At 72.0% G+C, this 56,035-nt stretch carries 50 protein-coding genes and 2 riboswitches (1 of these 52 cut by a window edge); of the genes, 25 read left to right on the top strand and 25 right to left on the bottom strand.

Annotation, left to right across the window (positions count from 1 at the left end; genetic code table 11):
- Both ABWI04_RS09860 and ABWI04_RS09855 read right to left on the bottom strand, forming a co-directional pair.
- Window positions 1–3,250, bottom strand: partial view of an SseB family protein gene (locus ABWI04_RS09860; protein ID WP_353832140.1) — the 5' portion only. Its footprint begins 764 nt before the window's first position; the window shows 3,250 of its 4,014 coding nt (coding positions 1–3,250); its start codon is at window positions 3,248–3,250; its stop codon lies off the left edge, out of view.
- 111 nt (window positions 3,251–3,361) lie between these two features.
- Complete coding sequence (locus tag ABWI04_RS09855) at window positions 3,362–4,621, bottom strand: aminotransferase class V-fold PLP-dependent enzyme (protein WP_353832139.1); 1,260 nt, start codon at window positions 4,619–4,621, stop codon at window positions 3,362–3,364.
- 42 nt (window positions 4,622–4,663) lie between these two features.
- Window positions 4,664–4,779, bottom strand: a riboswitch (SAM riboswitch).
- A 49-nt stretch (window positions 4,780–4,828) separates the two neighbouring features.
- On the opposite strand from ABWI04_RS09855, the gene ABWI04_RS09850 reads away from it, so the two are divergent.
- The gene (locus ABWI04_RS09850; RefSeq protein WP_345179579.1) at window positions 4,829–5,203 is read left to right on the top strand and encodes a DUF8711 family protein; all 375 of its coding nucleotides are present in this window, start codon (window positions 4,829–4,831) and stop codon (window positions 5,201–5,203) included.
- A gap of 16 nt (window positions 5,204–5,219) precedes the next feature.
- Here the strand turns inward: ABWI04_RS09850 and ABWI04_RS09845 are convergent, their stop codons facing one another.
- From ABWI04_RS09845 to ABWI04_RS09835, 3 genes are all read right to left on the bottom strand, one after another.
- Window positions 5,220–8,153 (bottom strand): transglycosylase domain-containing protein, encoded by a 2,934-nt coding sequence (locus ABWI04_RS09845; RefSeq protein WP_353832138.1) that lies wholly within the window; start codon window positions 8,151–8,153, stop codon window positions 5,220–5,222.
- Window positions 8,154–8,368: 215 nt separating this feature from the next.
- Window positions 8,369–9,517 carry an FKBP-type peptidyl-prolyl cis-trans isomerase gene (locus tag ABWI04_RS09840; RefSeq protein WP_345179577.1) on the bottom strand — a complete coding sequence of 383 codons (1,149 nt, stop codon included), beginning with the start codon at window positions 9,515–9,517 and terminating at the stop codon, window positions 8,369–8,371.
- A 220-nt stretch (window positions 9,518–9,737) separates the two neighbouring features.
- The gene (locus ABWI04_RS09835; protein ID WP_345179575.1) at window positions 9,738–10,343 is read right to left on the bottom strand and encodes a hypothetical protein; all 606 of its coding nucleotides are present in this window, start codon (window positions 10,341–10,343) and stop codon (window positions 9,738–9,740) included.
- Window positions 10,344–10,659: 316 nt separating this feature from the next.
- Between ABWI04_RS09835 and ABWI04_RS09830 the strand changes: the two genes are divergently transcribed.
- From ABWI04_RS09830 to ABWI04_RS09815, 4 genes are all read left to right on the top strand, one after another.
- A complete protein-coding gene (locus ABWI04_RS09830) occupies window positions 10,660–11,010 on the top strand; it encodes a hypothetical protein (protein WP_345179574.1) in 351 nt (116 codons plus the stop codon).
- Window positions 11,007–11,804: a hypothetical protein gene (locus ABWI04_RS09825; RefSeq protein ID WP_345179571.1), complete on the top strand. Its 798-nt coding sequence runs from the start codon at window positions 11,007–11,009 to the stop codon at window positions 11,802–11,804. The genes ABWI04_RS09830 and ABWI04_RS09825 overlap by 4 nt, the downstream gene beginning before the upstream one ends.
- Before the next feature lie 25 nt (window positions 11,805–11,829).
- Window positions 11,830–12,663 (top strand): exodeoxyribonuclease III, encoded by an 834-nt coding sequence (locus ABWI04_RS09820; RefSeq protein ID WP_345179570.1) that lies wholly within the window; start codon window positions 11,830–11,832, stop codon window positions 12,661–12,663.
- Between the two features lie 110 nt (window positions 12,664–12,773).
- Window positions 12,774–12,989 carry a hypothetical protein gene (locus tag ABWI04_RS09815; RefSeq protein WP_345179568.1) on the top strand — a complete coding sequence of 72 codons (216 nt, stop codon included), beginning with the start codon at window positions 12,774–12,776 and terminating at the stop codon, window positions 12,987–12,989.
- Between the two features lie 125 nt (window positions 12,990–13,114).
- On the opposite strand, the gene ABWI04_RS09810 is transcribed toward ABWI04_RS09815, so the two are convergent.
- The 8 genes from ABWI04_RS09810 to ABWI04_RS09775 all read right to left on the bottom strand — a co-directional run bounded on the left by ABWI04_RS09810 (window position 13,115) and on the right by ABWI04_RS09775 (window position 20,535).
- A complete protein-coding gene (locus ABWI04_RS09810) occupies window positions 13,115–13,696 on the bottom strand; it encodes a methyltransferase domain-containing protein (RefSeq protein WP_353832137.1) in 582 nt (193 codons plus the stop codon).
- Between the two features lie 10 nt (window positions 13,697–13,706).
- Window positions 13,707–14,468, bottom strand: coding sequence for a class I SAM-dependent methyltransferase (locus ABWI04_RS09805; RefSeq protein ID WP_353832136.1), 762 nt, complete (start codon window positions 14,466–14,468; stop codon window positions 13,707–13,709).
- Between the two features lie 26 nt (window positions 14,469–14,494).
- On the bottom strand, window positions 14,495–15,481 hold the full coding sequence (locus ABWI04_RS09800; RefSeq protein ID WP_345179563.1) for a hypothetical protein: 987 nt from the start codon (window positions 15,479–15,481) through the stop codon (window positions 14,495–14,497).
- 161 nt (window positions 15,482–15,642) lie between these two features.
- Complete coding sequence (locus ABWI04_RS09795) at window positions 15,643–16,491, bottom strand: SAM-dependent methyltransferase (protein WP_345179562.1); 849 nt, start codon at window positions 16,489–16,491, stop codon at window positions 15,643–15,645.
- Window positions 16,476–17,000, bottom strand: coding sequence for an ATP-binding protein (locus ABWI04_RS09790; protein ID WP_345179559.1), 525 nt, complete (start codon window positions 16,998–17,000; stop codon window positions 16,476–16,478). Before ABWI04_RS09790 ends, ABWI04_RS09795 begins: the two co-directional genes overlap by 16 nt.
- A gap of 204 nt (window positions 17,001–17,204) precedes the next feature.
- Window positions 17,205–18,008 (bottom strand): methyltransferase domain-containing protein, encoded by an 804-nt coding sequence (locus ABWI04_RS09785; protein WP_353832135.1) that lies wholly within the window; start codon window positions 18,006–18,008, stop codon window positions 17,205–17,207.
- Window positions 18,009–18,044: 36 nt separating this feature from the next.
- Complete coding sequence (locus ABWI04_RS09780; RefSeq protein WP_353832134.1) at window positions 18,045–19,082, bottom strand: restriction endonuclease subunit S; 1,038 nt, start codon at window positions 19,080–19,082, stop codon at window positions 18,045–18,047.
- Window positions 19,075–20,535, bottom strand: a complete 1,461-nt coding sequence (locus tag ABWI04_RS09775; RefSeq protein ID WP_353832133.1) for a type I restriction-modification system subunit M — start codon at window positions 20,533–20,535, stop codon at window positions 19,075–19,077. Before ABWI04_RS09775 ends, ABWI04_RS09780 begins: the two co-directional genes overlap by 8 nt.
- A 62-nt stretch (window positions 20,536–20,597) precedes the next feature.
- Here ABWI04_RS09775 and ABWI04_RS09770 point away from each other — a divergent pair, with 62 nt between their 5' ends.
- The 3 genes from ABWI04_RS09770 to ABWI04_RS09760 all read left to right on the top strand — a co-directional run bounded on the left by ABWI04_RS09770 (window position 20,598) and on the right by ABWI04_RS09760 (window position 23,622).
- Entirely contained in the window at window positions 20,598–21,845 is a 1,248-nt protein-coding gene (locus tag ABWI04_RS09770) for a glycosyltransferase (protein WP_345179550.1), read from the top strand.
- 84 nt (window positions 21,846–21,929) lie between these two features.
- Window positions 21,930–23,183 carry a lipase family protein gene (locus tag ABWI04_RS09765; RefSeq protein ID WP_345179548.1) on the top strand — a complete coding sequence of 418 codons (1,254 nt, stop codon included), beginning with the start codon at window positions 21,930–21,932 and terminating at the stop codon, window positions 23,181–23,183.
- 49 nt (window positions 23,184–23,232) lie between these two features.
- A complete protein-coding gene (locus ABWI04_RS09760; RefSeq protein WP_345179545.1) occupies window positions 23,233–23,622 on the top strand; it encodes a DUF6221 family protein in 390 nt (129 codons plus the stop codon).
- On the opposite strand, the gene ABWI04_RS09755 is transcribed toward ABWI04_RS09760, so the two are convergent.
- Window positions 23,619–24,248, bottom strand: a complete 630-nt coding sequence (locus tag ABWI04_RS09755) for a nucleoside/nucleotide kinase family protein (RefSeq protein ID WP_353832132.1) — start codon at window positions 24,246–24,248, stop codon at window positions 23,619–23,621. The genes ABWI04_RS09760 and ABWI04_RS09755 overlap by 4 nt on opposite strands.
- Window positions 24,249–24,315: 67 nt before the next feature.
- Window positions 24,316–24,396, top strand: a riboswitch (S-adenosyl-L-homocysteine riboswitch).
- Between the two features lie 23 nt (window positions 24,397–24,419).
- On the opposite strand from ABWI04_RS09755, the gene metH reads away from it, so the two are divergent.
- The 7 genes from metH (at window position 24,420) to ABWI04_RS09720 (ending at window position 34,064) form a co-directional block, all read left to right on the top strand.
- On the top strand, window positions 24,420–28,025 hold the full coding sequence (gene metH / locus ABWI04_RS09750; protein ID WP_353832131.1) for a methionine synthase: 3,606 nt from the start codon (window positions 24,420–24,422) through the stop codon (window positions 28,023–28,025).
- Between the two features lie 68 nt (window positions 28,026–28,093).
- Entirely contained in the window at window positions 28,094–29,410 is a 1,317-nt protein-coding gene (locus tag ABWI04_RS09745) for a HEAT repeat domain-containing protein (RefSeq protein WP_345179537.1), read from the top strand.
- 32 nt (window positions 29,411–29,442) lie between these two features.
- Complete coding sequence (locus tag ABWI04_RS09740; RefSeq protein ID WP_345179536.1) at window positions 29,443–30,105, top strand: formylglycine-generating enzyme family protein; 663 nt, start codon at window positions 29,443–29,445, stop codon at window positions 30,103–30,105.
- A 161-nt stretch (window positions 30,106–30,266) separates the two neighbouring features.
- The gene (locus ABWI04_RS09735; protein ID WP_345179534.1) at window positions 30,267–31,319 is read left to right on the top strand and encodes an SRPBCC family protein; all 1,053 of its coding nucleotides are present in this window, start codon (window positions 30,267–30,269) and stop codon (window positions 31,317–31,319) included.
- A gap of 74 nt (window positions 31,320–31,393) precedes the next feature.
- On the top strand, window positions 31,394–32,923 hold the full coding sequence (locus ABWI04_RS09730) for a putative sodium/potassium/calcium exchanger (protein ID WP_353832130.1): 1,530 nt from the start codon (window positions 31,394–31,396) through the stop codon (window positions 32,921–32,923).
- Window positions 32,920–33,177 (top strand): hypothetical protein, encoded by a 258-nt coding sequence (locus tag ABWI04_RS09725; RefSeq protein WP_353832129.1) that lies wholly within the window; start codon window positions 32,920–32,922, stop codon window positions 33,175–33,177. Before ABWI04_RS09730 ends, ABWI04_RS09725 begins: the two co-directional genes overlap by 4 nt.
- Before the next feature lie 86 nt (window positions 33,178–33,263).
- Window positions 33,264–34,064 carry an NUDIX domain-containing protein gene (locus ABWI04_RS09720; protein WP_353832128.1) on the top strand — a complete coding sequence of 267 codons (801 nt, stop codon included), beginning with the start codon at window positions 33,264–33,266 and terminating at the stop codon, window positions 34,062–34,064.
- Window position 34,065: 1 nt separating this feature from the next.
- Here the strand turns inward: ABWI04_RS09720 and ABWI04_RS09715 are convergent, their stop codons facing one another.
- A complete protein-coding gene (locus ABWI04_RS09715; RefSeq protein ID WP_353832127.1) occupies window positions 34,066–34,794 on the bottom strand; it encodes a hypothetical protein in 729 nt (242 codons plus the stop codon).
- 643 nt (window positions 34,795–35,437) lie between these two features.
- Window positions 35,438–35,848, bottom strand: coding sequence for a hypothetical protein (locus tag ABWI04_RS09710; RefSeq protein ID WP_353832126.1), 411 nt, complete (start codon window positions 35,846–35,848; stop codon window positions 35,438–35,440).
- 332 nt (window positions 35,849–36,180) lie between these two features.
- Here ABWI04_RS09710 and ABWI04_RS09705 point away from each other — a divergent pair, with 332 nt between their 5' ends.
- Together ABWI04_RS09705 and ABWI04_RS09700 are read left to right on the top strand one after the other, a co-directional pair.
- Window positions 36,181–37,179, top strand: a complete 999-nt coding sequence (locus tag ABWI04_RS09705; RefSeq protein ID WP_353832125.1) for an RNA polymerase subunit sigma-70 — start codon at window positions 36,181–36,183, stop codon at window positions 37,177–37,179.
- Window positions 37,180–37,184: 5 nt separating this feature from the next.
- Window positions 37,185–37,919 (top strand): DUF6069 family protein, encoded by a 735-nt coding sequence (locus ABWI04_RS09700; protein WP_353832124.1) that lies wholly within the window; start codon window positions 37,185–37,187, stop codon window positions 37,917–37,919.
- Window positions 37,920–38,004: 85 nt separating this feature from the next.
- Here the strand turns inward: ABWI04_RS09700 and ABWI04_RS09695 are convergent, their stop codons facing one another.
- Together ABWI04_RS09695 and ABWI04_RS09690 are read right to left on the bottom strand one after the other, a co-directional pair.
- Entirely contained in the window at window positions 38,005–38,457 is a 453-nt protein-coding gene (locus ABWI04_RS09695) for a hypothetical protein (RefSeq protein WP_345179522.1), read from the bottom strand.
- A 234-nt stretch (window positions 38,458–38,691) separates the two neighbouring features.
- A complete protein-coding gene (locus ABWI04_RS09690; protein ID WP_353832161.1) occupies window positions 38,692–39,114 on the bottom strand; it encodes an ATP-binding protein in 423 nt (140 codons plus the stop codon).
- Window positions 39,115–39,220: 106 nt separating this feature from the next.
- On the opposite strand from ABWI04_RS09690, the gene ABWI04_RS09685 reads away from it, so the two are divergent.
- Together ABWI04_RS09685 and ABWI04_RS09680 are read left to right on the top strand one after the other, a co-directional pair.
- A complete protein-coding gene (locus ABWI04_RS09685) occupies window positions 39,221–40,036 on the top strand; it encodes a helix-turn-helix domain-containing protein (protein WP_345179519.1) in 816 nt (271 codons plus the stop codon).
- Window positions 40,033–40,227, top strand: a complete 195-nt coding sequence (locus ABWI04_RS09680) for a DUF397 domain-containing protein (RefSeq protein ID WP_353832123.1) — start codon at window positions 40,033–40,035, stop codon at window positions 40,225–40,227. Before ABWI04_RS09685 ends, ABWI04_RS09680 begins: the two co-directional genes overlap by 4 nt.
- Window positions 40,228–40,320: 93 nt before the next feature.
- Here the strand turns inward: ABWI04_RS09680 and ABWI04_RS09675 are convergent, their stop codons facing one another.
- The 4 genes from ABWI04_RS09675 to ABWI04_RS09660 all read right to left on the bottom strand — a co-directional run bounded on the left by ABWI04_RS09675 (window position 40,321) and on the right by ABWI04_RS09660 (window position 45,621).
- Window positions 40,321–40,794, bottom strand: coding sequence for a hypothetical protein (locus tag ABWI04_RS09675; RefSeq protein WP_345179517.1), 474 nt, complete (start codon window positions 40,792–40,794; stop codon window positions 40,321–40,323).
- A 162-nt stretch (window positions 40,795–40,956) separates the two neighbouring features.
- Window positions 40,957–41,295 (bottom strand): hypothetical protein, encoded by a 339-nt coding sequence (locus tag ABWI04_RS09670; RefSeq protein WP_353832122.1) that lies wholly within the window; start codon window positions 41,293–41,295, stop codon window positions 40,957–40,959.
- A 194-nt stretch (window positions 41,296–41,489) separates the two neighbouring features.
- Complete coding sequence (locus tag ABWI04_RS09665) at window positions 41,490–44,870, bottom strand: NACHT domain-containing protein (protein WP_353832121.1); 3,381 nt, start codon at window positions 44,868–44,870, stop codon at window positions 41,490–41,492.
- Between the two features lie 370 nt (window positions 44,871–45,240).
- A complete protein-coding gene (locus ABWI04_RS09660; protein ID WP_345179511.1) occupies window positions 45,241–45,621 on the bottom strand; it encodes a nuclear transport factor 2 family protein in 381 nt (126 codons plus the stop codon).
- A 158-nt stretch (window positions 45,622–45,779) separates the two neighbouring features.
- Between ABWI04_RS09660 and ABWI04_RS09655 the strand changes: the two genes are divergently transcribed.
- Both ABWI04_RS09655 and ABWI04_RS09650 read left to right on the top strand, forming a co-directional pair.
- On the top strand, window positions 45,780–46,142 hold the full coding sequence (locus tag ABWI04_RS09655) for a metalloregulator ArsR/SmtB family transcription factor (protein WP_345179510.1): 363 nt from the start codon (window positions 45,780–45,782) through the stop codon (window positions 46,140–46,142).
- Window positions 46,139–46,648 carry an SRPBCC family protein gene (locus ABWI04_RS09650; protein ID WP_345179508.1) on the top strand — a complete coding sequence of 170 codons (510 nt, stop codon included), beginning with the start codon at window positions 46,139–46,141 and terminating at the stop codon, window positions 46,646–46,648. Before ABWI04_RS09655 ends, ABWI04_RS09650 begins: the two co-directional genes overlap by 4 nt.
- A 111-nt stretch (window positions 46,649–46,759) precedes the next feature.
- On the opposite strand, the gene ABWI04_RS09645 is transcribed toward ABWI04_RS09650, so the two are convergent.
- Window positions 46,760–47,272 carry a hypothetical protein gene (locus ABWI04_RS09645; RefSeq protein WP_353832120.1) on the bottom strand — a complete coding sequence of 171 codons (513 nt, stop codon included), beginning with the start codon at window positions 47,270–47,272 and terminating at the stop codon, window positions 46,760–46,762.
- Between the two features lie 212 nt (window positions 47,273–47,484).
- Here ABWI04_RS09645 and ABWI04_RS09640 point away from each other — a divergent pair, with 212 nt between their 5' ends.
- From ABWI04_RS09640 to ABWI04_RS09630, 3 genes are all read left to right on the top strand, one after another.
- Entirely contained in the window at window positions 47,485–48,099 is a 615-nt protein-coding gene (locus tag ABWI04_RS09640; RefSeq protein ID WP_345179505.1) for a TetR/AcrR family transcriptional regulator, read from the top strand.
- 422 nt (window positions 48,100–48,521) lie between these two features.
- A complete protein-coding gene (locus tag ABWI04_RS09635; protein WP_345179504.1) occupies window positions 48,522–49,490 on the top strand; it encodes a suppressor of fused domain protein in 969 nt (322 codons plus the stop codon).
- Window positions 49,491–49,679: 189 nt separating this feature from the next.
- Window positions 49,680–50,807: a hypothetical protein gene (locus ABWI04_RS09630; protein WP_345179503.1), complete on the top strand. Its 1,128-nt coding sequence runs from the start codon at window positions 49,680–49,682 to the stop codon at window positions 50,805–50,807.
- Window positions 50,808–50,836: 29 nt separating this feature from the next.
- Here ABWI04_RS09630 and ABWI04_RS09625 read toward each other — a convergent pair whose 3' ends face one another.
- Complete coding sequence (locus ABWI04_RS09625; protein ID WP_345179502.1) at window positions 50,837–52,789, bottom strand: SpoIIE family protein phosphatase; 1,953 nt, start codon at window positions 52,787–52,789, stop codon at window positions 50,837–50,839.
- 272 nt (window positions 52,790–53,061) lie between these two features.
- Between ABWI04_RS09625 and ABWI04_RS09620 the strand changes: the two genes are divergently transcribed.
- A complete protein-coding gene (locus ABWI04_RS09620) occupies window positions 53,062–54,486 on the top strand; it encodes an MFS transporter (protein WP_353832119.1) in 1,425 nt (474 codons plus the stop codon).
- Window positions 54,487–54,752: 266 nt separating this feature from the next.
- Here ABWI04_RS09620 and ABWI04_RS09615 read toward each other — a convergent pair.
- The coding region (locus ABWI04_RS09615) for a TerD family protein (RefSeq protein WP_502913126.1) at window positions 54,753–56,035 on the bottom strand (1,283 nt) is incomplete at its 5' end.

The raw sequence follows: 56,035 nt of genomic DNA, 5'->3' as shown, positions 1-56,035 counted from the left end.
GCGGCAGAACCTCCCGCAACCGGACCATCGACGTGAACACCTGGACGGACACCGCGTCCCGCAGCGCCGCGTCCCACCGGAACTCCCGCTGGACGGGCGTCACCTCAAGCGGCGCGTCATCGGGGATCGGCACGAGCACGTTCGCGTTCAGCAGCACCCGCAGGAACGCGTCGGAGTCGCCGCCGGAAGCCGCCTCGTAGAGCTCCTGGTCGATCCGGTTCCCCGGCTCGAACGCGGGCTCCGGTTCCTCGACGGCGTGCAGCGACCGTCCCGCCCCCGGCTCTCCGGCGGGCGCGCCGTCCTCGCCCCCGCCCGCCTCCGCCTGACCAGGGTGTGCGGCGTCCTGAGGGACCGCCGCGAGGCCGCCCGGCGCCGCTTCTCCCGGGGCGCCAGATGGGGCGCCGGGAGGTTCGCTGCCCTGGACGCCCGCGTCCTGACCGGTGCGCGCCACCTCGTGAGGCGCGACGGGCCCCGCGACACGGCGGTCGGCGCCTTCCGGCAGGCCGCCGCCTCGTCCGGCCCCGGGGGCGGGCGCGGCACCGAGCGATCCGGTGGCACCCGTGCCGGACGGCACACCGGGCGCGTCCGGCCCCGTGTTGGGCGGCTCGCTGCCCTGAGACCCGTCACCGGGAAGGCCAGGCGCGGCACCGTAAGGCCCGGTGCCCTGAGGAACGCCGGTGCCAGGCGGGGCGGCGGGCGCGTCCGATCCTGGTCCCGCCGTCGTGGAGCCTTGTGCCGTCGCGCCTGGGTGGGGACTTACGTCCTCCGGCGCGCCCGATCCGGTGTTAGGCAGCTCGCTGCTTAGAGCTCCGACCCCGGGAAGCCCAGGCTCTGCGACTCCGCCGAACGGGGTGGTCGCCCCAGGTGCGGGGGCGGCGGGCGCATCCGATCCCGGGCCCGCAGTCGTGTTCTCTGGCGCGCCCGATCCGCTGGTCGGCGGCTCGCCGCCTTGGGCTGCAACTCCGCCGGACGGAGTGGTCGCGCCAGGGGCAGGCGCGTCGATGTGGGGACGACCGGCGGGCGTGGCGGGAATCTGAGAGGCGGTTTCCGGAAGGCTCGACTCAGGGCCGCCGCCGGACAGGCCGGACGTGTCGGAAGGGGCCGTGCTCGGTGCGGCCGTGTAGGGACGGCCCGCGTCGTCTGGCAGGCCGGGCTTGGCGTCGAGAGGCCCGCTGTTCTCAGGCGCAGGCCCGGGAACGCCCGGCTCTGCGGCGTCGCCGGATGGCGTGGCCGTGCCAAGAGCGGTGGGGACCGGCAGGTCAGCGTGCGTGCGGCCCGTTTCTTCTGGCGCGCTCGGCCCGGTGGCCGGTGTCTCGGGGTGCTGAGGCGCGGGCCCGGGAAGACCAGGCTCTGCTGCGCCGCCAGGCGGGGTGGGGGTGCCGGCGTCACCTGGCGCGGCACTGAGGGGACCGGTGTTCTGCGACGCGGGTGGCGGGAGGCCGGGCTCCGCGAAGCCGCCGGTGGGGCTGGTCGTTCCGCGCGCGTCTCCGAGAGGGGCGCCCGCGTCTTCCGGCACGGCCGGTCCGGGGCCCGGGGGGTCCGGCTCCGCGACCTCGCCGGACGGGCTGGGCGCGGCCGCTGGCTCAAGGCCGGGCATGTGGCCCGGGTCGACGGCGGTGCTGGACGGGTCCGCGAGGCGGCGGGCCGCTTCTCCCGGAACGCCGGGCAGGGGAGCGCGGGGTTCGTCGGCCGGGCGGGGAGCGGGCGCCTCGCCGAAGTGCGCGGGGGCCGGGGGCACGGCTTCGGGAAGGCCGGGCTGCGCGGGGCCGCCGGGCGCTCCGGCGTGGTGGCGGCCCGGTTCCACGGGCGCGGGGACGGCGGGCTCGTCCGGCACGGGCGGGCCCGCGTGGCGGCCCGGGCCGGACGCGGCGGGGTCGGCCGGGACGGCGGGGGCGACCGGCACCGAGGGCGCGGCCGGGGGCGGCGGCGTCGCGGCGGACGGGGGAGCGGGCGGGCCGCTGAGGGTGCGGACCTGCTCGCCCGGCATGGACGCGTCGATGGGCGTGCCCGGGTTGAGGACGAGCGTCCACGAGGCGTCCGGCCAGGCGGTGACCATCTCCAGCAGGCTCGGCATGATGAAGCGCGACGTGCCGATCGCCTCGTTCATCCACCTCAGCGACGTGAAGATCTGGATCGACGTCCGGCCGTGGACGCGGACGGGGCGCCACGGGAAGTCGGGGTCACCGGGGACGATGCCCCACGGGGTCTCGGCGTCCACGGGGACGAGCACCTGGGCGCCGAGAATGATCTTGAAGAAGGTCTCGGTGTCGCGGCGGCGGGCCGCGTCGAAGAGGCGCTGCTCGATGTCGTTCTGGGGCTCGAAGCGGTCCGTCATCCGCTGGGCGGCGCGCTGGTCGGCCCAGGTGGCGAGGCCGGGGAGCTGCTGCGCGAGGACGGTGCCGCCCGCGGGCGAGCCGGAGTTGATGGCGAGGAGCCAGTCGGGGTCCGGCCAGTAGCGCAGCACCACGGTGAACGGCAGCGCGATGTGCTCGGTGCCGGGCCCGGACGCCTCGGCCAGCCGCTCCGGCGAGGTGAAGACCGGGACGACGGTGGAGCCGTCGACCTCACGGGTCTGCCACGGGAAGCCGGGACGGCCCGGACGGAGCGAGAAGTCCATGTCGTCCGGGACGGGCAGCAGCACGTCGGTGGCCGCCAGCGTCTGCAGGAACAGGTCGTGGTCGTTGTTCGCGGCGGCCCGCAGCAGCTCGCGCTCGACGTCGTTGGCCGGCTGGAACTCCGGGCGCGGCGCCTCGCGGGGCAGCTCGCGGTGCTGGTCGCGCAGCTCCTCCCACGGCGGGGACGCGCGGCCGACCTGCGGGGGGCGGCCGTCGCCGTCGGCGACCTGCCGGACGAACCAGGACGGCAGCCGCGCCTCGATCGGCAGCGCGGCGGGGACGCCGCGCGCGGGAACGTCGACGGCGAGCCACCAGCGGTCGTCCGGCCAGGTCTCGGCGATGTCGCCGAACCGCACCGTCATGAAGTGCTGGTAGGACGGCCCGAGGCACGCCCGCATCGCCGCCGCCGACGTGTAGGCCAGGACGTGGATCCGGCCGTCCTCCTCCTGGGTGGGCCACGACGGCTGCGCCTCCCCCGCGAGGACGCCGTCCACCAGGTCGGGCGGGACGGGAACGACGAGGTCGGCGTCCCCGAGGAGGCGGAAGTAGCTCTCCTGGTCGCCGGCCCGTACTGTCTCCTGCAGTCGGTGCTCCAGTTCCGACGTGGGTCGCCACGCGTCGGCCACGGTCGCCACCCCCTGTTTCTAGCGTGCTCGTCCCCGCGCGACTGCCTACGCTACATGGGCGAACAGGACCAAAGAGCATAATCATCTGACTGCGCGCGGGAGTTCGCAGGTCAGAGGCTGTCAGCGCGCAGTCAACGCGGCGAGGGCGGCGAGGAGCCGGTCGATGTGCTCCTCCTCCGTCCCGATGCCGATGCTCGCGCGGACGGCGCTCCGGTCCTCGCCCAGCAGGTGCCGGACGAAGGGGTGGGCGCAGAACTTCCCGTCGCGGACGCCGATGCCATGCTCGTCGGACAGCGTAAGCGCCACGTCCCGCGCGTTCCAGCCGTCCACGGTGAACGACACGATCCCGACGCGCGGCGCCCGCTCGCCCCACAGCGTCAGCTCCCTGACGTGGGGGAGCGCCGCGAGTCCCGACCGCAGCCGTTCCACCAGCGCCTCCTCCCGGACGGCCAGGTCGTCCCAGGCCGGGGTCAGCGTCTCGCACGCGGCGGCCAGCGCGAGGGCGCCGAGGACGTTCGGGGAGCCCGCCTCGTGCCGCTGCTCGGCGGAGGGCGCCCACCGGGTCGTCTCCCCGACCGAGGCGCTGGCGCCGCCGCCCCTGAGGTAGGGCTCGGCGGCGCGCAGCCAGTCGGCGCGTCCGGCGAGCACGCCCGCACCGAACGGCGCGTACAGCTTGTGCCCGGAGAACGCGACGTAGTCGAGGCCGAGCGCGGTCATGTCCAGGGGGCGGTGCGGGACGAGCTGCGCCGCGTCGACCGCGATGCGGGCGCCGTTGCGGTGCGCGACGTGCGCGAGCTCCTCGATCGGCCACAGCTCGCCGGTGACGTTGGACGCGGCGGTGACGACGAGCAGCCGCGACCCGATCGGGCACGCGCGCAGCGCGCGGTCGGCGGCCGACAGCGCCTCGGCCGGGGTGGCGGGCGCCGGGAGGCGCACGGCGCGCTTCCACGGCAGCAGCGACGCGTGGTGCTCGCTCTCGAAGACGACGACGCTCGTCCCGGCCGGGACGGCGTGCGCGAGCAGGTTCATCGAGTCGGTGGTGTTGCGCGTGAAGATCACGGCCGCGCGCCGCCACGCGCCGAGGAACGACCGCACGGTCTCCCGCGCGTCCTCGTAGGCGGACGTCGTGACCTGCGACGCGTACCCCGCGCCGCGGTGCACGCTGCTGTAGTACGGCAGCGCGCGGGCGACGGCCTCGTGCACCGCCTCCAGACAGGGCGCGCTGGCCGCGTAGTCGAAGTTGGCGTAGGGGACGCGGCGGCCGTCCCGCACCGGGACCGGGACGTCCGCTCCGATGACGCGGGGAATCGGGCGAACCCGGACCCCCTCCGGGCGCGTCACAGCAGGCGTGATGGGGGAGCGGGCGAGCAGCGTGGGCATGCCTGGACCTTCCGGGGTCAGGGACCCCGGGATGCCGGCCGGGATCCGCGCTTGCCGGAACGCGGTGCGCGTCCGGCCAGGTCCTCACCCGGGGCACCCCATCGCGGACGAAGGGTTGCCGGCCAGCAAGCCGGGGCTTCGCGCTGGCGCTCATGACCTCATGCGGAAGTATATGCGGAGCCGAACGGGGATCAAGGGGAGGGTGCGATGCGGTACCGGGTGGTTCGGACGCTGGCCGGCGGCGCGCTGGTGCTCGGCGCCCTCAGCGGGTGCGGGGCGCTGGGCGGCGGCAACTCCGCCCAGGTGTGCACCGACACGAAGAAGGCGTTCCAGCAGTACGTCACCCAGGTGCGGAGCGTTCCGGCGGCCGAGCCCGCGCAGTGGCGGCAGGCCACCGAGCAGCTCGCCGGACGCGTCGACGGGCTCGCGAAGCAGGCCGACGACGCCGACCTGGGCAAGGCGCTGAAGGCGGAGGCGGGCAGGCTCCGCGAGGCCGCGCCGGGGGTCGGCGACGGCGACGTCTCCCGGCTCGACAGCGTGATCAGGGAGACGCCGGCCGTCATCGGCAAGGCCTGCGACTGAGGGGCCGCGGGGGCGGCTACCCGCCGGTCCCGCCCAGCGGTCCGCCGCCGGTTCCGCCGTTGGGGTCGCCGCCCGGTCCGCCTCCCGGATCGCCGCCCGGTCCGCCCCCGGGGTCGCCCCCGCCGGGGTCCTGCGGCGGGATGATGGTCGGCAGGTCGGTGGGGGGCGTCGGGAGGTCGGGCTGCTCCGTGGACGGCGGCGGCCGGACGGGCCCGCGCGTGTCCGGCGGCTGCGGGCCGGTCGGGGGAGTGTCCTGCGTCGGGCCGCCCCAGCCGCTGCCGGGGGTCATCGACGGCTCCCCGAACGAGTCGGGCTCGTAGCCCTTGATGTTCACCGCGTCCGCCATGTACGAGCGCCAGATCTGGGCCGGGAGCTGCCCGCCGTACGCGCCGTACCCGGGGATGTTCAGCGGCTTGCCGTCGCTGCGGAACATCGCGACCGTCGTCGCCATCTGCGGGATGAACCCGTTGAACCAGATCGCGCGGCCCTCGTCGGTGGTGCCCGTCTTCCCGGCGACGTCGCGGCCGTCGGGCAGCTGCGCGCCGGTGCCGGTGCCGCCCTGCACGACCTTCTGCAGGGCGTAGGTGGCGTCGCGGGCGACCTGCTGGCTGAACGCCCGCTCGCCCTTCTCGGTGAACGTGCGCTTGTGGTTCTCGTTGTCGGTGACCGACTTCACCACGAACGGCGTCCGGTGCACGCCCTCGGAGGCGAACGTCGAGTACACGCTGGCCTGCTCGACGGGGTGCAGCGACACGATGCCGAGCGGGAACGTGGCGGCGTCCCGCTGCTCGGGATTCATCCGCGCCGCCGGGATGCCCATCTTCTCGGCCATCGCGGCGATCTTCTTGTTGCCGATGTCCTGGCCGAGGTTGACGTAGGCCGTGTTGATCGAGTGCTCGGTGGCGGTGACGAGGTTGACCGTCCCGAAGTTCTCGTTGCTGTCGTTGTGGATGGACGCGCCGTGGAAGTACTGCGGGGAGCTGCCGTCGTAGCTGGTGGACAGCGTCTTCCCGTCGTCCAGCGCGGCCGCCAGCGCGATCGGCTTGAACCCCGACCCGGCCTGCGCCCAGTCGCCGAAGGCGCTGCTCAGCGCCTCCTCCAGGTAGCCGCGGCCACCGTAGAAGGCGACCACCTGCCCGGTCTTCGGGTCGACCGACACCACGCCGGTGCGGATCTTCTTGCTCATCCCGTTCGGGGCGTTGTTCGCGACGGCCTGCTTCATCGCGTCCATCAGCCGCTTGTCGAACGTCGTGGTGATCTTCAGCCCGCTGCGGTTGATCTCGTCCTCGCTGTAGCCGCGGCGCTCGGTGAGCTCCTTCTTGGCCACGTTCACCATGTAGCCGCGCTGGCCCTTGAGGACGTCGGTGATCTTCTCCTTGCCGGGGGCCGGGAAGGTCAGCGAGGCCGCCTCGGACTGGGTGAGCGCCCCGTCCCGGACCATGTTGCCGAGGATCGCGCGCCAGCGCTGCTCGGAGTAGGCGCGGCGGGGGCCGGTCGGGTCGGCGAAGTTGCTCGGCTGCTGGATCGCGGCGGCGAGGTAGGCGCCCTCTGCCGGCGTCAGCTTCGAGACGTCCTTGTCGTAGTAGGCGTGCGCGGCGGCCTGCACGCCGTAGGCGTCGCGGCCGAAGTAGATGGTGTTGAGGTACTGCTCGAGGATCCAGTCCTTGTCCTTCTCCCGGCCCACCTTCAGGGAGACCATGATCTCCTTGAGCTTGCGGGTGACCGAGCGGTCCTTGCCGATGCCGCCGTAGTAGTTGCGGACCATCTGCTGCGTGATCGTCGAGCCGCCCTGCAGCTGCTTGCCGGTGGCGGTGGACCACAGCGCCCGCGCCGTGCCCTGGACCGACACCCCGGGGTCGTCGTAGAAGCTGCGGTTCTCCGCGGCGATCACCGCGGCCCGGGTGCTCTCGGGGATCCTGTCGAGCTTGACCGCGTCCCGGTTCATCCCGGTCTTGGCGATCTGCGTCTTGCCGTCGGAGTAGTAGAACGTCGGCCCCTGCGCGATCGCCTGCTCCTGCGCCGACGGCACCGGCGTGAACACGTAGGCGACGCCGAACGCGGCGATGCAGAACCCGATGAAGCCGAGGATGAGGAACAGCGCGCGGCGCAGGAACCGCGACCTGCGGCTGCGCGGCTTGCCGGGCCCCTTGCCCCCGCCGCCCTTGCCGCGCCCGGGTCCGGACCCGGGCGGCGGGCCCCCGGCCTGGGAGCCGCGCGGGGTCGAGTCGCGCTTCGAGGCGGCGGCCATGCTCTTGGTATCTCCGGTGACGGCCCCATCGACACCATCAACCGCGGTGGCATCACCAGACGCGGCGACATCACCGGTCACAACCGCCTCATCGGACGCGGCCTCGGCGGGCGCGGTGGCCTCGTGGGACGCGGGGGCCGCAGCGGGCGTGGCCTCGACGGGTGCGTCGGGCTGGTCGGACTCGGCGGGTCCGTCGGATGCGGTCACCTCGTCCGGGGCGGTTGCTTCGCCCGGCACGGTGGCGGCGTCGGGCGTGACTTCGGCGGGCGCGGTGGCCTCGTGGGACGTGGGCGTCTCGCCGGGCGTCGCGATCACGTCGGACGCGGTGGCCTGGTCGGACGCGGCGGCGTCGTTCTCGGGGGCGGCCTCCGCGGGGGCGGTCGGCGCCTCGGTGGCGGGTTCGTCGGCGCCGGGGGCGGAATCGGCGGAGGCCGTGGCGTTATCGGCGGGGGGCGAATCGGGTCCCCCGCTCGCGCCGGCGGCCTCTTCGGGCTCCTTATCGCCGTTTCGAGATATGTCGCCCTCGTCGACGAATTCGGCGTCACCGGCGGTTTCTCCGGTGGCGGCTTCGGTGTCCGCGGTCAGCGTGGCGGTCGCGGGACCGTCCGTGCCGGCCGGTGCCCCGGCCTCGCTTTCGCGCCGGTCCGCCTGGCCCGTCCCGGAGCGTTCCTGGCGCTCCGGGATCTTCTCGCTGTCGCTCACAAGCCCCCCGTGTTTATTGCGTTACAGACGATACCTGAGGGAATCCGTGCGTCGGCCGCCAATGCGCATCCGCGCTCTCCCAAAGGAGGACGGGCAATCCGCCTCGCCGGTTGTCGTGACGGATGTCGCAGCGTGCGGCCTTTCGTGAAAAGCCGAGCGGCGGGGACCCGACCGGGTGCCCCGCCGCTCTCGCGCACGGCCGCGCCTGGGTCAGGTCACTTGTAGACCTTCGCGAGGATGTCCACCACGAAGACCAGGGTGTCGTCTCCCTTGATCTTCGGCGGGCTGCCCTTCTTGCCGTAGCCCTCGTCCGGAGGCAGGACGAGCAGCACGCGGCTGCCGACCTTCGCGCCGGTGAGCCCCTTGTCGAAGCCGGGAATGGTCTGCCCCATGCCGATCGGGAACGTCGCGGGCTGCTTGTTGTCCCAGCTGGAGTCGAACTTGTCGCCGGACTTCCAGATCTTGCCGGTGTAGTTGACGACCGCCTCGTCGCCCTTGGCCAGCGCGGGCCCGTTGCCCGCGACGAGGGTCTTGGCCTGGAGCTTCTTGGGCGCGTCCGCGTCCGGGACCGTCACCTTGGGCTCCTTGCCGGCGCCCTTGTCCTCGACCTTGGGCAGCGACTTGTCGTCCAGCTTCTGCGCGGTGCCCTGCGGCTGCTGGCTCTTCGGGACGACCGCCTGGACGTCCATGATGAAGAGGATCGCGTCCTTGTCGGTGATCTGCTGCGGGCTCAGCTGGGTGAGCTCCTTGGACGGCGGGAGCTGCATGACGAGCCGGCTTCCGGCGGACTTGCCGACGAGGCTCTTGTCGATGTCCTTGAGCCCGCTCTTGCCGATGACGAGGTGCATCGGGCCGCCGCCGCCCTGCTGCTGGCCCTCCTCGTAGGACGAGCGGACCTTCTCGCTGGTGCTCTTCACCCGCGAGTTCTCCTCGTCCTTGGCCCTCGACCACTTGTAGGTCGCGAACTGGACGTAGGCGGTGTCGCCCTCGGCGGCGACGGGCCCGCCGCCCTTGATCGGCGTGCTGACCTTGAGCGTCTTGGTCGGCTCCAGCTTCGTGGGGATCTCGACCTTGGGCTCGGCGGCGAACTTGCCGGTCACCTCGACCTTCGGGCCGGGGCGGCTGACCCACCAGTACACCCCGCCGGAGACCGCGAGCGCGACGACCACGATCCCGGCGATCATCATCAGCCGGCGCTTCTTCGCCTCCTTGGCGGTCAGCGCGGACGGCCGGTTCAGCCCGCTGCCGCGGCCCGCGCTGATGCCGTGCGGGGTGAACTCGGGGCTGCGGATGCTCTGGGCGTTCGGGATCTTCGCCTTCGCCTTGACCGCCGGCTTGCCCCGGGGCTTGTCATCCTCGGACATGTTTCCTCACTTGCTCCGGGTTCGACGACACCACAACCGTGACCACCCTTCCAGGGCCGGGCTAAGCACAGCGTGAAAACCGGGTAAAGGAGGCCGACCCGCAATCTACCGGTCACACATGGAGCGGTGTCGTCTGGCAGGGGACAGGGGAAGGCGTCAGGATATCCCCGCCGGAGGGGTGACACACGCCTCCACACCGCCGGTAACAGCGGACGGACGTTCAAATCCATCCGCGGCGCTGAGCGGTGATCGCGGCTTGGAAACGGCTCGTGGCGCCGAGGAGGGTGAGCAGTTCGCTGACCCGCCGGGCGTAGGTGCGCGCCGACAGCCCCAGGCGCGCGGCGGCGGCGTGGTCGGGCAGGCCGTCCCGCAGGGTGACCAGGACCGGGACCAGGTGGGCCGGCGGCTGGTCCGGGTCGCGGTCGGTGACGAGTTCGTCACCGGACATCCAGGAGCTGTGGTGCATCCGGGTCAACGCCCTGACCACCGCGGGGTCGCGGATGATGAGCATGCCGTTGTAGAAGACGTCCAGATCGAGCGGGATGACGGCCGTCGTGCGGTCGAACACGGCCAGGCGGAAGGGGACCTGTTCGACGAGGCGTGCCTCGCCGCCGTTGCGCCACTGGATGGTCTCCAGAGCGGTGTCGTGGGCCAGCCCCTGCGGAGAGGTGATCTGGCGGAGGCGGGGGACCTGGGAGGCCGCGCGACGGACGCACTGGGCCGCGTGCAGGAGCATGCGCTCGGGCACGCCCTGCCTGACGCAGCCCGACGGATCGTCGAAGGTCAGCAACTCCCGCTCGGTGGCGTCCGCGAGGCGCGCGACCACGGCCCCCACCTTGGGCGGATCCACGCGCTGGGTCGGAGGCCGCAGACCTCGGGCCGCATGGAAACCGGCCTCCTCCAGGGCCTGCCCCACGGCCTCACGCGCTTCGGTACGCCGCGGGGGCCGTTTCCCTCCGTCGCCTGACCGTGTCACCTGGCGGCTCCCCACTCCGGCATCGCGCCGAGGGCGGCTTCCCGCCCCCTGCCGTTGACGGTTCAATCGCTGGCATGTTCACGCCATGAGGTTGTCCATTAACTCTAAGTAGCCGCAATGTGGGGGGGCAAGAGAGTTTCCATCGGCACTCCAGGCGAGGCGAACCATGTTGAAGACCGTCAGCGCTCTGGCCGTCGTGATCACCGCGATTCCGGCGGCGCCCGCCATGGCCTCCCCGGCGCCCGCCGCCCGGCACGCCGCCCCGGCACGCGTCGCCGATCGCACCGGTGACTTCACCGTTCCCGGTGTCAGGATCCGCGCGACCCCCCGGCTCGACGGCCGCGTCCGCGGGATCGGCAACCCCGGCGACGGCTACACCTGGAACGGAGGTCAGAGCTTCGCCGACCCGGTGACCTGCCCGAACGGCGACGTCAAGGACCACTGGACCTATGTGATCAACAACAGGACGAGGGTCGAGGGCTACGTCTCGGACTGCTTCATCCAGGAGCGGCCGTGACGCCGCCGCGCCGTCCCGTCGTGCCGCCCCGCGCCCCCGCCGCCCACCACGAGCAGGAAGGAGCGCCCGTGCGCCCGTCCAAGAAGATCGTTCTTGCTTTTCCCGCAGTCGTCGCCGTGGCGAGCGCGGCTCTGACAGGACCCGTCCCGTCGGCCGAGGCGTCGGCCGGACGGGAGCACCGGCCGGCCCCGTCCGCCCTCGGGGGATGGGCCGGCACCGGATCGAGGGCCGCTCCCTGGTGGGCGCTGCGCACCGTCCGGCAGGAGGACGCCGTCGGCACGCTCTGGTACCACCCCGGCCAAAGATCATGGCACGCCGACATCCGCGACGCCCCGGTCGGCTCCGAGGTGTCGGGTCAGGAGGAGCACGGCTCCCGGGGGGAGCGCGCGACCGTGCCCATGGGGGCGTCGTCGGTCAACACCCCGGACTGGTTCGGGGGCGGCTCGTTCCGGGTCTGCGTCCAACTGCCGGCCCGGCCCCGGGTGTGCTCGACCTACGCCAACCCCGAGGGCCGCCTGAGGACCGCGGCCTCGCGCAGGATCGCGGCCTCGCACCACCGCGCGTATCCCGACTTCCGGGTTCCCGGCGTGGTCATCTGGGACAACCCCCTGAACACCGCCCGCCGTGTCGGGCTCGGCTATCCGGGGCAGAAGTTCGACGCGATCCGCGGCAGCGGCCCCTGGGACTACTACTCCTGCGACAACGGGGTGACCAGCAACTTCTGGATCTACGGGCGGAACATGGCCACCGGCGTCGTCGGCTGGGTTCCCGACTGCAACCTGACCCCGTCCTAGGTCTTCCGGATGGCAGGCTTGGGGGATGCGCCTCGCGACGTGGAACGTCAATTCCGTCAAGGCACGCCTCCCGCGCCTTCTCACCTGGCTGGACGAGACGAAGCCGGACGTGGTCTGCCTCCAGGAGACCAAGTGCCGGGCGGACCTCTTTCCGGCCGCGGAGGTCGAGGAACTCGGGTACGCCACAGCCGCGCACGGCGACGGGCGGTGGAACGGTGTGGCCGTCCTCTCGCGGGTCGGCATCGAGGACGTCTCGAACGGCTTTCCGGGCGAGCCCGCCTACGCGGGTGAGGCGGGGGCCGAAGGCGAGGACGAGCAGATGGCGTTGAACGAGCCCGTCCTGCTGGCGCCCGAGGCCCGCGCGATCGGCGCCACATGCGGCGGCGTGCGGGTCTGGTCGCTGTACGCGCCGAACGGCCGCACACCCGAGTCGGCCCACTACGCCTACAAGCTCGCGTGGTTCGCGGCCCTCCGCGACGCGCTCGCGGAGGAACTGGCCGCGGGGACGCCGCTGGTCGCCTGCGGTGACTACAACGTCGCCCCCACCGACGAGGACGTGTGGGACCCGGCCGTCTTCGTCGGCTCCACGCACGTCACGCCCCCCGAGCGGCAGGCGCTCGCCGACCTGCGGGCCCTCGGCCTCCGCGACGTCGTCCCAACGATCGAGAAGGGGCCCCACCCGTACACGTACTGGGATTACCGGGCGGGCGCGTTCCACAAGGACATGGGCATGCGCATCGACCTGTTCTACGCGAGCGAGGACGTCGCCGGACGGGTCGCGTCCGCCTACGTGGACCGCGAGGCCCGCAAGGGCAAGGGCCCGTCCGACCACGCCCCGGTCGTCGTCGACCTCGACTGACCCGCCCCCCCGCCTCGCGCCTTGCGGATCGTGCCGAAGGCGGCACGGTCCAGGGCAAGGTCCTGCTGATCATTTCCAGCAGGGCGCAACCGAGATGGAGGAAACTGATCATGGCGATCGACAACGCCCCGCACAGCGGGGGGTACAGCAACGCCCCGCACAGCGGCGGGTACAGCAACGTCCCGCACAGCAGCGGCCACAGCAACGTCCCGCACGGCAGCGCGGCCGGGTCGGCCGGAGCCGACGAGGCGCCCGCGCAGGCCGACTCCGACACCCCGGACCCGTGGGCGCCGGTGGTCGAGGCGTTCAAGAACCTGGGCAACTGAGCCCCAGGGCTGACGCATGACGGTTCTGCCGTCCTGCGACAGGTGAGCTAGTGTTCCGGCGGGCGAGTGGCTGCTTCACGCGCCCGCTCGCCGGAACATCTTCCCTCTGGCCCGAGTGAAAGGCGCTAGTCGCCGCGGCGGGCGAGGAAGCGGCGCTTGCCGCCGTCGTCGTACTGGTCGAGGACGGTGTAGCCGTCGGGCAGCAGCGAGGCGGGTTCACCGGGTCTGAGGCACCATTCGGCGGGCAGCCGCGGCCGGTCGCGGCGGGCGGCCTCGGTGAAGGCCTCCCAGGCCAGCAGGCCGCCGGGCAGGACGGCCCCGGCGGCGCGCTCGAACACGGCGCGGTCCCAGAACCCCGTGCACAGGACGAGGGCGTACCTGTCAGGGCCGGGCCGCCAGGCGCCCAGGTCGGCCTGGACGAGCGTGATCAGCGGGCCGAGCCCGCGCCGCCGGGCCTCCGCGCCGAGCCGCGCGAGGGCGATCTCGGAGATGTCGACGGCCGTGACGCGGCGTCCCGTCCAGGCGGCCAGCAGGGCGCTGCCGGACGGCCCGGACGCCAGGTCGAGCACCTCGCCGTCGGGCATGCCGAGCGACAGCGCGCGCTCGGCGAGCGGGTGGGCCCGCGACGGTCCGGACGACTCCGCGTACTTCTCGTTCCACCGGAGCCTGTCCGGATGCCCCGTTAATTCCGCCGGCACGTCCTCCATGGGGACGACTCTAACGGCGCTCCGCGATCAGGAGCATGAACATGGCCGTGGGGAAGCCCTTGCGCCACCACGGGTCGTCCCGCAGCTGCTCCTCCGTGGGATGCGGTTCGCGCAGGTCCGCGATGACGAATCCGGCGTCTCGGAGCGTTCCAGCGTAGTACTCCAGCGGCCGGAGCCAGCTTGTGATCATCGAAGGGGATTCCAGGCCGTCCACCATGAACCGCTGGTCGATGCCGCGCGGGGTGAAGTACTGCGCCGCCGGGACGCTGCTCGCCGCGCCCTGCTCGGCGTTCTCCACGTAGAAGCAGGGGTGCAGCGTCAGCAGGATCAGCCGCCCGCCGCTGCGCAGGACGCGCGAGAACTCGCCGATGGCGCGGGTCGGGTCCTGCAGGTGGCTGAACAGGTGGTTGCACAGGACGAGGTCGAACCGGTCGTCCTCCAGCGGCAGGTCCTCGACGCTGGCGCGGGTGAACGTGGCCTTGCCCTCCTGCGCCGGGTGCGAGGAGGCCGCGTCGATCAGGCCCTGCGCCGCGTCGACGCCCGTGACCTCGGCGCCCATGGAGGCGAGCCTGCGCGCCAGGTAGCCCTCGCCGCATCCGGCGTCCAGGACGCGGAGGCCGGCGCAGTCGCCGACGGCGTCCAGGACGGCGGCGTCGGTCAGCTCCGTCCGGTACCGGTCGCGGCGCTCCCGGATGATCTTGACCCAGTACTGCGCGTTCGCCTCCCATCGCGCCCGCGTCAGTTTCGCGATGGCTTGCGCCGTGTCCTCCACCGGCTCCCCATTCTCCAAAGCCTGGTTCAGGCGATGCCCTTGAGCCGCCGCACCAGCGTGTTGCAGGTCTGTCTGATCCTTCTGTCCCGGCAGTCGACCACGCGCAGTTCCAGCGCCTGGATCAGCTCGGGGAGCCTTCCGCCGAACGCCGGGTCGCGTCTGAGCGCCAGCGGAATGTAGGTGGACGCCAGGTAGTAGAGGTAGGCGTCGTTGTAGACCGCGATCTCGCGGAGCACCTCGGCGGCCGTGTTGCGCAGCGACAGGGAGCTCGGAAGGGTGAAGTCGCTGCTGATGCGGCCGTCTCGCGTGTAGGTCGGGAACGACCATTCCTCCAGCGCCGCGTAGACGGGCGTCGCGTCGAGCTCCTGGCGGTAGCGCTCGGCCAGGTCGAAGTCGTTCGAGCTGATCAGCGAGCCCATCACCACGCCGCGCATCATGAAGGCGGTCTGCCGGCCGGGCACCTCGAAGCCGAGGTCGGCCTCCAGCGCCCCGGTCACCTTGCTGACCTGGTGCGTGAGGATGTTGAGCGCGAGGATCGAGTGGAACGAGTAGGTCTTGCGGTTCAGCCGCGGGGCCAGGTCGATGGACGAGTCGTAGAGCTTCTGGGGGTCCTCCAGGAGCCCCTGGCCGGCCTTGGTGGAGTAGAGCGCCTCCAGCGCCGTGTCCTGCTCGCGGCCCCAGAAGCGGGCGATGAACGAGGACGTCTTCTGCGTCGCCTGGCCGCGCATGATGTGCAGCCCGGCCTCCAGCGCGTTCAGCAGGTGCTGCTGGGCGACGGCCGAGTTCTGCAGGGCGTCCAGGTCGACGGTGAGCCCCTCGCGGTGCAGGTCGGCGACGAGCCCGTCGCGCCTCTTCCGGACGGCGTGCGCCATCGAGTACTCGGCGATGCCCGGCACGGACGACATGAGGCTCTGCAGCGACCGCCCGCTGACCCGGTCGAGCCACTCCACGTTGTCCCACAACCGGAAGACCGTGCTCTCGTCGAGCCCGGAGAAGGCCGCAACGTCGGACATGTTGAGTCCCATGTCCTTGGTGATGTCGGAGAGAGACCGAGGCTCGCCGTCCGCTGTCATCACTCGCCCTAGATGTGGCAGTTGCTGGCGCTTCGATCGTAGCGAAGCGCCGCGCGGACGGGACGGGCGATCGGCAGAAGTCCGGGAAAGCACCGCGGGGGTCATGCCGGCGTCACCCCGGGGACGCGCCCGACGCAGCCGATGAGCGGCAGCGGGCGCGTGTCGGGCAGGGGGGCGGGCCCCGGCAGCCGGGCGGGATAGGGGGCGAGCGTCCGCAGGCTCGCGAAGATGCGGGCGATCTCGTCCTCGCTCCGGGGGCGGAACGGGGTGTCGACGCCCTCGCACGGCCCGGAGACCGGGTCCAGCTCCGGCGACCGCACGGCGTGGCTGATCACCAGGTGGCTGCCGGGGGCGAGACCCGCGGCGAGCGCGGCGACGATCCCGGCCGGGTCGTCCTCGTCGGCGACGAAGTCCAGGACGCCGAGCAGGAACACCGCGACGGGCTCGGAGAAGTCGACCAGCCTCCGCAGGCCGGGGTCGCCGAGCAGCGCGGCCGGGGCGCGGACGTCCCCGGCGAAGGCGCCCATCCCGGCGTCGACGGCGAGCAGCGCCCGCGCGTGCGTCAGCACCATCGGGTCGTTGTCGACGTAGGCGACCCGGCAGGACGGGTCGGCCCGCCGGACGAGGTCGCCGAGGTTCTCGGCGGCGGGCAGCCCGCAGCCGACGTCGACGAACTGCCGCAGGCCGGCCTCCCCGGCGAGCAGTGCGGCGGCGTGGTCCAGGAAGCCCCTGTTCGCCTGGACGAGCCGCGGCACCGCCGGGCAGCTGCGCAGCGCACGCTCGGCGGACTCTCGGTCCGCGGCGTAGTTGTCCTTGCCGCCGAGGAGGTAGTTGCACATGCGGGCGACGCTGGCCGGCGCGGCGCCGGGCGCGGTCCCGCCCCCGGGAGGGGACGGTTCGGCCCGGCGGGCCGGGCTCAGCGCCGCCCCGGAGGTCACGGCAGCCGCCATCCGTCCCGGACGCCGACGCCGAACCAGAAGGTGGAGGTGCCGCTCCTGCCCCGGCAGGTGCCGTAGTCGGTGGCGAGCGCCTTCATCAGGGCGAGCCCGCGCCCGCCGGTCGGCAGCGCCTCGTCCGTCGGCCGCGGCGGCCCCTGGACCGCGCCGCCGTCGGTGATCTCGACGCGCACGTACCGGTCGACGTGCAGGACGGCCAGCGCGATCGTCCCGTCCCGGCGCGGCCGCGCGTGCAGCACCGAGTTGGTCAGGGCCTCGCTGGTCAGCAGTTCCAGGTCGCCGAGCTCGGACCGGTCGGCGCCGAAGTGCTGCCCGACGAGCTCGCGGACGTAGGAGCGGCCGAGCCGCACGGCGGGCGGCGTGGCGGCGAGGTCGATCTCGCCGATGAGGCGCCCGGACGACTTGCCGTTGTGGTTCCAGGCGGACGGGATCCCGATCTCCAGTGAGGGAGCGGGCGCGGGCACCAGAACGGGCGCCCCGGACCATGTGTCTGATGCGTTCATGGCGTTGTCGGCTTCACGTCTCCGTGTCGGGCTGTAAGCGAACATGTGCTTCTCGGCCAGGTCGATGTCGGACGTGGAAGTGAAACAACACACACTCTTACGCAGGGGCCTCGGGCCAGTCACCAACGCTTGCGCGCATGCAAGGGCCTTGCCGCACCCTGCGGGACGTCACACGCCGTCCAAGATCCGCCACATGGCGGCGCCTTACCGCTCTCCGCCGGGCCTGCGTCCCCAAGCGGAGATCAGTGGGGCGAGGGTGAGGTCGAGGGTCCCCGCGGCGATGGCGGCCAGCAGGTGACGGATCTCCTCGGCGGTGGCGTGCCCGCCCTCGATGAGCCGGTCGCGCACCTGGAGGATGGACGCGGTCTCCAGGACGCCGCAGGCCGGGGCCGACAGGGGGAAGAACGCGTCGGCGCGCACGTCGTCCAGGCCGGCGTCGCGCAGGAGCCGGGGGAGCCTGCGGCCGTAGGCGAGGTCGGCGCCGCGCTCGGTGAGCAGCGCGCGGAAGCCGCGCCGGACGGCGTTGGCGAGGCGCTCGTCCGGCCCGCGCTCGTCGGGGCAGGCCAGCGGCTGGAGCCCAGGGTCGGCGTCCTCGACGAGCAGGACGCCGCCGGGCCGCAGGGCGTCGACCATCGTCCGGAGGGCCCGGTCGCGGTCCGCGAGGTGGACCAGCACGAGCCGGGCGTGGACGAGGTCGAACGGCCCCTCGGGCGGGGCGTCGCGCACCAGGTCGTGGCGCCGGACCTCGACCGGGGCTCCGGCGAGCTCCGGCGCGTCCGCCAGCCAGGACACGTCGATGTCGGTCGCCAGCACGCGGCCGGCCGCCCCGACGCGGCCCGCGATCCAGGACGCCACGGACGGCCCGCCGGCGCCGACCTCCCAGACCCGCCCGCCGGGACGCAGGCCCGCGTCGTCGAGGTGGCGGAAGGTCCACGGGTCGAACAGCTCGGAGATCGCCTTGAAGCGGACGCCCGCTTCGGCCTGCCGGTTGTCCAGAAGGTAGTCCACCGTCCGATGATGCCCCCCCGGTGGCGCGGGCGCGTGTCAGGGGACCAGTTCCGGCAGGAGGGTGTCGCGGAGGTCCGCGAGGGCCGCGCTCTCCGCCGTGGCGGCCTCCACCCGCCGGGCCAGCGCGGCGGCGAAACCGCCGAACGAGCGGGCGGCGCCGTCGCCGGGCCAGGGGACCGTGAAGGCGGCGATGTCCTGCCACTTGACGCGCGGCATCTTCGTGCCGTCGCCGACGGCGCAGGCGTGCGCCACGACCTCGTCGCTCGCCAGGGCGGCGAGGAGCCAGCCCCGGCGGGCGGCGTCCTTCGGCCGGACGACGAGGACGTCGGTCGAGGCGACGCCGTCCACGAAGGCGAGGCCCGCCTTGTGGAAGGCGGGGCGGAGCCTGCCGAACAGGACGTCGCCGGCCGCGAAGCGCAGTTTCGCGCTGGTGACGCCGGACGCGTCGGTCCAGGTCGAGAGCCACATGTGCCTCTTCGGCATGTGCTCCAGGGCGATGTAGTTGTCGTCCCGTCCGATCCGCTCCGGCGGGACGGCGCCGCGCACCAGGTCGCCGAGGTCGCCGATCGGGACGGCGGACGCGGACGCGGCCGCCGCCTCGTCGTAGCGGGCGCGGACCAGCGCGTCGCCGCCGGCCGCGATGCGCCCGTTCACCTCGATCTTGTCGTCGAGCGCCCCCAGCACGGACGCCGCCGCGTCCTGCTCCGCGCGGGTCGGGTGCCGGACGGCGAGGCCGTTCAGGATCGCGTGGGTGAGGAGCGGCTGCCCCGAGCCCATGCGGTACCGGTTCAGGCCGAGCCGCCTGAGCAGGTAGGGGACGTAGCGCGGGTTCACGCCGTCCCTGGCCGTGGCGATGATGGCGTTGTCGGTGACCCAGCACTGGTCGGGGCTGTAGTGGACGGCCCCGCAGTAGCTCCCGACGCGCCCGACGATGGTGGAGCCCGGCCCGGCGTTGAACCCGCCGGACGTCCCGATGACCCCGTTGGCGCCGAACGTCCGGTAGCGGGTGCCCGGGACGGGTCGCGACCGGCCGTTCGAGAACGTGACGAGGTCGCCCAGGGCCACGTCAGTCATCGAGCCGCCCGGCCCGGCCGCCGAACCGGTCCAGCTCGTCCCGGACGACCTGGTCGAGCCGCGCCGACTCGTCCAGGTGCGTGAGGAGCTCCTTGGTGAGCCGCTCCACCCGGTCGGCCGCGGGCTCGTCGCCGCGGTCGGTCTCGGCGGCGCCGACGTAGCGTCCCGGCGTGAGGACGTGGCCGTGCGACCTGATCTCGTCCCGCCCCGCAGCGTGGGAGAAGCCGGGGACGTCGGAATGGCCGCCGTCGCGCCAGGCCCGGTACGCGCCGGCGATCCGGGCGATGTCGTCGCCGGTGAGGATCCGCTCGGTGCGGTCGACCATCGTCCCCATCTCGCGGGCGTCGACGAAGAGCACCTGGCCCGGGACGCTCTTGTGCTTGTCGAGGAACCAGAGGCAGGCGGGGATCGGGGTGGTGCGGAAGAGCCGGTCCGGCAGCGCGACGACGCACGAGACGAGGTCGGCCTCCAGCAGCGCCGCGCGGATCTCGCCCTCGCCCGACTGCCGGGACGACATGGATCCGTTCGCCATCACCACGCCCGCGCGGCCGCGCGGCCCGAGCTTGGCCACGATGTGCTGGATCCAGGCGAAGTTGGCGTTCCCCGCGGGCGGGACGCCGTACCGCCAGCGCGCGTCGCCGGGATCGCGGTACCAGTCCGACATGTTGAATGGCGGGTTGGCGAGGACGTGGTCGGCGGCGAGGCCGGGATGGGCGTCCTCGTAGAAGGCGTCGGCGCGGCGGACGTCACCCGCGATCTCGTGGACGGCCAGGTTCATCCTGGCCAGCCGCCATGTCCGCTCGTTGGCCTCCTGCCCGTACACCGCGATGTCGTCGGGCCGCCCCCGGTGGCTGAGGACGAACCTCTCCGCCTGCACGAACATGCCGCCGGAGCCGCAGCACGGGTCGTACACCCGTCCCCGGAAGGGCTCCAGGACCTCCACCAGCAGCCTGACCACGCCGGCGGGGGTGTAGAACTCGCCGCCGCGCTTGCCCTCGGCCCGCGCGAACTTCTCCAGGAAGTACTCGTAGACCTCGCCGAGCACGTCCCGCGCGGGACGCGTCCCGGAATCCGCCGCGAACCGCACCCGGCCGATCAGCTCGACCAGCTCGCCGAGGCGCCGCCGGTCGACCCGGGTGAAGATCTGGGGGAGTGCGCCGTCCAGCGACGGGTTGGCGCGCATGAGGGCGCCCATCGCCGCGTCGATCCGCTCACCGATGTCCCCGGCGGCGGGGGAGAGGTCCGCCCACCGCGCCCCGTCCGGGACCCGGAAGGCCCCGTCCCCGGAGGAGTCGGACACGTACTTGAGGAACACGAGCCCGAGGACGAAGTCCCGGTACTGCGCCGCGTCGACGGATCCGCGCAGCTTGTCGGCGGCCTTCCAGAGGACATCGCCCTTCCAGAGGAGATCGCCTTTCCCAGGGACATCGCCTTTCTTGAGGACACCGTCCATCCGCGTGACTTTAGCGCTCGGCCCGCCACGCCCGCGGGACGCCGTCGATGGACGGAGAGCCGGTGCGGTGCGAGGCTGCGGACGTGATGGTCGTGGGCGTCCTGGCGGTGGCGGCGCTGGCCGGATGGCTGTACCTGGCGTTCGCGCACGGCGGCTTCTGGCGGACGGGACCGGGGCTGCCCGACGCGCCGGAACCGGACGAGTGGCCCGAGGTCGTGGCCGTCGTCCCGGCCCGCGACGAGGCCGCCGTCCTCCCGGAGACGCTCCCGACCCTGCTCGCCCAGCGGTACCCGGGCGCCTTCCGCGTGGTCCTGGTCGACGACGCGAGCAGCGACGGCACCGCCGGGACGGCCGCCGCCCTGGCGGACGGCGACCCGGCCCTGACGGTCGTGCCCGCGAGGGAGCGGCCGGAGGGGTGGGCGGGCAAGGTCTGGGCGATGGCGGAGGGTGTCCGGGCGGCGGGCGAACCCGGCTTCCTGCTCTTCACCGACGCCGACATCGCCTACGCCCCCGGCGCCGTGGACGCGCTCGTGCGCGCCGCGGTGGCGGGACGCCGCGACCTGCTGTCGCAGATGGCGACGCTCAGCACCCGCACGGGCTGGGAGCGGGTGGTCGTTCCCGCCTTCGTCTACTTCTTCGCCCAGCTGTACCCGTTCCGCCGCGTCGGCCGCGACGGGGCGCGCACGGCCGCGGCCGCGGGCGGCTGCATGCTCGTGCGCCGGACCGCCCTCACCGGGGCGGGGGGCCTCGACCGGATCCGCGACGCGCTGATCGACGACGTGGCGCTGGGGCGGATGCTCAAGCGCGCGGGCGGGCGCTGCCGCCTCGATCTCAGCCGCGACGTCGTCAGCCGCCGCCCCTACCCGCGCCTCGCCGACCTCTGGGCGATGATCGCCCGCAGCGCCTACCACCAGCTGCGCTACTCGCCCGTCCTGCTCGCCGCGACCGTCGCCGGCCTGCTGCTCCTCTACGCGGTCCCGCCCGCCGCGACGGTCGCGGGCCTGGTCGCGGGCCCGGCCGGCGCAGGCGCGCCCGCCCTCGCGGCGGGCGGGCTCGCGTGGGCGCTCATGGCGGCCACCTATGCGCCGATGCTGCGCTTCTACGGCCTGTCGCCGCTGCGCGCCCCGGCCCTGCCGCTCGTCGCCCTGCTGTACGCGGCGATGACGCTCGACTCCGCCCGCAGGCACCGTGCCGGGCGGGGCGGCGCCTGGAAGGGGCGGACCGCGCCGGAGGGGGCTCCGTCAGGGCGGACTTTGTCAGGACGGCACAAATCCGGTGCCGGCGATGCGTCCCGCGCCACATTGGAGTAAGTGTCCAATTACGTTACTGTCGGGTGGCCGTCACGCCGGCGGCAGCGGCGAAGACTCCGCCGCCACGTCGAAGGGTTACCCGCCATGTCCCTCACCGTTCGCCGGGTCGTGCGCGCCGCGCTGGCGTCGTGCCTCGGCCTCGCCATGACGGCGGCGGCCCTGCAGGGCACCGCCGCCGCGGCGCCGCAGGACGCCAAGCCCCCGGCCGAGGACCCGTTCTACCAGCCGCCCTCCCCGCTCCCGGCGGGCGCGCCCGGTGACGTCATCCGGTCGCGGCCCGCGGTGTTCACCGTCGACCCGGTCGGCCACTCGCCGTACGCGGGCGTCCGGTCCTGGCAGGTGCTGTACCGGTCGGAGACGGTGCAGGGGCAGCCGACCGCCGTCTCGGGCATGGTCCTCGTCCCCACCAAGGAGTGGACGGGCGAGGGCAAGAGGCCGCTCGTGTCCTACGCCGTCGGGACGCGCGGACTCGGCGACGCCTGCGCCCCGTCCTACACCCTCACCCAGGGCATGGACTACGAGGAGCTGTTCATCGCCGACGCGCTCAGCCGCGGCTGGGCCGTCGCCGTGACCGACATGGAGGGGCTCGGCACCCCGGGTCAGCACACCTACGAGGTCGGCGGCTCGCAGGGCCGGGCCCTGCTGAACGTCGCCCGCGCCGCGCAGCGCCTCCCGGACGCCGGGCTCGGCGGCTCGCCGGTCGGCCTCTGGGGCTACTCGCAGGGCGGCACCAGCGCGGGCTGGGCGGCGGAGCTGGCGGGCACCTACGCCCCCGAGCTGGCGATCAAGGGCGTGTTCGCGGGCGGCGTCCCGGCGGACCTGCAAGCCGTCGCCAAGAGCCTGGACGGCTCCCCGTTCGTCGCGCTCATGTTCATGGCCGCCGTCGGCTACGACGCCGCCTACCCCGAACTCGACCTGGCCAAGTACCTCAACGACAACGGTCGCGAACTACTGGCGAAGGCCCAGGACATGTGCCTGGTCAGCTTCGACGGGCCCCTCACGGTCGTGCAGACGGCGTTCAAGCACATCAGCGACTACACGACCAGCGACCCGCTGGCCACGCCCGAGTGGCAGCGGCGCCTGGACGCCAACAAGCTCGGCTCCACCGCCCCGAGCGCGCCGGTGCTCCAGACGCAGGCCGTCTACGACGAGATCATCCCCGCCGGTCAGGCCGACACCCTCCACAAGGCGTGGTGCGCGAAGGGCGCCAACGTGACTTGGAAGACCTACACCTTCGCCGAGCACGCCACCGGCATGCTCTGGAGCGAGCCCGACGCGATGGCGTTCCTCGGCGACCGCTTCGCGGGCAAGCCGGTCACCGGCAACTGTGCCGCCTGAACCCCTGAGCCATAGGGCCGTCCCGCTCCGCAGGGGGCAGGATGGCCCTATGGATCTGGTGGAGTTCCTCCGCGCACGGCTGGACAGGGACGAGCAAATGGCCCGCGCCTGCTCCGGCGCCCCCTGGAAGGCGGCCCCCTCCGGCACGGTCAGCACCGTCGCCGGCGATCCCGGCGCGGACGCTCCCGCCTTCGTCGCGACGGCGGAGAACGGCGCGTACGCCGAGCACATCGCGCGCCACGACCCGGCCCGCGCGCTCGCCGAAGCGTCCGCCAAGCGCCAGATCGTCGACGACTACGAGAAGCAGTCCTGGATCCTCGGCCAGGGCCACCGCACCCCCGAGCTCGACGCGGCGCAGGCCGTCCGCGAGACGGTCCTGCGCCTCCTCGCCCTGCCCTACGCCCACCACCCCGCCTACCGGGAGGAATGGCGGCCCTAGGCGTCGGTGATCAGCGCGGGGTGGCCCGGGTCGTCCACCTTCAGGACGACGTCGGCGGCCCGCACCGGCTCGACCTCGGAGTCGTAGCGCGCGTAGGCGGGAAGCGTCCACGCCTCGTCGCCGGCCGTCCGGCGCGCCAGCGCCCCGCGCGACAGGGACAGGTGGACGGTGAGCTCGAACGGCAGCCCGCGCCCGAGCAGCAGCGAGCCGTCCAGCAGCAGGACCCCGCCGGGCCGGACGCTCACGTAGTCCGCCCTCGTCGCCCGGTCGAGCGCCGCGTCCCACAGGCTGGGCAGGACCCTCCCCGTACCGGACGGCTCCAGCGGCCCCAGCACCTCCCGGACGAGCCCGCCCACGTCGAGCCACTCGTCGTAGAAGAGGTCGGGGTCGTCCCGCCCGTGCTCGTAGCGCAGGGACGCCGGCCGCAGGAAGCCGCGCGCGGACACCCTCACGACGTCCCGCCCCCGAGCGCGCAGGGGCGAGACGAGGGCGTCGGCCAGATCCGAAGGCGCCGCGGGCGGCGCCCCGTCGATCGCCACCCGCGACCAGGAGCCGGTCCCGAGCGCCGCGATCCGGTCGGCCAGCTCCTCGACCACCAGAGACGGCGAGATCGGTCGTGCGCGCATCACCTCATCCTGCCCGCAACCCCGGGCGCGCCTGACACACCGGCCTCTCGGAATGTAACCTCGGTACCGGGCCGAGAGGCGCTGCAACGGGCGAGAGCCCGCCACGCTCGGCCCGTGACACCTGATTCCGCAAGGGCGCCTCCCAGATTCCATGGGAGGTGCTCGAAAACAATGACTCAGACTCCATTGCGCGAACTTCTTGAGCAGCGGATCGCGGTGCTGGACGGCGCGTGGGGCACGATGCTCCAGGGCGCGGGCCTGACCCCCGCCGACTACCGCGGCGACCTCATCGGCGACGACCACCCCAAGGACGTCACCGGCGACCCCGACCTGCTGAACCTCACCCGCCCCGACGTGATCCTGGACGTCCACCGGCAGTACCTGCGGGCCGGCGCCGACATCACGACCACCAACACCTTCACCGCGACCGGCATCGGGCAGGCCGACTACGGCCTGGAGAGCCTGGTCCGCGAGATGAACGTGCAGGGCGCCCGGCTGGCCCGGCAGGCCGCCGACGAGTTCGGCGGGCGCTACGTCGCCGGCTCCATCGGCCCGCTGAACGTCACGCTCTCGCTGTCCCCGCGGGTCGACGACCCGGCCTACCGAGCCGTCACGTTCGACCAGGTCAAGGACGCCTACGCCGAGCAGATCGGCGCGCTCGCCGAGGGCGGCGTCGACCTGCTGCTGATCGAGACGATCTTCGACACGCTGAACGCGAAGGCCGCGATCGCCGCGGCCCGCGAGGTCGCCCCGCACCTGCCGCTGTGGATCTCGGTGACCATCGTCGACCTGTCCGGCCGGACGCTGTCCGGGCAGACCGTCGAGGCGTTCTGGCGGTCGATCGAGCACGCCGAGCCGCTGGTCGTGGGCGTGAACTGCTCGCTCGGCGCCGACGAGATGCGCCCCCACGTGGAGGAGCTGGCGCGCCTGGCCGGCACCTACACCGCCTGCCACCCGAACGCGGGCCTGCCGAACGCCTTCGGCGGCTACGACGAGACCCCGGAGGAGACCGCCCGCAAGGTCGGCGAGTTCGCCGCCTCCGGCATGGTCAACGTCGTCGGCGGCTGCTGCGGGACGGGCCCCGAGCACATCGCCAGGATCGCCGAGGCGGTGCGGGGCGTCGGCTCCCGCGAGGTCGTCCGGCCCGGCGCGGCGAGCCGGTTCAGCGGCCTGGAGCCGTTCGCGATCGGCGCCGACACCGGCTTCGTGATGATCGGCGAGCGCACCAACGTCACCGGCTCCAAGAAGTTCCGCAAGCTCATCGAGGCGGGCGACCACCAGGCCGCCGTGGACGTGGCGCTCGACCAGGTGCGCGGCGGCGCGAACCTGCTCGACGTCAACATGGACGCCGACCTGCTCGACAGCGAGCGGGAGATGACGACCTTCCTCAACCTCATCGCCACCGAGCCCGAGGTCGCCCGCATCCCGATCATGGTCGACAGCTCGCGGTGGAGCGTGCTGGAGGCGGGGCTGAAGACCGTCCAGGGCAAGGGCGTCGTCAACTCCATCAGCCTCAAGGAGGGCGAGGGCCCGTTCCTGGAGCAGGCCCGCCGCATCCGCGACTTCGGCGCCGGCGTCGTCGTCATGGCCTTCGACGAGACGGGCCAGGCCGACACCACCGAGCGCAAGGTCTCGATCTGCGCCCGCGCCTACGACCTGCTCACGCAGGAGGTCGGCTTCCCCGCCGAGGACATCATCTTCGACCCGAACGTCCTCGCCGTCGCGACCGGCATCTCCGAGCACAACGGCTACGCCAAGGCGTTCATCGACGCGCTGCCCCTCATCAAGGAGCGCTGCCCGGGCGCCCGCACCAGCGGCGGCATCTCCAACCTGTCGTTCTCCTTCCGGGGCAACGACGTCGTCCGCGAGGCGATGCACTCGGCGTTCCTGTTCCACGCCGTCCGGGCCGGCCTCGACATGGGCATCGTCAACGCCGGGCAGCTCGCCGTCTACGAGGACATCCCCGCCGACCTGCTCGAACTGGTCGAGGACGTGCTGTTCGACCGCCGCCCCGACGCCACCGACCGGCTCGTGTCGTTCGCCGAGAACGTCAAGGGCGAGCGGACGAAGCGGGAGGTCGACCTGTCCTGGCGGGACGCGCCGGTCGCCGCACGCCTCTCCCACGCCCTCGTGCACGGCATCATCGACTTCATCGAGGACGACACCGAGGAGGCCCGACAGGAGGCCGAGCGCCCCCTCGACGTCATCGAGGGCCCGCTGATGGACGGCATGAAGGTCGTCGGCGACCTGTTCGGCTCCGGCAAGATGTTCCTCCCCCAGGTGGTCAAGAGCGCCCGCGTGATGAAGCGGTCGGTCGCCTACCTGGAGCCCTTCATGGAGAAGGAGAAGCAGGAGGCGATCGCCGCCGGCCGCGCGCACAGCGACCGCGGCCAGGGCAAGATCGTCCTCGCGACGGTCAAGGGCGACGTGCACGACATCGGCAAGAACATCGTCGGCGTCGTCCTCGGCTGCAACAACTACGACGTCATCGACCTCGGCGTCATGGTCCCCGCCGCCAAGATCCTGGAGACCGCCGTCCAGGAGGGCGCCGACGCCATCGGGCTGTCCGGGCTGATCACCCCGTCCCTGGACGAGATGGTCTCCGTGGCCGCCGAGATGGAGCGCCGCGGCATGCGGCTGCCGCTGCTGATCGGCGGCGCCACCACGTCCCGGCAGCACACCGCCGTGAAGATCGCCCCCGCCTACGACGCGACGACCGTGCACGTCCTGGACGCCTCCCGCGTCGTCGGCGTCGTCTCCGACCTGCTCGACGACGAGCGCGCCGCGGCCCTGGACGCCGCCAACCGCGAGGAGCAGGCCCGGCTCCGCGAGCAGCACGAGAAGAAGCAGCGCCGCCCCCTGCTCACCGTCGAGCAGGCCCGCGAGAACCGGGAGCGGGTCGACTTCGGCGACCTGCCGGCGCCCGACTTCACCGGCGTGCGGATCGTCCGCCCCGAGATCTCCGCGATCCGCGAGATGATCGACTGGCAGTTCTTCTTCCTGGCCTGGGAGCTGAAGGGCAAGTACCCGGCGATCCTCGACCAGCCCGTCGCGCGCGAGCTGTTCGACGAGGGCAATGAGCTGCTCGACCAGATCATCGCCGACGGCTCGTTCGAGGCCCACGGCGCCTACGGCTTCTGGCCCGCGCACTCCGACGGCGACGACATCGTCCTGCCCGGCGCCGCGCGCTTCCCGATGCTGCGCCAGCAGACGTCCAAGCCCGCGGGGCGCCCCAACCGCTGCCTCGCCGACTACGTCGCCCCGTCCGGCGACCACCTCGGCGGCTTCGCCGTGACGATCCTCGGCGCCGAGGACCTCGCCGCGAAGTACGAGCACGACAACGACGACTACAAGTCGATCATGGTGAAGGCCCTCGCGGACCGCCTCGCCGAGGCGTTCGCCGAGTACATCCACCTGGAGGCCCGCCGCGCCTGGTTCGAGCCGGACGCCGACCCCGCCCTGGAGGACCTGCACGCCGAGCGGTTCCGCGGCATCCGCCCCGCCCTCGGCTACCCGGCGAGCCCCGACCACAGCCTCAAGCAGACCCTGTTCGACCTGCTGGACGCGGGCCGCCTCGGCATGAAGCTCACCGAGTCGTACGCGATGGCCCCGGCCGCCAGCGTCAGCGGCCTGATCTTCGCCCACCCGGCGTCGCGCTACTTCACGGTCGGGCGCGTCGGCAAGGACCAGATCGAGGACTACGCCCGCCGCTGCGAGCTCCCCGTCGCGGAGGTCGAGCGCTGGCTCGCCCCCAACCTCGCCTACGACCCGTCCTGACGGTTCGGCCACTGCCCGGTGGCGTCCACGGGACCGTGGATGTCACCGGGCGGTGGGATCATGCTCGCGTGGAGATACAGGCACTGATCGACCAGTTGGCCGGGCCCGAGAGCAGGGCCGCGGCCGACGCCCTCGTGGCCGCCGGAGAGCCCGCCGTCCGACCCGTCCTGGCCGTCCTGTGCGACGAGGACTCCCCGGTCGCCTGGACCACCGGCGCCACCATCCTGCGGCGCATCGGCCTTCCCGCCCTCGACCCCCTGGTCGAGGCCATGGCGGCGGCGCCCACCGACGAGGTCGCCCGCCGCTGCGGCTGGGCCCACTGCGGCCTGCGGATCGAAGATCTGGCGGCCTTCCTCCCCGGCCTGAGCCACCCGAGCCCCAAGGTCCGCGCGAACACCGCCTACGTCCTGCAGCTCAAGGGGGAGGCGGCCCTCCCGCACGCCCCCGCTCTGCTCGCCCGCCTGGACGACCCCGACCCCGACGTCCGGCAACGCGTCGCCTGGGCCATCGGGGAGATCGGCCCGGGCGTCGTCCCGCACCTGCGCCGGCTCCGCCGCTCCCGGGGGGCCGTCCGCCGCCGCGCCCTGGAGGTCCTCGCCGCGGTCGGCGGCCCGTCCGCGCTCGACGACCACGACCTGGCCCTCGTCCGGCGGCTGATCCGGTCCAAGCTCGCCACCGAGACGCCCGAGCCCATGCACCTGTGCGGCACCTGGTACGCCGTCCCCACCGGCGACCGGGACGCCGTCCTCGACGCCTTCGGCCTCTCCGATCCCGAGCCGGTCACGATGCGGCTCGGCGCGTCCGCCTGGAACCAGGACCACCACGTCTGGGGCGGTGACCACCGCTCCTGCCGCCGCGTCTACGTCACCCCGCGCCTGGACGGCTGGACCCTCGTCTTCGGCGACCCCTTCCCCGACCACGAGGACGGCATCGACGCCGCCGCGGTCCAGGACCGCTGCCGCGACCTGAGCCGCCGGTTCGGCGCGGCCCACTGGTACGGCGCGAGCTGCGGCGACGAGTGGACGGCCTGGTGCGTCGCCGAGGACGGCGGCCTCGTCCGCTACTACGACGTCTTCGAGCCGGCCGACCAGATCGGCTCCCACCCCGCCGAGGACGGCTACGTCCTCCCGCACGACGACGCCTTCCCCGACGACGCCTTCGACGGTGTCGAGGTCAACGACAGCGCCGCCTTCCAGGCCCGGTACTTCCAGGTCAAGGAGGACCTCGGCATCCCCGACGAGTGCCACGCCACGAGCTTCGCGGCCCGCGCCTCGGTCGACCCGTCCGCTCTGGGCGCGGAGACGTCAGTCCAGGGGCACGCCGTCCTGGCGCTGACCTCCTGCGGCCGCCGCCACGGCCACCCCCCGGGCGCGCTGGAGATCTGACCGGGCGGGCGCCGGTAGGATCACCTGCCGAGATGGAGATCGAGATGGTCGCCGTCCCCGCGGGGACGGTGACGCTGTCGGACCGGCGGACGCGGCGCAGCTGGCCGGTCGACCTCGCGCCGTACCGGCTGGCGGCGTATCCGGTCACCCAGGCGCAGTACGCGCGGGTCGCCGGTCGACGGCCGAGCACCGCCCGGGGAGACCTGCTGCCCGTCGAGTGCGTCTCGTGGTCGGACGCGGTGGAATTCTGCAACGCCCTGTCCCGGTGTGAGGGGCTGGCGCCCGCGTACCGGCTCGACGCCGGCGGCGAGGGCGCCGAGTGGGACGCCTCCGCCGACGGGTACCGGCTGCCGACCGAGGCCGAATGGGAGCACGCCTGCCGCGCCGGCACGACCGGCCCGCGGTACGGCCCGCTCGACGAGATCGCCTGGTACCGCGGCAACGCCGGGGAGCACGTCCACGACGTGGGCGGCAAGCGGCCCAACGCGTGGGGCCTGTACGACATGCTGGGCAACGTCTGGGAATGGTGCTGGGACCTCTACGACGCCGAGGTCTACGGCGCCTACCGGGTGCTCCGAGGCGGCGGTTGGTCCGACGAGCACTGGAGCTGCCGGGCGTCGGTGCGGCGCCGCAGCCACCCGACGTTCCGGATCGACGACGTGGGCCTGCGCGTGGCGCGTTCCGCCGTCCGCTGACGGCGGGCGGAGGGGCGGCGGAAAGGGCCGCCCGCGCGCGTGCAAACGGCGAGTAGATCATTCGTTTTTGCAGGCCAGTGGCGCTTTTGCCGTTTTAGTCCCTGATCCTCAGGCTATGTCGTCAGGGTCAGGGGAAATCGGCAAGGAAGCGAAGGCTGATCATGGCGGAAGCGGGCACGGGGAACGGCAGCAAGGCCCAGGAGCTCCCCGTCGAGCAGCTCAAGGACGCCGGCCGCGCCCTGGCTCAGGCGCTCATGGTGCGGGCGCTGGAGAAGGCGAGCGGCCAGATCGAGGGCCTGACCGAGCGGCTGGACGGCGGGAACGGCGGCGGAGCCGCCGGGAAGGCGGCGGTCAAGGGCGCGCAGAAGATCGCCGAGGGTGAGTCGCCCCTCAAGGCGGGCCTCAGCGCGGGCGCCGCCGGGGCGAAGGAGATGGTCAAGGACAAGGTCAAGGACGCCCTCCCCGGAGGCGGGGGCAAGGGCAAGGGCGGTGGCCAGGGCAAGATGAAGGTCACCAACATCCTCGAGGAGTTCGACGTGGGGCTGCCCCGCCGCGTCGCCTACGACCAGTGGACGCAGTTCGCCGACTACCCGAGCTTCACCAAGAAGGTCGAGAGCGTCGAGCAGGAGTCCGACGAGAAGATCAACTGGCGGGCGCAGGTCTTCCTGTCCCACCGCACCTGGGAATCGACGATCATCGAGCAGGTTCCCGACGAGCGGATCGTCTGGAAGTCCAAGGGCCCCAAGGGCTACGTCGACGGCGCGGTGACGTTCCACGAGCTGGCGCCGTCCATGACCCGGGTCCTGCTGGTGGCCGAGTACCACCCGGACGGGTTCTTCGAGAAGACGGCGAACATGTGGCGCGCCCAGGGCCGCCGCCTCCGCCTGGACTTCAAGCACATCAAGCGCCACATGATGACCAAGACGCTGCTGGAGCAGGAAGAGGTCGAGGGCTGGCGCGGCGAGATCCGCGACGGCGAGGTCGTCAAGACCCACGAGGACGCCCTCAAGGAGGAGCAGGAGGCCAAGGACCGCGAGGAGGGTGAGAAGGAGGAGCCGGAGGCGAAGCAGCACGAGGAGAAGGAGAAGCAGGAAGGCGAGAACGAGCCGGAGGCGAAGCAGGAAGGCGAGGAGCCGGAGGCGAAGCAGGAGGACGAGAAGGAAGAGTCCGGGGCGAAGCAGGAGGAGAAAGAGCCAGAAAGCGCCCGTGCCTGATGTCTTCGCTGGTGGAAGGCGGGGCTGAGGGGGAAGGACGTCCCCGGGACCAGGATCGAGCATCGGGGGGAACGATGAGCGACGGCGCGTCCGGCAAGCCTGATCGCGAGCGGAACGAGTCCCGCGATGACTCGGAGGGCCTGACCGGAAAGACCATCCAGCCGGACCGGCGGGCGCAGCCCGCGGAGGGCCCGGACGTCCATCTCGACGTCCCGCAGGTCAAGGTCGAGGAGATCTCGCTGGAGGTCGAGAACCTGGAGGCGCACGTCTCGCTCGTCGCCGAGGTCCTCGACCTGCTCAAGCTGAACGTCGGCGCGGACGTGTACCTCGGCAGGGTCAAACTGGAGATCAAGGGCGTCGAGGCGGAGGCCGAGCTCCAGGTCCGGCTGGACAACGTCGCCATCATCGTCGACCGCGTCCTGACCACCCTGGACCGCAACCCGGAGATCCTCCAGCACATCGGACGCGGACTGGAGTCGGCCGTGAGCGACATCGGCTCCGGCACCGGCAGCGCCGTGGGCGAGGTCGGCAAGGGCGCCCGGGGCGCCGTGGAGGACGTCGGCCGCGGAGCCGGCGGCGCCGTCGAGAGCGTCGGCGAGGGCGCGGGCGGCGCGGTGAAGGACGTCGGTGAAGGCGCGGGCGGCGCGGTCAAGGAAGTCGGCAAGGGCGCGGGCGAAGGCGTCAGCGAGGTCGGCAAGGGCGCGGGCGAAGGCGTCAGCCAGGTCGGCCGAGGCGCGGGCGAGGGAGTCAGCCAGGTCGGCAAGGGCACCGGCCGAGCGGCCGAGCACGTGGGCGAAGGCGCGGGCGAGGGCGTCGGCGAAGCGGGCAAGGGCGCGGGCCGAGCCGCCGAACAAGTGGGCCAGGGCGCGGGCGAGGGCGTAGGCGAAGCAGGCAAGGGCGCGGGCCGCGCGGCCGGACAGGTAGGCGAGGGCGTCGGCGAGGCGGGCAAGGGCGCGGGCCGAGCCGCCGAAGGCGCAGGCGAGGGCGTCCGGGACGCAGGCAAGGGCGCCGGACAGGTCGCCGAAGCCACCGGCAAGGGCGTCGAGGACACGGTGAGCAAAACGGCCGAAACCGCGAAAGGCGCCACCGACACGGCGACGTCCGAGGACTCCTCCGAAGAAGGCAAGGAGCAGGCAGAGCCCAAAGCCTCGTCAGAGCAGGACACAGAGGGCACGGAGCCGAAGAACCCTCCCGACCAAGACAAGGAGGGAGCGGACTCCGAGAACTCCTCCGACCGAAACGAGGAAGGAGCGGAGTCAGAGAACTCCTCCGACCGGGACGAGGAAGGAACGGACTCCGAGGACTCCTCCGAGCGGGACGAGGAGAAGGCGAAGCCAGAGAACAGCTCCGACCGGGACGAGGAGGGAGCGGAGTCTGAGGACTCCTCCGAGCGGGGCGAGGAGGAAGTGAAGTCGGACGCCTCCTCGGGCGACGAGGAGGACAAGCCGGAGGGCGAAAAGAACACGGACAGCGGCGCGGGCACGTCCGACGGAGAGCAGGAGATCACGGCCCTTCAGGGCGCCCTGCGCGAGACCGAGGATTCCGTGCGCGAACTCGGCAAGGCACTCCTGCGGATGCTCTCCCAGCAAGGCACGCGCTCATGAGCCCCGGCGACCTCCCGGACGCAGAGATCCAGAGCACGGCGGACATCCTCTTCACCGCCAGGGTGAAGGCCGACGAACTCCGCTTCGAAGTGGTCCCCGACGTCTCGGTGACGTTCACCGAGGGCTCGTCCGACGAGTCCGCTTCCGGAAGCGCCCGCACCAACCTCCCGGACAAGGTCGAGTCCCACACCACCTACCAGGACATCCAGATCGACTACGCCATAGCCGCCAAGCTCACCCCACCGCCGGAGTGACCCCGCCCGATCGCTGCGGGGTCGACCTTCGACCAGATGTTCGAGAAACGGGGGTGCGGGGGTGCCGGGCGGTCTAGGGTCGCGGCGTGGTGAACGTTGATGGGGCTGAGCCCTGCGGTGGGTTCTGGGCCGATTCCGCGCGGATCCGGGGCGGTTACCTTGCTGAAGTGCCGACGCACGCGCTGGTGATGAAGGTCGCCGAGGAGGTCGGCGAGGTCGTCGAGGCCTATCTGGGAATGACCGGCGGCAATCCTCGCAAGGGCGTCCACAAGACCGTCGCGGACGTCCTGGACGAGTTGGCCGACGTGATCCTGTCCGCCGCCGTGCCCATGGTCGACTTGGCCGGAGGCCCTGAACAGGCCGGTCAGCACCTGGCCAGGCGGCTCGGCGTCGTGTCCGGCCGCGAGGTGGCCGCGATGCCCGCGAACGGCTGGCACGGCTCGTTCATCGCGCCGCACGTCCTGCTGCGGCGCGACGACGGGGCGGTGCTGATGCTGCGCCGCTTCAACACCGGCTACCGCGACGGCTGGCTGTGCCCGCCCGCCGGGCGCATCGAGCCCGGCGAAGACGTCCTGGCGGCGGCGATCCGCGAGGCATGGGAGGAGACCGGCGTGACGCTGCATCGCGACGATGCCGTGTTCAGCCATGTCATGCACCGCACCGCCGCGTCATTGCCCGGCCCCTGCCATGCCGTCAGCGACTACTGGTTCACCTTTCGGAACTGGGCGGGCGAACCGCGCGCGGCCGAACCCGACAAGGCCTCGGAAGCGCTGTGGATCGATCCGGCGGAGCCACCGCCTGACCTGATTCCCCACTGCGCGCAGGTCCTCGCAGCCATCGGCCGCGGGGAGGCGTTCAGCGTCCACGGGTGGGAGGAATCCCGCTGAGTCAGCGCAGCAGTGTGTTGCGCAAGGTGATGCTGTGCAGGAGGCGCAGCCTGCGCACCTCGTAGTAGGCGAGGGCCGACACCGTCACCGGCGCTCCCAGTATCAGCGCGAAGGCCAGGAGGTTCGGAACTCCCTTGAAGGAGTCGTCGAACACGTTCACCACGGCCATCACCCAGGACGCGGCCACGCTCACCAGGGGCGGCACCAGCTCGTGGATGTCGGCCGTCCGGAACACGTTGGTCAGGGAGAGGACGATGCCGTAGAGGGTGAAGGGGAGCATCCAGAGGAAGAGGACCACGCCCACGGGGACCATCACCACCGGCCCGGCCGCGTCGCGCACACCTTCCAGATCGGGGACGGCCGCGAGCACGAACGTGAACATGGAGCCGAACATCGCGCCGACCGCGATCAGGGGGTAGCGGAGCCGGCGCGCGAACGCGCCGCGGTTCGGCGGCCGGGCGGCCACCACGAAGCCCCCGACGACCAGGGGCAGGACGCACGTGAGGATCAGGACGTTGATCCAGGCGTCGCCGAACCGCTCGCTCGCCAGTTCCTTGGGGGCGGTGACCCTGTAGACGGCGGCCACGGCGACCGTCACCACGATGCCCGCCCAGGCGCGGAGGACCTGCAGCTTCCGGACGCGCGCGTCGACGATCAGGTCCGGCCGCGAAGGCCGGAACGCCTTCTGCGCGACGCGGAACGGGTTCACCTTCCGGATGCCCCGTCCCATCCGCGACGGCGGACGCGGCGGGGGCGGCTGGAATCCCGGGGGCGGTTGGTATCCCGGGGGCGGATACGGCGGGTGCGGGGGCGGAGGCTGCGGCGGGTGGGGACGCCCCGGGTAAGGCGGGTAAGGCTGATAGTGGGGCGGCGGTGCCCCGTATCCGGGATGAGGCGGCTGACTGTGCGGCGGAATCGGGGGCGGTCTGTGCCCGCCGGGTCCCCATGACGGACCACCGGGACCTGTCACCAAGGGCTCCTCAGGGGTGTCGCTGTGGACGTCCGAAACACCGGCCCGGATGGGCCCGGGACCATGGTGCATGATCTGGCCGAATCCGTGCAGTGGAGTCGACCCGAACGTTAGATGCGGCCGGGGCGCCGTCTGTTCAGGCGCCGTCGCGTTCGTCCGTGAGCGCGGCGTGCCGCCGTCATGACCCCTCCCCAGGGCGGCGGCACGCCGCGTACTCGATGTTCGGGGGGAAGGACACGGGCGGATGCGCCACCAGACCCACTTTCCGCAGGCCGGGCCACAAGTGACGCCGCGTCGCCGACGAGTGGGGGACGACGAGAAGCGCGGAAAGGACGTCGGGGGGCCTGGCAGTGCCAGGCCCCCCGAGAACTGGACCTGGCCGGTGCCAGGCCCTGCGAGTGGGTCAGACGTCGGCCGCGGCCTTGGTCACGGCCACGGCGTCGCGGATGCCGACGACCATGCCCGTGCCGACGCCGCAGAAGACGGGCAGAGCCAGCCAGAAGGTGGGGTGCCCCTTGGCGATGTCGAGGCCGGCGATGCCGAAGGCGGCCATGACGAAGCTCACGGCGACTCCGACGGTGGTGATGCGGGCGGCGGTGCGGGAGGCCGCCTCCCGCTGGTCGGCCGTGCCGGGGGCGCAAGCGCCGATCAGGACGCCGCAAACGCCGGAGATGAGGCCGTAGCGGGCGCCGAGGATGGCACCGGAGACGAGAAGGTCGAGGTCGGTGGAGCCGGCGGCCCCCATCCAGCTCACCCCCATGGCGATGCCCTGGACGACGGCGCCGAAGACGGCACCGATGACGATCGAGATCACTCGGATCCTCTTCGCCGTGGCCCGCCGGTACAGGTCCGTCGAACTCTGCCGAACCGTCCTCCAGAGCGGCTGACGCTTTTTCATCGTGTTCCCCTCTTTGGGTCAGGGTGCGCGTGCCTTGCACGGGCAACCGAGTTGTTTGTCGAGCGCTCGTGGTCCCACCACGATGCTTGGGTCCTACCGTGCCGAGCATCGCCCTCCCGGCAATCGATCGAGCGCGCTCTCGGATGAGAGCGCCGATCCGGAGCCGCGCCGACCGGCCCTGGTGATGAGTTGTCGCGTCCGGGGCCGTCATACCTGTGACAGGACACGACGAGGGGGAGGATGACGTGATGGGTGCGGACACGCGGTCGGAGGAGCCGGGCGTGAGCGGGCTGGGCGAGGTCGACGAGCCGGCGTTCACGGGGCTGGCGGAGCGGCACCGGCGGGAACTGCACGTGCACTGCTACCGGATGCTCGGGTCGTTCGAGGACGCCGAGGACACCGTGCAGGAGACGTTCCTGCGGGCCTGGCGCCGCCGGGAGACCTTCGAGGGGCGGTCGACGTTCCGGGCCTGGCTGTACCGGATCGCCACCAACGCCTGCCTGGACCTGCTCGCCAAGCGCCGCCCGGAGCCCGCGACCGGTGGTGAGGTGCTGTGGTTGCAGCCCTACCCGGACCGGCTGCTCGACGAGCTGCCCGCGGGCGACGCGGACGAGCCGGAGGCCGTCGCCGTCGCGCGGGAGACGATCGAGCTGGCGTACCTGGTCGCGGTCCAGCATCTGGCGCCGCGCCCGCGGGCCGTGCTGATCCTGCGGGACGTGCTCGGCTGGCCGGCGAAGGACGTCGCGGAGCTCCTCGGGAAATCCGTCAACTCCGTGAACAGCATGCTGCAGCGGGCCCGTGCCGGCATGCGGGAGCACCTCCCCGCCGAGCGGCAGGACTGGACCGGCGGCGAGGACGACGCCGGGACGCGCGAGCTGGTGCGCCGCTTCACCGACGCCAGCGTGGCCACGGACGTCGACGGGCTCGCCGCGCTGCTGCGGGACGACGTCCGCTGCTCGATGCCGCCCACGCCGGGCCTGAACGCCGGCCGCGACGCGGTGGTGAAGGACTGGGTCGAGGACGGCTTCGAGCACCTGACGGGTTTGCGCGCCGTCCAGACCTCCGTGAACCGGCAGCCCGCCGTCGCCTTCTATCTCTGGCGGGAGCGGGAGGGCGCGTACCTGCCGCTGACGATCGACGTCCTGCGCGTCACCGGCGGGGCGATCACCGAGATCGTCACCTTCCACGACGACCGGTTCCCGAGTCTCGGGCTGCCCGAGCGCCTGCCGGCGGTCGGGACGGAGTAGTCCCGGTGCGAACGCTCGCGCTGCGCGGTGGCGGGCGGGTCGCGGTGGTCGCGGCGGAGTGGCGCGACGCGTTCCTCGTCGTCACCCAGGGGCGGGTGCAGCTGGAGCTGCGCGACGGCGAGCCCGGACCGGTCCTCGGACGCGACGCCGGGTTCTGGCTCCGCGGCACCGGCGTCCGCGCCCTGCGCAACCCCGGCCGTCGCACGGCGAGGGTGCGCGTCGTCACCCCGGAGCCAGGGCCGTCACCTGCCGGACACCACACCCCGTACGCCCGTTACCGAATGCGGAGAAACGACATGAACATGAATGACACCGGGGCCGTCGCAGGCCGGACCTCGGGCCGGACAAGCCGCATCCGCCGCCTCGTCGTCACCGGCTTCGTCGCCACGCTCGCGGCGATGGCGGCCACGACCCTCGCCGCCGCGCTTGCCCAGGCCGCCGGCGTCGACTTCGAGATCCCCGATGGCGGCGAGTCGATTCCGTTGCCCGGGTTCGCCGTGGTGACCGGCTTCTTCTCGGTCGTGGGCATGGGCATCGCCCTCGCTCTCCTTCGCTGGAGCGCGCGCCCCGCCGAGCGATTCGTGTGGACGGCGGTGTCACTGACGGTGATCTCGCTGGTCCCGCCCTTCCTCGCCGGGGCCGACACCGCCACGACCACGGCCCTCCTCGGGCTGCACCTCCTCCCCGCGACGGTGATGATCCCCACCCTGGCGAGAAGCCTCCGCACCCGAACCGGCTGAGCGTTCCGGCGTCACAAGCGAACGGGGGCCTGGTGATTCCAGGCCCCCGGCGAGCTCGGCCTGGCGTGTGCCGGGCCGTGAGTAGTCAGTCGTCGGTGTCGAGGGCGACGACGAGGATCCCCGCGGCGTAACTGCAGATGCCGCTGAAGGCGCCGCGGACGCCGGCGTCATCGATGGGGTCGAGGACGTCGGCGAGGGGCAGGCCGAAGGCGGCCATGACGATGCTCGCGACGCAGGCGGCGACCCCGGTGAAGACGACACCGCCGGCGATGTGGATGGTCACCTTCCGCTCGTCGGCGATGTCGAAGGCGGTGAAGGCTCTCTGGCAGGCGCCGAAGATGCCGCAGCCGGCGCCGATGAGGATGCCGGTGATGATCTTGGCGCCGAGGTAGCCGAAGTCACCGGACTCCATGGGGTCTCGCCCGTGGTGCTGCATGTCGGCGAGGACGACGGCGTAGTCCAGGCCCTGGATGACGGCTCCGACGAGGGCGCCGCCACCGGTGCCCAGAGCGAGCAAGCTCAACAGGCGCTTGTTCATGGTGTTTCCCCCTGTTTGGGTCGGGGTGCGCGTGCCTTGCACGTGCACCGGGTTGTTTGTACGACCGCCAGTGGTCAATGGCGGTTCTTGGGCTTCTACCGTGCCGAGCGAAACCCTCCCGGCAACGCCCGGCGCGGCCTGTACCGCGTCTCGCGATCGGTCGGTGACCCGGGCGAGTCGGTGCATGGCTTCACGGAGGGCGGCGCGCCGCGCATCCGGCATCGCCCGGACAGGTCAGGGGTGGATGCGCGACCAGATCCACTTGCCGCCGGCCGGGTCTCCCGTGACGCCGCACTGGCTCGACAGCGCCTGGACGATGTGAAGGCCCCAGCCGCCGTTGTCGTCGAACGCCTCATGGGAGAGGTCGAGATCTTCGAGGGTGAGTTCCTTCATCGGCTTGGCCTGGGGGAGGGCGAAGTCGGCGTCCCAGACGGCGATGACGATGCCGTGCGCGTCCCGGCTGAGCTGGAGGCGGATCTCCTTGTGCGGCGTCTGCCGGGCCGCGTTCGTGACGAGCTCCGAGACGACGAGAAGCGCATTGTCGAGAATGTGTGAATAGCTCCAATTGCGGATTCTCGCGTCCACAAGGGTGCGAGCCAGCCCCACTGCGGACGGTGTGCCCATAAGGGGCATGAGTAGATCTCCGGTCGCCGTCATCACGATCGTCCCCGTCCTTGTCCGAGATTTTGATTTCCTGTGACAAGGATCACTTGCAGTTCTAGGGTTCGGATGTACAGCCAAACGAATCCAAACAGGAGTTGTCATGCCGATCGTTCGGGACCCGATCGAGCCGAGGCTGTCGATCTATCATTTCCTGGCCTTCTATCTGCGGTTCCTTCGCGAGAAGGCTGGCCTGTCTCTCACTCAGGTCGGAAAGATCATCGGAGTGGCCAGGTCGTCTGTTTGCAATATGGAGGCAGGTCGGCAGCGCCCCCAGGAAGATCATGTAGCCAAGCTGGATGAGTACTACGGAACTGGGAAACTTTTGCAGCTCTTGCTATGGTTTGCCCGTTTGGCGCATGACCCGAACTGGTTCCGGCAGTACTCCGAGTACGAGAAGCAGGCTTCGGCCATCAGGGCCTATCACGGTCAAGCGGTACCCCTTGCGCTCCAGACCGAGGAATACACGCGCGCCCTCGTGGAGGCCGGGTCCACGAGAGACGTCGAAGGCGAGATGGTCGAGCGTGCGCAGCGCAAGGCCGCCATCCTTGATCGGGAAGACTTTCCGGACCTCTGGGTGATCATGGACGAGGGTGTGATGGCTCGCCTCGTCGGGGGCAGGGCGGTCATGGCGGAGCAGCTTCGCCACCTGTTGAAGATGGCTGATGAGTCCCATGTCAGCCTGCGGATCGTTCCTTTCGCTTCGGGCGCGACCGTTGGCGTGGACGGATCGTTGCAGATCATGCGCTTGGAGACCCGTGATGTCGCCTACGCGGGCGCCCAGGGCGGAGGCCGCCTGATCGAATCGCCGAGCGACGTTCGTCAGATGGGGGATAAATTTGAGCGTATCGGCGTGAAGGCCCTCTCGGAGGATGGCTCGCGCGAGATCGTCAAGAAATACTTGGAGATGTACGCATGATCGTCCAGTGGCGAAAAAGCACGCACAGCGGCGGCGTCGACGACAAGGCTTGTGTTGAGCTGGGACGACTTGCGCCAGGGGTGGGGATCGGGGTGCGGGACAGCAAGGACCCGGGCGGGGGACACCTCACGCTCTCCAGCGTCCAGTTCGCCAGTCTGATCGAGCAGATCAAACAGGACTCGGCCCGCTGACCAGCCTCGCGTGTAAGCGGCGAGAACGGGGAGCCTGGCAGTGCCAGGCTCCCCGTCGAACGAGGCCCGGGGGTACCGGGCTTCGCAGGTGGGTCAGTTGGCGGCGCGGACGGCGCGGACGGTACCGACCACGCCTCCCGCGGCCATGCCGCTGATGGTGGTGAGAACGATCCCGAGGTTGCTGGAGAGTGCGCCTGCTCCGAGGGACCCGGTGATGGGGACGACGACGCCGCCGGAGGCGGCGACGACGACGCATACGACGCAGCCCGCGACGGCCGCGATGACGATGCCGGCGGAGATCCGGATGAAGAGCTTCCGTCCGCCGGGGGTCTCAGGGCCGTCGTAGGTGCTGAGGAAGACGCCGCCGACGGCGCCGATGATGCCGACGACGACGCTGACGATGGCCTTGAGGGCGAGGTAGTCGAAGTCGCCGGACTCGAAGGGGTCGGCCCCGGTGCGGTGGTGGTCGGCGAGGAAGACGGCGAAGTTCAGCCCCTCGATGACGCCTCCCAGGATCGCTCCGGCGAGGGCGCCCACTGCGTTCGAGACCAACTGAGGCTTGTTCATGGTGTTGCCCCCTGTTTGGGTCGGGGTGCGCGTGCCTGGCACGTGCACCAAGGTCGTTTGTTGAGCGTTCGTGGCTTGGCCACGGTTCTGGGACCTACCGTACCGAGCGCGGCCCTGAGCGCCGATCGAGCCGTGGCTCCGGCGGTGCGGACCGATCGCGGATCAGACGAAGACCGCGCGGATGTCGCCGCCGAAGTAGCCACTGCCCGCGTAGGCCCAGGAGATCGCGGGAGCGTCCACGACGGGTCCGCCGATGGTGGTGCAGTGTCCCGGGCCGCACGCCGTGCCGACGACGTAGTAGCGGCCCGCGTCGCAGTTGACGCCGATGCGCTTGCCGTCCGAGGACCGGTACGTCGAGCAGACGATCCTCTTGCCGGCCTGCCCGACGGCCTGGACGGTCGGGGCGGCGTGGGCGGGAAGAGCGGTCAGGGGGGTCAGCCCCGCGAAGGAGGCCGCCGCGGCCGCGAGTGCGGCCACAGCGAGTCGCGTGCTCGCGATCATGGCATGTCCTTAGTCGGAGTCCGGATGGCGTCAGTCGTCCGGGTGCGGTGCGCGTGCACGTCGGACGACAGCGCCATCACTTAAAGTTCCTGTTCGAATACGTAGAGTAATTGATGTCGAGCGGGACGGACATCCGGGTAAACGCGTACAAGCAGGGGTGCGGAGTCGCTGACCGCGATGCCTGTCGATCGCGGTCAGGCTCGTGCCAGGACCAGCAGCTTGCCCGAGGGCGGCTCGTCGGAGGCAGGGATGTCCGAGTCCGGCGTCAACGCGATGAGCCCGTTCAGGGCACTTGAGAGATGGCTTGCGAGCTCCTCGTCCGCTCTCTCTTCTTCGTTGGCGATAAGTGCGCCCAGAAGCGAGGTGACCGCCAACACCACGCTGCTTCTCGTGCTGGGGCGTGTCCGTTCCCAGAGAGGCGCGGCAAGTCGCATCGCGTTGCCGATCAGGTCCGTGGCCTCTTTCGCGTCGATCGTGTTCGCGCGGTGCAGGGCGTCCTTCAGGACCACTTCCGGGTCACGGGCGGGCGGGTAGGTGGCGGAGGAGGGCAGTTCGTCGCGGATGAACGAGGCCATCGTCCATCCGATCCTGCGCCTCGGAGACTCTCCCGTGTGCCGGGGCCCGGGTGCCGCGAACGCGTTTCGCAGTGAGAGGCACGCCCGAGCCGTGCTCGCCACGACGTCCATCCCCTTCGTTCCCAGCTCGTTGGCGAAGATGAGACGCGCCAGGATCAGGTCTTTCACGAGCTCTTCCGCAGTGAAGTCAGGCGCGCGGAGACCAGGCTCGCCGTCCTTGAACTCGGCAAGGAAAAGGGCGTGGTCGCGGGCGCGGTCCAGGGCCTGGTGGAGCTCGTTCGCGAGGGCCGGGACCGGTCCGTCGTCGGTGTCGAGATCGTGCAGGGCTTCCGCCGAACCGGCAAGTCGGTGAAGGACGCGGAGGACGTGGAGGACGTGATCGATGCCCGTGTCCCGCGAGTTGGCGCCGCCGCCGACCATGGTGGAGTTCCTGATGGGGACGAGGGGACCGGAACTACGGAAACTCTCGGCGTGGAGCCGCTGGATGCGCGTGGCGATCTCCTCTGCGACGGCACCGACGCGGCCGCTGGTAGAGCGTCGCCTGACGGCGTCTGCGAGCTTGCGCGCGGCGGCCATGGCGCGGTCGAGATCGTCTATCAGGGCCACGTCGAGGCCGCCGAGCGCGAGGGCGGGGGTGAATGGGTGGACGGAGCGGCTTCTGAGGGCGAGGGCATCAAGGGAGGGGTGGTCCCGAACGATGTCGTGGGACTGCTGGTGAACGACCTCGAAGAGAGTGCCGGCCAGAGAGGCGAGAACGGTCCCGTTGTGGAAGGACAACCATCGGTGACCGGAGGCGAGATCGCGGCCGAGTTCCCGGCCGAGCGCGGTGGCGTGGCCGAGAGCGCGGTCGCGGAGGCCGGCGATGGCACGCTGATCGACTTGGTCGGGAAGAGCGTCGAAGCCGAGGTCGGCGGCGCGCTCGCTGAGGCGGCCGCGGGCGGCGTCGATGACGCGCTCACTGGCGAAGGTGAGATCGAAGGCCAGGTCGAGCGCCTCCAGCAACCGGTCTTCGGCCCGGCTGGGGTCGCGGGGGCGCGCGAAGGCCAGCAGGTCGGGGAGGACGGCCGGCGCCGCGGGCGTGAGAAGCCGGAAGAGGAGGTGGGTCTGCTCGATGATGAGGGCCGGGTAGGAGTCGATCTGCTTCCGGGTGGGCCAGTGCGGAGCTGCATCCGGTGGGGAGGAGATGAGATGGATCTGGCCGTTGGGGCGGGCCCAGTCCTGGTCCGCGGCGTAGAGGACCGCCCCGGCGCCGCCGGTGGCCCCGGGGTAGAGGTCGCGGTCGAGGGCCTGGCGCGCCTCGGCCGGCGTGGGCAGGCGGTAGGCGGTGCCGTCGCCGAACAGGCCGTTGAGCCAGGTGAGGAAGGCCTTGATGTCCTTCGTCCAAAGATCGCCGGACGCGTTGTCCGGCGCGTGACGGTCCTCGGTGCGGGCGGCGAAGCGTCTCCAGAGGTCGTCCGGGACGGGATGGGCGCAGAGCCGGGTGCCGTCCTCCAGAACATGGGCGTCCTGGAGGGCCCGGGCCGCGGTGACTCCGTCCAGCAGCCGGATCTCCTCGGGGTCGCGGTTCTCCGACCGCAGCAGCCGGTCGAGTCGCGCGCGTAGGGCGGGGTCGAGTTCGCGGGCCTCCTCCGCGCACGCATAGGCGAGGTTGAGCGCTGGGACCGTCCGATCGGCCAGGCACGCCTCGACGACGGGACTGGCGTCGGCACGGGCGGCCCAGAGGAGCGTCACCTCCCGCCACCAGGGATTGCCGACATTGTCCATGAGGAGTTCACGCCGGGACGCGTGCGCGGGCACGCGCATGGAGGCGAGGTACTCCTGCAAGGTGAGGTGCGCGAAACCGTAGCGGCCGTACTGGTGCTCCAGCAGTAGGCCGCTGCGTTTGACATGGAGCAGGAAGGCAGCGGGTGTGACGTCCGGCGCGGTCCGCGCCATCACGGCCTGGACGGCGCGCTCGGCCTCTTCGGCCTCGATGTCGCGCAGCTCGCGCCGCATCATGTACCAGGCCAGTTCCTGGACGATGCGCTCCTTCTTGTCCCCGCTCAGCCCGTCCACGTCGCAGTCGGGGAGCCTCTTGGCCTCCTGGCGGCGGTGGAGGAGTACCTGGCACACCTCCTCGTAGAGCGCGACGCGGCTGCCGGGGAGGCTGCCGCGGTACCGGTGCACGTTCGCGATCATGGTGAGCAGCAGCGGGTTGGCGGCCAGGTCGGCGAGCACGGGACGGCCGCTGATCCGCCGGAACAGGTCGTCGGCCGCCAGCGCCGCGATCCGGTCGATCTCCTCCGGATCGCCGTGCCGCGCGCGCCGCTCGATGGCCCGGTACCAGGCGTGCAGGAAGTCGCGGATCTGCTGGTTGGTGAACCGCTGCACCTGGAGGACGTCGGCGCGCGACAGCCGGGCGGCGTCGTACCCGAGCGGACGGGAGGTGACCACGAAGGCGTTGGCCGGGTAGCGGCTGATCTGGTCCTCCACCCACCGCACCACGCGGCCGCGGTCCCCGGTGTCGGCCACCTCGTCCAGGCCGTCCAGCAGGACCGCGCACCGGCCTTGCCGCAGCCGCTCGTCCAGCCACTCGGCCGAGACGGCGCCGTCCAGCCAAGGCGCGGTCACCGCGACCTGTGCGAGCCCCTCGGGCTCTCCGTCCGCGATGGCCTCGGCGTGGTCGCGCAGATAGAGCAGCACCGGGAGCAGCCCGTGGCGCCGGCGCCACGGCTCCCGCCGCTCCGCCATCTCCAGGGCGGTGTAGCGGGCCAGTGTCGTCTTCCCGGACCCTGCGGCGCCGAGGACCGCGAGCACCCGCCCCGGCGTGAGGAAGGACGCCAGCGACGCGCGCCGCCCGGCCTCCGTGGAGGAGACGGAGCCGATGCCGGTGTCCGTGACCGTGTCGGCCACCGGCCTCGGCCGCAGCATCACGTCGACGTAGACCTGGCGGGTCCGCAGCACGTACTCGGCCTGGGTGACCAGCCCTATCGTCTCCATCTGGTCGACCGCCGAACGCATCCGCCGCAGATACCCGCGTCGTGACCGTCTCCTCCGCCCTCTCGAAGGGGGAGGAGAAGCGGCCGTTTCCTGGGAGGGCGCGGCCGCTTGCGGGGCGACCTCGACCAGCGCGCCTAAGACCGTGGCCACCAGCGCCAAGTATCCCCAACTCCAGCTCAGCTTGTTGTCGTTGAGGACTTGGTTGATCGCCACGCCTATCACGACCGTCAGCGACGCCCCGAGCAGAACGTGCCCCGCGTATCTCAGCCTGCGCACAGCAGTAAGCCCCCCAGCCGCTCGACGTCAAGCCCGGCAACACCACTCAACTGTGCTGTACCGCAATTCGCCGGACGAGTCGCGGAACCGGCCGCTGTCGGTCGCCGTCGGCGCGTCAGGTGAGCAGGTCCTCGGGGCTGGTGGCGGTCGGGAAACCGGTGCTGGCGCCCCACATCTCGGCGAAGCGGCCGTTCTCGAAGCGGAAGATCTCGAACAGTTCGGGGCGCGCGGCGCCATCGGGGAGGGCGAGGCCCTCGACGGCCGAACGGACGGCGGCCCTGTCGCCGTCGACCAGGATGTCCTGGGCGACGACCCGGATGCCGGGGAAGCGGGCGGCGAGCACACGCCAGGCCGCCGTGCCCGCCTCGATCCCGGCGCCGAGGGGGTGGCTGAAGAAGTCGGGCGTGTGCAGAGCGGCGGCCTCGTCGAACCGCCGGCTGTTGAAGCATTCCTGCATCCGTCGCACCAGGGCGCCGGCGTCCTCGCGGATGGTCATCGGTGCGGTCTCCTCGTGGCCGGTACGTGACGAGCGGCGCGGAGCTAAACGGTGCGCCGCCCCGGTTAGCCCCCACGATATCCGGTGCGGCGCCCCGGTTGTGCTTCGCCGCGATGGGGCCGGTGGCAAAAGCGTAACCTGTAGGTTACGCTTTCACCGTGGACGACGTGGTGAGAGCGATCGCGGACCCGGTGCGCCGGGAGATCCTGGTCATGCTGCGCGGTGAGCGGCTCACGGCAGGGCAGATCGCCGGACACTTCGAGATCAGCAGGCCGGCGGTGAGCCGTCACCTGCGCGTGCTCCGGGAAAGCGGTCTCGTACGGGACGAACTCGTCGGCAGGGAACGGCTCTACGAGATCGATCCTGCGCAGCTGACCCCGCTCTCCGCGTGGCTCGCCCAGTTCGTCCAACCCCACGGCTGGACGCACCGCTTCGACGCGCTGGAGACCGAGGTCCATCGGACCCGCCGAGAACGCCGCGTCTCCAGCACCTCCGACGAGAAGAAGGAGAACACCGCATGAATCCCCGACCCACCGGCAGGCTGGTTCGCGGCGCGACGGGAAGTGATCTCGTCCTGACCCGGTCGTTCCGGGCATCCGTCGAGGACGTCTGGGCCAGCGTCACCGAGCCCGAGCGCACGGCGCGCTGGTTCGGCCCATGGAAGGGCGACGCCGCGCCGGGCCGGACGATCCAGGTTCAGATGGCGTTCGAAGACCAGGCGCCGTGGTGCGACATGCGCATCGAGGCATGCGAGCCTCCGCGGCGCCTGGCCCTCTCGGCGACGGACGAGTTCGGTACCTGGCGCATCGAGCTGCTGCTGTCCGAAGAGGACGGCTCGACCCAGCTGCGGTTCGTGGAGCATCTCGACAAGGAGGAGCAGATCGGGGAGAACGGTCCGGGCTGGGAGTACTACCTGGACAGGCTCGTGGCCGCGCGCGACGGCTCCCCCGAGCCGGACTTCGACGCCTACTATCCCGCCATGAAGCCGTACTTCATCGACCAGATCAAGCAGGACCCCGCCCGCTGACCGGCGGCCCTCCCGAGCGTTCGGCCGGGACGGAAGAAGACGGTACGGGGGGCCTGGCAGGCCAGGCCCCCCGGTGAGCGAGACCTGGTGGGTGCCAGGCCCGCGGGTGAGTCAGTCGTCGGTGCGGGCGACACCGGCGACGAGCCCAGCAGCGCAGCTGCAGAGGCTGATGAGGAAGTCGCCGGGAGAGACGAAGCCCTGAGGGCCGACCGGGCCGTGGACGGCGATGCCGATGGCGGCCAGGGCGACGAACCCGATGCAGGCGACGACTCCGACGATCACGGCACCACCGGCGACGCGGAGGACGATCTTCCGCACGCCGGGGCGGGTGAAGGCGCCGAGGGTGCCGATGACGACGCCGAGGGTGCCGATGAGGCCGCAGACGGCGCCGATGCCGGCCCCCTCGATGACGCGGTTGAGAAGGAAGTCGAGGTAGCGGAACGCGAAGGCGTCGATCTCGTGGCGGTGGTGGAGGTCGGCGATGAAGGCGAGGTAGTCCAGGCCGTCGATGAGGCCGCCGACGACCGCACCGGTGACGACGCCCAGGGCGAGCGAGATCGGCAGACGCGCTTTCGTCGAGATCCGCCGGAACGTGTCCCGCGAGATCAGTAAGAACCTGTCCATGTCGGATTCCCTCTTTGGTCGAGGTGCGCGTGCCTGGCACGTGCACCGGGGTTGTTTGTCGATGGCTCGTGGTTCTCCACGGCCGTGGGTCTTACCGTGCCGAGCGCGGCCTTCCCGGCAAACGACTGGTGCGTCCTTTCGCCTCCCCTGAGCCGCGGTCCGGCGGATCGCGGAGGATCCGGTGCGGCGCCCCGGTTAGGCTGGGGGGCGACATGTCCAGACGGCCACCTGACTCCGAGCCCTCGGCGGTCCCGCGGCGCGACCGGGGGCTGCGGGCCGATGCGCGCCGCAACCGCGAGCGGGTCCTGCGGACCGCTCAGCGGCTGTTCGCGACGGAGGGGCTGGGCGTCTCGCTCGACGAGATCGCCCGCCGCGCCGGCGTCGGCCCCGGCACCGTCCACCGGCACTTCCCGGCCAAGGAGGAGCTGTACCTCGCCGTCGCGATCGACATGCTGGAAGGGCTGACGGCGGAGGCGGAGGCGCTCGCCGCCGCCGGCGACCCCGAGGCCGTCTTCACGCTGCTGGCCCGGATGGTGGCCGCGGGGGCCGAGAACGCGGCCGTGAAGAGCGCGCTCGCGGCCGCCGAGTTCGACCTGCGCACCGCCGCCCCGGACGTCGCGGCCGACCTCACCCGCCACGTGGCCGACCTGCTCGGCCGCGCGCACGCGGCCGGAACGGTGCGCGACGACGTCACCGCCGACGAGGTGATGGCCCTGGTCGCCGGCGCCTTCGCCGCGATCCGCCACGCCGGCGCGGAAACCGACCCGGACCGATCAGCTCGCATCGCCCAGCTGATCCTGGACGGCCTGCGCCCCCCGACCCGGTGAACGCCGAGGGGGCCGATAGGGCCCCCGGCTCCGTTGATAGGGCCCTAGGGCCCTGAAGGGGATCGCCTTCTCTTTTCTAGCCTTCGGAAGGCAAAGTGACCCAAGAAAAGGGAGACCCCGGCCGCAGCCCGGCCAGGCGCGGGGCCTGTTACCACGGCACTCCGTTCAGATCGATGAAGAATCGCTCCAGCAAGCGCCTCTGGGTGTACATCGATATGAAGTGCAGAGGCAACCTCTATGAGGTCGTCCGGCCCGGCGCTTCTGTCAAGAAGTTCTACCGGGGCGGGAACAGGTGGAGTTACAAGGTCAAGTGAGCCTCGTCCGGCAGAAGGCCGCCGCCGTGCGCGGTTTTCTGCCGGACGGTTGAACCCCGGGCGAGGTTGGCGCGTCGGTAGGGGGCGTAGATCGACGAAGGGAACAGGATGCTCAATCTGGACGGGTGGAACGCGATCGACGGCGTGCTCAAGGCGCGGTACGGGGACGCGGCGCGGCTGGAGTGGGACGCTCCCATGCCGTACCGGCCCGCCGGGCCGATGCCGATGGGCCGGTTCGTCACCAACACGATCGCGATCTATCCGCGGGACGAGCCCGTTCCGCACTGGCATCTCGTCGGGTACGCGCTGACGGCGCCGTACGAGGAGCGCGGGTACGAGTTCACGTTGCGGGTGCCGCGGCGGCCGGAGGAGACGGAGGCGCCGAACTGGGCGCTGGCGCAGCTGGAGCACCTGGCGTCGTACGTGGTGAGGAGCGGCAACGACTTCCAGGTGGGGCACTACATCGAGTTGCCCGACCCGCTCGACCCCGAGCGCCCGGACTCCGAGGTCCGGGCCGGGGGGCTGGTGCTGGACCCGGAGCTCGGGCGGGCGCGGACGGAGCTGGGGGAGATCACCTTCCTGCAGTTCGTCGGCCTCACCACCGACGAGCTGCACGCGGCGCAGGCGTGGCATGTGGACGGGCTCGTGGAGGCGATGGCCCCGCACCTGCCGATGCTGATCACCGACCTCGGCCGGATGTCGCTGGCGGACCTGCCCGACGTGGCGCGGGCGGTCCGCGAGGGTTCGGCGCGGGAGGGCGCCGGGACGGGGTTCCTGTTCTTCCAGCGGCTGGCCGCCGACACCTCGGACGGGGTCACGCTGGAGCTCGGCGTCCAGCACGTCTCGCAGTTCACCAAGGTGCTGCCGGGGCGGTTGCCGCACGGGAACCCGCTGATCCTGCGCGGTCCGGGGGAGCCCGTCGTGTTCCTCCCGGGGCGGGAGTTCCGCCACTCCCGCACCGGCGAGGCACTGGAGATCACGATGCCGGACGGAGTGGCCCGCGCCGTCGCCGAGGCCCTCCGGCCGCGGCCCGGGACGTACCGGGTCGGGCCCCTGACGGTGAACGTGGTCGACTAGGGCGTCTCCCTCGGACCGGTCGGCGACGGACGCGGTAGGGAGATTTCCCCCGCATGGCGGCCCAAGAATGGCTTTTAGAGTCTTCTCCTCCGCGCCGGAGCCGGGATAGCTTGCGGACATGCCCTGAACTCCAGAGACATGATCCAATGCGCCCACCCTCGGTCGAGGCGGGCATGGGAGGCGGCGGAGATGGCGCCCGTAACGCTTTTCGTGAGAGATTTCGTTCACAACAAGAAATCGTTGTACGCGATCACTGCCGACGGTCGTCTCGCACAGATCTGGGACACCGACAGATGGAACGTCGACTTCCCGCTCGACGGCACGGCCCAGCCGGGCCTGCGCTTCAAAACCGCGCCAGGGGTCATCCCGAGAGAGATCGGGAACAACAAGAAGCTGCTCTACGCCGTGACGGACGACGGGCGGCTCGCGCAGATCTGGGACACCGACAGATGGAATCTCGACTTCCCCGCCGACCTGGCGGGGGAGCCGGGCTTGCGTTTCGACGACGGGACTCCTGCCGCACTGGCCGGGAACGCCGTGGCCGGCAAGAAGATAGTGTGGCTGAGAAGCGACGCCCGGATGGCCCAGGTCGCGGACTCCTCGGCCTGGCGAGTCGGCTTCTTCGGGTTCCCGGCGGGCAATGAACGCTACACGGGAAACCCGGCCTTCTTCGGAGCGCTTTTCGACATCCCCGATCTGGCCGACCTGCCCGCGGCGGGTCTCGTGGGGCTGTACGCCATCACGGCCCATGGGCGGCTGGCGCAGATAACGCGCGGCAACATCGACTTCCCGGCCGAACTCGCCGGCCACCCGGACCTCCGATTCCAGGGAAGTCCAGCCGTTTTCGGAAGGGATGCCGTTCACAACAAGAAGTCGTTGTACGCGATCACCACCGACGGGCGGCTCGCGCAGGTCTGGGACACCGACAGATGGAACCTCGACTTCCCCGTGGAGAAGACGAGCCAGTCGGGTCTGCGTTTCGGGGGCGATCCCGCTGTATTCGGAAGGGACGTCGCCGGCGACAAGAAGTCGATCTATGCGGTGACGTTCGACGAGCGTCTCGTGCAGATCTGGGACACCGACGGCTGGAACGTCGACTTCCCCGCGGAGCGCACGGACCAGCCGGATGTGCGTTTCCGGCAGACCCCCGCCGTCTTCGTGAGGGAGACCGCCGGCGACAAGAAGTCGATCTATGCCGTGACGTCCGAGGGCCGGCTCGCGCAGGTCTGGGACACCGACAGGTGGAACATCGACTTCCCGGCCGAACTCGCCGGCCGGGAAGATCTGCGCTTCCGTGCGGAACGATTCGTTCTGTGACGGCCGGCGGGCGGCTCCCGCAAGGTCCGCTAGCCGGGTTCGGCCGTGGTGTGGGGGAGGGCGACCATCGCCATGACGTGCTGCGCCGGGCTGCCCGGAGGGGCGTACAGGAGGAACGGGCGGCCCGGGGAGTCGGTGCGGATCTCGGCCTCGTAGAGGACGGCGACTCCCGCGCTGGACAGGTGCGTGACGCCGGTCAGGTCGACGGTGAGGGGCATGGTGCCGCCGCGGGTGCGCACGACCAGCTCCTCGCGCAACTGCTCGGCGGTGGCGGCGTCGACCGGGCCGTCCAGGCGGATCCGCGGGTTCCCCTCCGAGGGCTGATCCAGGATCAGCAGCAGGTTCGGCAGGTCCGACAGGTCCGGCGCCGGCGTGACCTCGCCGGGGGTGAGCAGCCGCGCGGGACGGGTCAGCCGGTGCCGGACGGTCGCCGTCGTGCCGCGCGGGCCCGTCTCGACGTGCAGGTCGTCGGCGAAGTCGCTCGCCATGGCCAGGCCGCGTCCGCGGTCCTCGGTGGGCTGCCACGGCTCGCGCCAGTGGCCGTCGTCGGCGACCTCGATCTCGACGCCGCCGCGCCCGGTGCACTCGGCCCGGATCCGGACGGCGCCGGGTGTGCCGTCGTAGGCGTGCTCGACCGCGTTGGTGACGAGCTCGCCGATCGCGTGCCGCAGGAGGATGACGTCCTCGGCGCGGGCCCCGAGGTCGTACAGCCACTCGTCCAGGGCCTTGCGGGCGGCGGGGATCGCCTCCGACTCGGCCGGCAGGTCCAGCAGCAGCGGCGCGTGCGGCGCGGTCCGCTGCGCGGCCAGCAGCGCGATGTCGTCGTCGTGCCCGGACGTCCTGACCAGCAGTTCCAGCGTCTGCGTGGTGAGGCGGTCGACGGCGGCGAGCCAGTCCTCGCGCAGCGCCCGCCCGGCGGCGACGTCCGCGGCGACCTCCGCCAGCTCGACGGTCCCCGCCGCGACCTCCTGGCCCGGCCGCCGCACGATGCCGTCGCTGTAGAGCAGGAGCTGGTCGCCGACGGCGAGGCGGTCCTCGGCGAGCGGGAAGCCGGTCCCGGTGCCGAGCGGTCCGCCGCCGGACGAGCGCAGGTAGCGGGCGGGGCCCGCGGACGGGATCAGCAGCGGCGGCGGATGCCCGGCCGTGCAGTACGTGAGCCGCCCGTCCGCCGGGTCCACGGCGGCGACGCACAGGGTCGCCGCGCGCGCGGCCGGGAGGCGTTCGGCCAGCCGGTCGACGGCGGCGAGCGCCTCGGCGATGTCGCCGGTGAGGTCGAGCCGGTCTTCGAGGACGGCGCGGATCCGCCCCATCGCCGCCGACGCCTCGACGCCGTGCCCGGCCACGTCCCCGACCACGAGGGCCGTCCGGCCGTCCGGCAGGGGGACGGCGTCGAACCAGTCGCCGCCCGCGGCCGAACCGCCGCCCGCGGGCAGGTAGCTGCCGCCGATCTGCAGGCCCGGCAGGATCGGCAGGCCCGCGGGCAGCAGCTGCCGCTGGAGCACCCCGACGACGTCGGCGGGCTCGACCGGGCCCTCCTCGGCGGCCCGGCGCGCCGCCTGCCGCTCCCGCACCCGCTCGGTGACGTCCTGCGCGAACGCCACGAGCCGGACGACCTCCCCGGTCGCGGACTTCTGCGGGACGATCGTGCAGTCGATGTAGACGTCCTCGTCGGGGCCGGTCTCGCGGGGGAGCTGGATCCGCCACTCGCGCGCCGTCACCGTCTCCCCGGTGCGGAACGGACGGTCGAACAGGTCGAACAGCTGCTGGGCGACGAGCTCGGGGAACAGCTCGGAGGTGGAGCGGCCGAGCACCTCGTCCCGCTCCACCAGCGCGCGGTAGGCGGCGTTGACCGCGACCAGGCGGTACTCGCCGGGGCTCTCGACCCCGGCGACGGCGGCCGGGATCGCCTCGAACACCTGGCGGACGGTCCGGGCGTCGCCGGTGAGCCTGTCCATGTCCTCGTCGCGTGCGGACTCTCGCATCAACCCTCCGGATGGTCACCTCCGTGCGTCCCTTTGTTTCCGACTCATCCGGGTTAACACCTTGTGACGCACTCGTTGCGCAAGCATCCGGTACCCGCTTGCGTCGAGGAGATTCATTCATACCCGGGGTGTTCCGCGCCAGGCCCGGCGCGTCCGCCGGGCCGCGCCGGGACGCCGCCAGCGCGCGCCGCCTGGTCCTAGGCCGAACGGACCTCACCGGACGGGACCGCGGACCGACGCGGCCGACCGGGCCCGGCGACCAGCATGGACGCATGACCGCAGACCTCACCGCCGAGGCGGCGGCGCGACCGGCCGGGGCGAGGACCCCCGGCTGGGCCGCGCTGCTCGCCGCGTCGATCGGCCAGTTCCTCGTCGTCCTCGACATCTCCGTCGTCAACGTCGCCCTGCCGCACATCCGCGAAGGCCTCGGCCTCGGCGCGACGGGCCTTCAGTGGGTCGTCAACGCCTACTCGCTGACCTTCGCGGGGTTCCTCCTCCTCGGCGGGCGCGCCGCCGACCTGTTCGGTCGCAAGCGCGTCTTCATCACCGGGCTCGGCCTGTTCACCGCCGCCAGCCTCGTCGGCGGGTTCGCGCAGGACGGCGCCATGCTGATCGGCGCGCGCGCGTTCCAGGGCCTCGGGGCGGCGATCCTCGCACCCGTCACGCTGTCGCTCATCACCGGGACGTTCCCCGAGGGCCCGGCCCGGACGAAGGCGATCGCCATGTGGACGGCCGTCGGCACCGCGGGCGGCGCGACCGGCGGCCTCGTCGGCGGGCTGCTGACCGACTACCTGAGCTGGCGCTGGGTGCTGCTGATCAACGTGCCGGTCGGCGCGGCGGTCGCGGCCGTCGCCGCCCGCTGGCTGCGCGGCGACGGCGACGCGGCCGGGCGGCGCCGCCTCGACCTTCCCGGGGCCGTCCTCGTCACCGCGGGCGTGGGCCTGCTCGCGTTCGGCATCGGCGAGACCGGGGACCACGGCTGGAGGGGCGTGGTGCCGGTCGCGGTCGGCGTCGTCCTGCTCGCCGCGTTCGTCGCCGTCGAGGCGCGCACTCCCGAGCCGCTCGTGCAGTTGCGGCTGTTCCGGCTGCGCAGTGTCGCGGTCGGCAACCTCGCGACCCTCGTCGGGACGATGGCGGGCTTCGCGCTGTGGTACTTCCTGTCGCTCTACATGCAGAACGTCCTGCACTACAGCGCGGTCCGGACGGGCCTGTCGTTCCTGCCGCACACGGCGGGGATCATCATCGGCTCGCGGCTCGCGCCGCCCCTGATGGCCCGGATGGGCGCCCGGCGCCTCGCCGGCATCGGCGGGGTCATGGCCGCGGCGGGCTTCGCCTGGCAGAGCCTCGTGCTGGACTCCGATGGAACGTTCCTGACCGCGATCCTCGGTCCGGGCGCGACGATGGCCCTCGGCTTCGGCCTCCTGATGACCCCGCTGGTGGAGGCGTCGACCAGCGGCGCGAGCTCGTCCGAGGCGGGCGCGGTCGCGGGCGTCGTCAACACGTCCCGCACGATCGGCGGCGCGATCGGCCTCACCGTCCTCGGCACCGCCGCCGCGCACACCGGGCCGGACCTGGTGGACGGTTACGCGGCCGCCTTCCTCGTCGCGGCCGCGATCACCGCCGCCGGGACGGCCATCGTCCCGTTCCTGCCGCGGCCTCAGGGAGCGGCCCGGTCCGAGGAGCCCGCGATCGCGTGACGCACGGCCCCGGCCGCGACGACGGCGGTCATGCCGGGGCTTCCGCCGCCACTCACTGGTCGCCCGCCCCGGTCGCGTTCCCGCCCGGTGCTCGTTCACGGATCCGCTATGGCCGCGTCGCGGGGCTCGGGCCAGTGACCGAAACAGAACGGGCGCGCCGGAAGGCGCGCCCGTTTCTGTCAGAAGCGAGGAAAGCGAAAGGGCTGGTTTCATCTGTAGGTATGAGAAGGAAGCCCTTTCATGGCCTCGCACGGCGACTTTAGCAGTCAGGCCGGGATCAGGTCACTCAGGTTTTCCGGCGTGTAGACCGTGGAATCCGCGTGCAGGCCGTCCGGGCGTTCCAGGCCGATGAACGTGACCGGCTCGCCGGGCGCCGTGCCGTCCCAGACGGTCGTCTTTCCGGCGTCGAGCAGGTCCACCAGGTGGCGGACGGTCAGGTGGCGGCGTTCCACGATGCCGCGCAGCAGCGTCGACGTCGTCACGCGGTTGTCCTCCACCCGGTTGAAGTTCGTCGCGCCTCCCAGGTGCAGGTGCAGCCACTTGGCGCGCCACCGGCCGTCGTCGCCGCGCAGGAACACCAGCGGCAGCGCGATCCTGCCCGGCCCGCGCAGGTCCGACTTCATCCGGACGGTCCGCGCCTCGAACGGACGCCCCCGCTGCTCCGCGTCGCGCAGCATGAATCCGAAGAACGACTCCTCGACCTCCTCGAATCCCTCCCCGGAGAAGACGTTCACCTGCGGGACGACGAACCGGGCCCTGACTTTCGCCAGGGTCAGGTTGATGAACTCCGAGGCCCCTTCGGGCGCGTCGGTGATATCGCCGGAATGCTCTCCCGCCACGGTGCTGAGATTGGTGTAGGACAGCCATTCGGGGCTGCCGTAGTCCTGGTCGAGCATGAGCGCGGAAAGGTCGAAGTCCGTCCTGTGCTCGTGCTGCCGCCAGTAGACGAAGAACCGCAGCAGCTCGCCGTCGACCGGGGTCACCGACCCGCGCGGCAGGACGCCGAGCCCCTTCCCGGCGGCCTTCCCGCTGAGCGGCAGCGCGACGTCGAGCACGTCGGGGTCGACGACCAGGCGGCCGACGGCCGGGAGGCGGCCCCGGATCTCGTCCTCCAGCATCGCCGCGAGCCGCTCCGCCGCGTCCGGCTCCAGGGGCGGGCGGGTGTCGGGCACGGCGGCGCCGCGGCCGAGCCGGTTGGCGAACAGCCGCGTCCGCCCGGGCTCGCCGGCGCGGTTGAGCAGGTGCTCCCGCACCGACAGCAGCACCCGTCCCGACACCCGGTCGATCACCGACTCGGCCGTGTCGAGCACCGCGTCCCGGGAATCCGGCGCGAGGCGCAGCAGCCGGTCCAGGGACCGGAACAGCGTTCCGGGCGCGCCCGCCGCCACGCGCGCCGCGCCCGTGACGTCGCCGTCCGCCAGCCGCGCCTCGAAGCGCGCCGCGAACGACGGCGCCTTCTTCTCGCCGCGCGCGACCGCGAACACGTCCGCCGCCCCCGCCCACCTCGGGTGCTCGTGCGGGTGGAGCCGCTCGCCGAGCCGCTTCCACG

It is taken from the genome of Actinomadura sp. NPDC000929 (assembly GCF_040492065.1).
GTDB lineage: Bacteria > Actinomycetota > Actinomycetes > Streptosporangiales > Streptosporangiaceae > Spirillospora > Spirillospora verrucosospora.
This window is presented reverse-complemented; position numbering and strand designations above follow the sequence as displayed.

Bases quoted from the DNA above. Each gene is read 5' to 3' on its own strand.
- ABWI04_RS09855 (WP_353832139.1), bottom strand. From the start codon at position 4,621: ATGCCCACGCTGCTCGCCCGCTCCCCCATCACGCCTGCTGTGACGCGC.
- ABWI04_RS09850 (WP_345179579.1), top strand. From the start codon at position 4,829: ATGCGGTACCGGGTGGTTCGGACGCTGGCCGGCGGCGCGCTGGTGCTC.
- ABWI04_RS09840 (WP_345179577.1), bottom strand. From the start codon at position 9,517: ATGTCCGAGGATGACAAGCCCCGGGGCAAGCCGGCGGTCAAGGCGAAG.
- ABWI04_RS09830 (WP_345179574.1), top strand. From the start codon at position 10,660: ATGTTGAAGACCGTCAGCGCTCTGGCCGTCGTGATCACCGCGATTCCG.
- ABWI04_RS09820 (WP_345179570.1), top strand. From the start codon at position 11,830: ATGCGCCTCGCGACGTGGAACGTCAATTCCGTCAAGGCACGCCTCCCG.
- ABWI04_RS09815 (WP_345179568.1), top strand. From the start codon at position 12,774: ATGGCGATCGACAACGCCCCGCACAGCGGGGGGTACAGCAACGCCCCG.
- ABWI04_RS09810 (WP_353832137.1), bottom strand. From the start codon at position 13,696: ATGGAGGACGTGCCGGCGGAATTAACGGGGCATCCGGACAGGCTCCGG.
- ABWI04_RS09800 (WP_345179563.1), bottom strand. From the start codon at position 15,481: ATGTCCGACGTTGCGGCCTTCTCCGGGCTCGACGAGAGCACGGTCTTC.
- ABWI04_RS09795 (WP_345179562.1), bottom strand. From the start codon at position 16,491: ATGGCGGCTGCCGTGACCTCCGGGGCGGCGCTGAGCCCGGCCCGCCGG.
- ABWI04_RS09790 (WP_345179559.1), bottom strand. From the start codon at position 17,000: ATGAACGCATCAGACACATGGTCCGGGGCGCCCGTTCTGGTGCCCGCG.
- ABWI04_RS09780 (WP_353832134.1), bottom strand. From the start codon at position 19,082: ATGACTGACGTGGCCCTGGGCGACCTCGTCACGTTCTCGAACGGCCGG.
- ABWI04_RS09775 (WP_353832133.1), bottom strand. From the start codon at position 20,535: ATGGACGGTGTCCTCAAGAAAGGCGATGTCCCTGGGAAAGGCGATCTC.
- ABWI04_RS09765 (WP_345179548.1), top strand. From the start codon at position 21,930: ATGTCCCTCACCGTTCGCCGGGTCGTGCGCGCCGCGCTGGCGTCGTGC.
- ABWI04_RS09760 (WP_345179545.1), top strand. From the start codon at position 23,233: ATGGATCTGGTGGAGTTCCTCCGCGCACGGCTGGACAGGGACGAGCAA.
- ABWI04_RS09755 (WP_353832132.1), bottom strand. From the start codon at position 24,248: ATGCGCGCACGACCGATCTCGCCGTCTCTGGTGGTCGAGGAGCTGGCC.
- metH (WP_353832131.1), top strand. From the start codon at position 24,420: ATGACTCAGACTCCATTGCGCGAACTTCTTGAGCAGCGGATCGCGGTG.
- ABWI04_RS09740 (WP_345179536.1), top strand. From the start codon at position 29,443: ATGGAGATCGAGATGGTCGCCGTCCCCGCGGGGACGGTGACGCTGTCG.
- ABWI04_RS09735 (WP_345179534.1), top strand. From the start codon at position 30,267: ATGGCGGAAGCGGGCACGGGGAACGGCAGCAAGGCCCAGGAGCTCCCC.
- ABWI04_RS09730 (WP_353832130.1), top strand. From the start codon at position 31,394: ATGAGCGACGGCGCGTCCGGCAAGCCTGATCGCGAGCGGAACGAGTCC.
- ABWI04_RS09725 (WP_353832129.1), top strand. From the start codon at position 32,920: ATGAGCCCCGGCGACCTCCCGGACGCAGAGATCCAGAGCACGGCGGAC.
- ABWI04_RS09715 (WP_353832127.1), bottom strand. From the start codon at position 34,794: ATGGGACGGGGCATCCGGAAGGTGAACCCGTTCCGCGTCGCGCAGAAG.
- ABWI04_RS09705 (WP_353832125.1), top strand. From the start codon at position 36,181: ATGGGTGCGGACACGCGGTCGGAGGAGCCGGGCGTGAGCGGGCTGGGC.
- ABWI04_RS09695 (WP_345179522.1), bottom strand. From the start codon at position 38,457: ATGAACAAGCGCCTGTTGAGCTTGCTCGCTCTGGGCACCGGTGGCGGC.
- ABWI04_RS09690 (WP_353832161.1), bottom strand. From the start codon at position 39,114: ATGACGGCGACCGGAGATCTACTCATGCCCCTTATGGGCACACCGTCC.
- ABWI04_RS09685 (WP_345179519.1), top strand. From the start codon at position 39,221: ATGCCGATCGTTCGGGACCCGATCGAGCCGAGGCTGTCGATCTATCAT.
- ABWI04_RS09680 (WP_353832123.1), top strand. From the start codon at position 40,033: ATGATCGTCCAGTGGCGAAAAAGCACGCACAGCGGCGGCGTCGACGAC.
- ABWI04_RS09675 (WP_345179517.1), bottom strand. From the start codon at position 40,794: ATGAACAAGCCTCAGTTGGTCTCGAACGCAGTGGGCGCCCTCGCCGGA.
- ABWI04_RS09670 (WP_353832122.1), bottom strand. From the start codon at position 41,295: ATGATCGCGAGCACGCGACTCGCTGTGGCCGCACTCGCGGCCGCGGCG.
- ABWI04_RS09665 (WP_353832121.1), bottom strand. From the start codon at position 44,870: ATGCGTTCGGCGGTCGACCAGATGGAGACGATAGGGCTGGTCACCCAG.
- ABWI04_RS09660 (WP_345179511.1), bottom strand. From the start codon at position 45,621: ATGACCATCCGCGAGGACGCCGGCGCCCTGGTGCGACGGATGCAGGAA.
- ABWI04_RS09650 (WP_345179508.1), top strand. From the start codon at position 46,139: ATGAATCCCCGACCCACCGGCAGGCTGGTTCGCGGCGCGACGGGAAGT.
- ABWI04_RS09645 (WP_353832120.1), bottom strand. From the start codon at position 47,272: ATGGACAGGTTCTTACTGATCTCGCGGGACACGTTCCGGCGGATCTCG.
- ABWI04_RS09640 (WP_345179505.1), top strand. From the start codon at position 47,485: ATGTCCAGACGGCCACCTGACTCCGAGCCCTCGGCGGTCCCGCGGCGC.
- ABWI04_RS09635 (WP_345179504.1), top strand. From the start codon at position 48,522: ATGCTCAATCTGGACGGGTGGAACGCGATCGACGGCGTGCTCAAGGCG.
- ABWI04_RS09630 (WP_345179503.1), top strand. From the start codon at position 49,680: ATGGCGCCCGTAACGCTTTTCGTGAGAGATTTCGTTCACAACAAGAAA.
- ABWI04_RS09625 (WP_345179502.1), bottom strand. From the start codon at position 52,789: ATGCGAGAGTCCGCACGCGACGAGGACATGGACAGGCTCACCGGCGAC.
- ABWI04_RS09620 (WP_353832119.1), top strand. From the start codon at position 53,062: ATGACCGCAGACCTCACCGCCGAGGCGGCGGCGCGACCGGCCGGGGCG.